Below are 57,671 nucleotides of genomic sequence, written 5' to 3' on the forward strand. Positions count from 1 at the left end.
GTAATAATCACTTCGCATGCTGCTGCAAGGCTTGCCGGTGACTCATGCCAAGTTGTACCTTGCTTGATCAATTCTTCTGCTTTGGCGGCAGTTCTTGTATAGACATGAAGAGGATAGCCGGCTTTTTGCAGATGCCCTGCCATACTTTTGCCCATAACGCCGGTACCGATAAATCCTACAGTTGTTTGCTTTGGTGATACAATCATTTATTTCCCTCCTGGGTGAATTGGTTTTGATTTTCATCTATCCTTTATTTTTCGTATTATATCCCTTTTTTTGCTAAGGTTCTATGAAGCGATTGACCGTATCTAAGAATAATCTATAAGATATCGAATTACTTTTTATCTACTCGCCATATTGATTTTAGAAAAGCAGAAAGGGAGATGATCCTTATGAAGCGGATTTGTTTGTTGTTGCCTAATGGATTTGAAGCAATAGAAGCCAGTGTATTTACCGATGTGCTGGGTTGGAACCGTTTGGAGGGGGATGGAACTACGGAACTCATCACCGTAGGAACGAGAGACACACTAGCGTGTACGTGGAATTTCAAGGTGACACCAGAATTGTTAATTAACCAAGTTAGTGCAAATGATTTCGATGGATTAGCGATTCCAGGCGGATTTGAAGAAGCGGGTTATTTTGAGGATGCCTTCCGGGAAGATGTGCTGGAGCTGGTACGTGAATTTAATCGTCAGAAAAAGATCATTGCGACGATCTGTTTAGCAGCGCTGGTTCTTGGAAAAAGCGGGATTCTCGAAGGAAGAAACGCCACAACATACCATTTGAGTAATGGAAAAAGACAGGCCCAGCTTGCGGAGATGGGTGCCAAGATTATTCCTGACAAGCCGATTGTTATCGACGATAATCTAATCACTTCATCAAGTCCGTCAATGGGTTTTGATGTAGCGTTTCTTCTGCTTGAGAAGCTAACTTCTAAGGCGAATACAAAGGAAGTAAAACGACTGATGGGCTTTATTTCATAGCAGCAAAGCTATAGAAAATTTACGTAGCTTAGGTCAGATGTAAAATAACCAATACGATTCCCGTTGACAAGAAATGGGAAAGGTGATATTTTTAATTTACTTAATCCCCATTGGATTAATATGGAATGCATAAACCGACTGTTCATACAGAGGTATTGCACGCGGTCAGCCGCGCAGCAATACCTCTTTTTTGTGGCAACATACCGTTGTCATAACATATCGACCGTACCTGCGGAGATATCCTGCTAGCCTTGATAAGGCGGCAAGGTATGTTCGCTATTTTAGGTTGGAGAGGGGAAATCAAATTGAGCAGTATTACAGCCACGTCTTCAAAGCAGAGTCCAGGAAAATGGAGCCTCTTGGGACTAGGTCTAATTATACCTGTATCTGTACTTCTAGTATGGCAGCTTCTTGGATTTTACGGTGTGATCTCTGAATTATTATTTCCAACCCCGTTTGCGATTGGTAAAGCACTAATCCAGCTAACCCTATCAGGGGATTTATGGGGACATTTTAAAGTGAGTATCATGCGAGCGTTGGCTGGTTTTCTGCTTGGCGGAAGTCTGGGGTTTATTTTGGGGCTTCTGGTAGGTTTATTTAAAACCTCAGAAAGGTTTCTTGATCCATCGATCCAGATGATAAGAATGATTCCAAGCTTAGCTGTGGTACCTCTTTTTATTCTCTGGTTTGGAATCGGCGAAGAATCAAAAATATTACTGATCGCAAAAAGCGCATTTTTCCCCCTTTATATCAATACTTTTATGGGAATTCGCGGGGGAGATAATAAGTTATTTGAGGTAGCTAAGGTTCTCGGTTTCAACAAATGGAAGCAAATCGTAAGACTTGTGATTCCAGGAGCTTTGCCAAACATTTTGCTCGGTGTAAGGTTATCGATTGGCCTTTCCTGGCTTGGACTAGTGGTAGCCGAACTGATTGCTTCTACCTCAGGGATTGGATATATGATGTCCGACGCCAGGCAATTCGCTGACACCCCGGTTGTTTTTGTCGGCATCATTATTTTCGCTTGTGCGGGTTTGGCTACAGACGGGCTTGTAAGGCTGGTTGAGGCTCGTATGCTGCGATGGAAAGATACATATGGCGGCTAAGAAAATAGAAAGGGAGGATGGAAATGAACGAGCGGGCAGATCCGATACTGCAGCACAAAGCAAATAGGCCAAGTAAGATTCAAGGTACAGTCATAGCAAACCATCACAAGAGGTATCGACCGAGGAATATCCGAAAGCGGAAGGGGAAAAAGGGAGCTGATCTAGCCGCTGCGCTGCTTATTCCGCTCATTATCATTGCAGTATGGCAATATGCAGCGGGTGAGGGCTATATCTCTTCTCTATTTTTACCGACTCCGTTCTCCATTGCTCAAGAATTTTCTCATCTCATTGCTACAGGAGAACTCTTTCATCATTTAGGGATTAGCATGTATCGTGCGTTTATTGGATTTCTTGCAGGATCCTTTCTAGGATTAGCGCTTGGCACCCTTACAGGTTTTTCGCGAATTGCCTCATATCTTGTGGATCCAAGTATTCAAGTCTTGCGGCTTGTTCCGCATCTTGCGATTGCTCCTCTTATTATTCTGTGGTTCGGATTTGGAGAGATATCCAAAGTTGTCATCATTACAAGCGGCGCTTTTTTTCCGCTCTATATCCATACCTACACGGGAATTCGAAACGTCGATAACAAACTTTATGAGGTAGGAGAGGTGCTGGAATTCAGCTTGAAGCGAAAACTGATGAGACTCATTCTTCCTGCAGCCTTACCGAGTATTTTACTTGGTGTCCGTTTGTCGCTGGCTGTCTCCTGGATTGGACTTGTTGTAGCCGAACTTATTGGTTCTAAGTCAGGGGTTGGATTCCTTATTAATCAGGCAAAGCAAAATTCAGATACAGAGGTTATATTTGTCGGCATTATCATTTTTGCTGCCGTAGGTAAGCTGATCGACTCTATGATGCGGATTTTAGAGAAAAAGCTGCTTCACTATCGCGATAGTTATCTGGGCTGATCTTAAGATACAGGCGCTAATTAAAATGAAGAGGAGCCATTAGACATGATGAATAAGTTTCTGAAATCGAAGAAAAGAAGCAGTATGCTACCCCGAAGGCTGTTTATAGCCGGATTGTTCCTAAGTTTATTATTACTTCAAGCCTGCAGTAATACAGGAGGAGAAAGCTCAGATGCTCAGCCAGGTGCGCAGACATCAGCTGCGAAGGCTGGCACTGCAGAAGCCAAGGGAAACGTAAAACCAGTACTGAACTTTGGATTTATTGGTACGAATGATCTTAATTTACCTGGTGGACCTGAAGGTTGGGGCCTCCATAAAGGGATTATTCAGGAGGAGCTAAAAAAACACGGGATTACTGAAGTAAAATGGACGGGTTTTCCTAACGGACCTGATTTAACAGAGTCTCTTATCAGTGGTCGTCTTGATATTGGGAGCATGGGAGACACTCCTTCCATTATTGCCTATTCATCCGGAGCTAAAATCCGGCTTATTACACAGGGATCAACTAATTCAATCGGCTATCTAATTGGGAAAAAGGATGGACCAAAGACTCTTTCAGAGCTGAAGGGAAAAACGATTGCCATTCAAAAAGGCTCTTTTATGCATCGATATGTGGTTGGGTTACTGAAAGATGCAGGTATAACGGATTATAAACTCGTGCACATGCTGATACCCGATGCGAAGGCAGCCCTTGCAAGGGGCGATGTAGATGCAATGACGAACAATACTACTCAGGGGGCATTAGAACAGATCGAGGCAGGATTTATCCATCTCGATGATGCCACAAAACATCCGCATCTGAGAGGAAGCGGAACAACAGTAGCAGCGGATGAGTATCTTGCCTCTTTTCCTGATTTTCAAAAAGTGTGGAATGATGCCCGTGAAAAGGCACTCGCTGATCTGAAGCAACATGAAGAAGAGTACTACGAGTTCATAGCTCAGTTGCAAGGTCAATCCGTGGAGATCGTGAAGCAGACGAATCCAATCAGTGCGATTAAGGAAGAACCGTTTACAGAGGAAGGGCTGAAACTGCTGGAGGGAACAAAAGACTTCCTCGTCGAGGAGAAACTGGCGAAAAGAAATTTTGAAATTAACGATTGGGTACTCAAATAAGAGAGACGAAGAATCGCTCTATTAGTGGAAGGAGAGGAGGGAAACGAAAATGCCAAATGACCATGATGTGAAGTTGACCGCAGATGTACTTGTATTAGGTGGAGGTCCAGCGGGTGCCTGGGCTGCTTGGAGTGCGGCCTCTCAGGGAGCAAAAGTTGTTCTCGCTGATAAAGGGTATCTTGGTTCAAGCGGGGCGACAGCTCCAGGAGGGACAACGCTTCTTGTTATACCTGATATATCTGAACTAAGAGAAAAGGCGGTACAAACTCGTCTGAAGGATGGAGGCTATTTATCTGAGGCGAAATGGATCTACCGTGTACTTGAGCAAATAGAACAGAACCTCGCGCTGATCGAGGAATGGGGATACCCTTTTCCAAAAGATTCAGATGGAACCACACTTCGTACTCATCTGCATGGACCTGAATATATGAAACTTATGAGAAAAGTGGTCCGCAAAGCGGGGGTTACGATTCTGGATCAGTCCCCTGCCCTGGAGTTACTCGTCGATGAACATGGTGTCGGAGGAGCAAGGGGGGTCAACCGAATAACCGGTGCTGACTACGAAGTTCGAGCGAACGCGGTCATTATTGCGACAGGCGGGTGTACGTTTCTTAGTAAAGGACTTGGCTGCAATGTGCTGACGGGTGAAGGGTTATTAATGGCAGCCGAGACAGGTGCAGATCTATCTGGTATGGAGTTTAGCAGGCAGTACGCACCAAGCTTTGCTGACGGAAGTGTAACGAGAGGACGAATGCTTGCTTGGTCAAGTCTGTATGATAAGAATGGGGAGCGTATTCGATCGGGCGAACGAACTCCTGGCAGTATGCAAAGGATGCTCCTTGAAGGTCCGGTATATGCATCATTAGATCTAGCAGATACAGAAGAGAAGCGTGCGTTCTTACGCAATGCACATCCCATTTTCTTCATGCCTTTGGAACGAGCCGGCATTGATCCATTTCGTGATAAATTTCCTTTGACACTGCGTTATGAAGGGACCATGAGAGGAACAGGAGGAATTCGCATAACAACGAGTAATTGCGAAACGACAGTTCCTGGATTATATGCAGCAGGAGATGCGGCTTCTCGGGAAAAAGTGATGGGAGCAATGACTGGAGGCGGATCATATAACGCATCCTGGGCCATATGCAGTGGAACTTGGGCAGGGGAAGGAGCAGCCGCGTACGCCCTGGCTAACTCTAGAAAAGCAGACACCCGCTCCCTTCTTCCCGCTGGCAGATATGGACTAGTAAGTACGCAGAGTGAACAGAAGAGTGAGCTGTCCATAAAGCAAATGATCTCATCTATACAAAAAGAAGTTTTGCCGCTTGAAATAAACTTCTTCCGAAGTGAATCCGTCATTAGGGAATCATTAGGTCGATTACATTCTCTGTTCCCTTCAATCAACGGTCTAACGGCTTCCACGGTTCAAGAAAGAGTGAAATCAAGAGAGTCGGCTGGAATGCTGGCCGCTGCGAGATGGATGTATACAGCGGCACTCGTTCGCAAAGAAACAAGAGGACTCCAGGCGCTTAAAGAATACCCCTATATGGACCCGCTTCAAACCCACCGCATCATTTTATCAGGCATTGATGATATCTGCCAAAGTGTGGAGCATGCTCCTCATGCTCATGAATTGTTGCCTGCAAAGGAGTGGCAAAGCTCGTGATTGAACTTGTGAGTACAGATCGCTGCATAGGCTGCAAGATGTGCGTTAAGGTATGTCCGACGAATGTATTTGAAATGAATGAATCACTTGCCTTTATTGCAAGACAGGAAGATTGCCAGACCTGTTTTATATGTGAAGCTTACTGTCCGGTAGATGCATTGTATGTGGCACCTCAAGCGGAAATTTCGGTAGAAGTAGATGAGGAGGAGCTTCGCAGTTCAGGACTGCTAGGCAGCTGGAGATCGGAGATTGGCTGGAACAAAGGGGCAACTTCTACAATGGCGGAAAGAGACACGACTCCTTTTTTTGAAGTTTTTACAGAGAAATATCGCATCCTGCCCGGAACAAAACAATAATAATAACAGAAATTATTTTATATGATCTTACTTAATCGAAGGAGCTGGTTATAGTGAGCACAAAGGAAACGGGACTGCAGGTAAATCAGGGGGATAAGGAAAAAAGTGAAGTATTCAAGAAATCAGTCTCGGAAGACATCTCGGTGTATCGAAATGCAGAATACCCTGTAAATCCTTTATTTATCGAACGCTGGTCTTCCCGCTCTTTTGCAGATAAACCTGTGTCAAGCGAGACTCTATATACCGTATTAGAGGCTGCTAGATGGGCGCCTTCATCCAGTAATCTTCAGCCATGGCGTTTTGCTGTGGCACAAACGGAGGAAGAGCATACCTTATTTCAGCAGTTTATACTGCCGGGGAACCGTCTTTGGACGGATAAAGCTCCTGTACTTATTTTAATTGCATCAGATAAAAGAAAAGATGATAGCGGAGAAATCAACAGTGCCCATAAGTTTGATGCAGGAACAGCCTGGGGTTATTTATCCATACAAGCGAATCTCCTAGGTCTTTCTACAAGAGCAATTGGTGGATTTAATCGTGAAAAAGCGATCGAGGTTCTTGGACTCCCAGAATATATTGAACCGCATGCAGTGGTTGCACTGGGTTACCAAGGGACAATTGACCAGCTGGATGAAAAATTTCACGATAAGGAGAAGCCAACAGGCCGCCGCACGCTAAGTGAAAGCATCTTGAAGATCAGAGGGGTGACCTATGAGTAAAGGGTAGGGGAGCAAATTATATATGTAAAGAATGACCGGATAGCAGGTGTTAGGCATGCTCTGTTTTTAAAGAGTGCTGCTTTTTTGTGATTTCTATAGCAGAATACATATCTTGATCCAGGTAGGCTCATTTTAGATATATAAGATGAGAGAGATAGGAGTAAGTTATTAATGATTGTACTCGAAAAAAAATCAGGACGGATTCATCTACAGCTACAGGCCATTTTTATGGGGGAGGATGTAGTCGTACTTATTACGGGCGGAGATCGTCCGCACCTTGGTACCATTACAGCGGGGGCTCGTCTAGAACCTCTTCAAACGATTCAATTACAGACGCATAAGGAATTTTATATTACAGAAGAAGTTGCTGTAAGGCTGCGCAAATCATTTCGTGGTAACTTTGCCATTTGCTGCGGTGCCCATCTCGACCAGATTACAAAAGAAGAAATTCCGCTTTTAACAGAACTGGCGGTTCAGTTAGGAGATGAATTAATACAGAAACTAAGTACAAGCTAAAAAGGTTGAATTTTTATTCCTTATGTTTTTACTCTCCACTTTTGACTTAATAGTTCTTAGTGAATCTATTTCGATTCTAGTAAGTTGATTTTAGGGAATAATGAATTAAATAAATAGGGCTAGATCACAAGTTATCCAGCGGAGGAGTTATAACACATGGGGAAAAAAGAACTGTTGTATCAAGATGCGAAGGCAAACGTAGTACGTAAACCAAGCGAGTGGAAAGTGTTCGACCAGAGATACGCATACAGCGGGAACGATTTAGGGGCGAGTTACCATTCAGGCAAAGTAACATTAAAACTATGGGCACCCCTTGCAGAAGCAGTTACTGTTTACTTATACGATAAAAATGATGACACCCAGCTTGCAGGTCAGTTTCCTCTTATTAAAGAAGATCGCGGGGTGTGGGCTATCCATCTATTGCCTTCACAGCTCGGTACAGATGATTTATGCGGATACTTTTATCAGTACGAAGTAACGAATGAAGGAGTGGCCCGAAAAGTGCTGGACCCTTACGCCAAATCAATGGCTCCTTCGAGGGTTAATACTACGGGCGATGCGGGAAGCGATGGCGACAAAATAGGAAAAGCAGCAATCGTAAATCTCGCAAATACGGCTCCTGATCACTTTGATTTTGCACATATAGAAGGTTATAAGAAAAGGGAAGACGCGATAATATGGGAAATCCATGTACGAGATTTTACTTCTGATCCGGCGATAGAAGGTGAACTTTCAGCAAGATGGGGTACATATAGAGCTTTCGTAGATAAGCTTGATTATATTCGATCTCTTGGAGTGACACATGTACAATTGCTGCCCGTGATGGCTTGGTATTATGGTGACGAGACCAAAATGGGGGAGAGGGAACTCCATCATTCCGCTATAAACAATGAGTACAACTGGGGCTATGATCCAAAGCATTATTTTTCGCCTACTGGAGCTTATTCTGAGAATCCAGCAGATCCTCTGCTGCGCATTAAAGAACTGAAAATGCTGATTCATGCGATTCATCAGGCAGGAATGGGTGTGATTTTAGATGTGGTTTATACGCATATGGCCATTGTGGACTTCCTGAATAATATCGTACCTGGGTATTATGCTTGGCAGGATGCAGATGGTGAGTTTATTGGAGCATTTGGCAACAATCTAGCTACAGACCGTGCTATGGCTGAGAAGCTGCTCGTTGATTCGGTAAAATACTGGTTTAGCGAGTATAAAATTGATGGTATGCGCTGGGATATGATGGGGGATGCAACGTATCCTGCCGTACAAAAAGCGTACGATGAAGCTGCTCGTATCCATCCAAGCCCGCTGTTTATTGGTGAAGGGTGGCGTACTTTTGCAGGGGACAAGCATGATGTGTCTCTAAAAGGAATGGCCGCAGATCAAGACTGGATGGATAAAACGGATAATGTGGGTGTGTTCTCCGATGAGATGCGTAATGAGCTCAAGTCAGGTTTTGGATCTGAGGGAGAGCCGCATTTTTTGACAGGTGGAGCTAGGAATATAGAGTTGATCTTTAAAAATATAAAGGCACAGCCATCTAATTTTCCGGCCGACAGTCCGGGAGATGTCGTGCAGTATATCGAAGCTCATGACAATCTAACCCTCTATGATGTGATTGCTATTTCGATTCATAAAGATCCAAAGGTAGCTGAGCACGATGAAGAAATTCACCGGCGTATTCGAATCGGAAACGTGCTGCTGTTGACCTCACAAGGGACCGTATTTATACATGGGGGTCAGGAATATGGACGAACGAAGCAATGGGAAGCGGCAGGTCAGCCAGAGGATAAATATAACGAACTTACGGATAGTAAAGGCGAGGTAGTGGGTTATTTTATCCATGATTCCTGTGATTCATCGGATGCGATTAACCGGTTTGATTGGGCAAAAGCGACGGATCGTACAAGCTACCCAGTAAATCATATAACCCGTGAACATATGAAGGGCCTTATTCAGCTGCGTAAGTCATCTGATGCTTTTCGATTAGGGGATCTTACTCTTATTGATCAAAATGTAAACCTAATTAAGACTCCTGATATTACTAAGGAAGATTTGGTGATTGCATATAGCTGTGCTTCCAGCAACCTTAGTGAGTATTATCATGTCTTTGTGAATGCAGATGACAAGTCAAGAAGACTTAGACTAACGAAAGATTATTCCGGATTTGATGTTATTGTCGATCAGTCAAGAGCGGGCATTCATAATTTGAAAGACCCACAAGGCTTGCAATGGATAGATAAAGGGATCATTCTTGAGCCTCTAACCGCGATTGTTCTTAGAGAGCGCAAGTAAGGAAGTCAATTTTATATCTCAATAGAATGATAAATTCGTACGTAACTATATAAAAAATAAGACTATTTTGATCCATAACTCTTAATCAAGTGAACTAAGGGTTATATGAAAATGGTTCAGTTATATAGCCATGGATTAGGTTATACCATCTTTTTCTAGATTATGGGTAATGCAGGATAACATGGCACTCTTCCCGTATTGTTAGATACAACAGTCTTAATGGAGGGTGCCATAATATGAAGGAACAAGATGAAGCGATTAGAATGAACTTTGGTAAATATGAGATTCCGAGTGATCTAAAACGTCTAATGGAGCTGGATCAATGGCATGAAATAAAGGGGAATATGAAGGTTTTAGATTCAACAATTGGTTTAATACCAGAAATCGGTGGTTTTCGCTACTACTGTACTCCGTGTGATGTGGTGGTGTTTGGGTCAAATGGCTGTGATGGGATTCATTATGGGTTTCTCACTGATTTCGGTACAGTAGACAATTTGGACGAGGCCCCGATTGTTTGTATCAGCCCCATGGATTTTGGACATACGAATAGGCTCATCGCTCGTAATTTTCGTGATTTTCTTAGTATCCATTTGGATAACAGTGAATTATTTTATAACGATTTCGAGAGTGAGGCTGCTTACCTGAAGCAAGTTACTGAATGGAAGCGTGAAGAAGAAGAGAGTCCTTATCGTGATACACCAGAAGAGAAACAATATGCAGAAGAAATAAAAACAATGCTGCGTACTACCTTTGAACTTCCTGTTATTGACCGCCCTTATGAGTATATACGCACTTTACAAGAAGAACGAAGAAGACAGGCTTGTGTTCTAACTAGAGAATCTCTCCATATTGTTCTGCCAAATAAATTCGGTATAGCAACAGAAGATGAGAAGCAATGGTTAGAACAAATCGAGAGTAGAGATGAAGCTGCTGTTCAAGCATTTTTAGAAAAAGCCAGCCTTCCAGCTGTCCTTGGGATTGCACGTGAGGTAGGAGCCCAAGCGGATCATCCGTCACTGCTCATTGTAGAACGTTTTCTGGAGAATCATGGGTTTCATGATGAGGCTGTGCGATTAAGATATCAATTGCCGTCATTGGAACTGTCAAACCCGCTTGAAAAGGCTGAGTTCACATCGCTTGTTATCGTTGGGGGAGATCACATCATTGAAGAGGAATAAGATTTTCAAAATAGACAGGGTAGTTATTAAAAATGAACCAAATTAACGTAACGAACTCAATGTACTCAACGGATTCAACAAACCCAACGAACCCAATGAACTCATTAGCTCAATAATCTTAATGAACTCAATGAACTCATTAAACTCAATTGATCTCAATGATTTCAATGAACTTAATGAAACCTAACGGACTCATTGAACTCGATGAACCTAATGAACGTGTAAAATAGCTAGATGCGGATATGGCGAAAATAGATACGATGAACAATCCGAGCATGGAACTGTAATTTTCGTGTAATTTTGCTCCGTATTCATTTCTAGTTTCAGACCTTGGTTTTATCAATTTTACAGATCTGTCCATCTTGGAAAACAATCGCTTTTCTAAAAACACGATTGGAACTATAGATCGTAAATTACATTGGTGAATTACAAATATTGAATTACAAATGTTGATTTACAGATAATGAATTACGAAACAAGCAGAGGGTGTAAAACTCACTTTGCTTGTTTTTTTATTTTTCTATATACAACACCCCGTCCAGCGTATTACAATATAACCACTGGTTACTAACCTTTGGTTATAAAAAGAGGAGGATTATTTTCATGGCAAGGAGTCAAGCCCAGCGATCTGAGGAAACAAAACAGGCTATTTTAGCGGCAGCAGCTACCTTGTTTTCAGAGAGAGGATACGATTCTGTCACAATGCGTGAAATTGCAAAAACGGCAGGATGTTCTCACACTACGATCTATATTTATTTTAATGACAAAGAAGCATTACTCCATGCGTTATCTTTACCACCACTTTCCGTACTGAAAGAAAGGATGCAGGATGTACTTGATGATCAACATATTCTGCCGAAGGAACGAATCATTCAGTTGAGCACTCTGTTTATCGTTTTTTGCTTACAGCATCGGAACATGCATGCAATCTTTTTTGGTGCTAATGCAGAGCGGGTGGACCTTAAAGAGTCAGCAATCCCACTTACAGAACTTCGCAATCATCTTTTCCAAATGCTTGAGACAGCAATTCAGCAAAACTTCTCTTTACACAAAGGAGACGAAAGAATCCTCACCTTCACCCGGGTTTACTATTATATGCTTCATGGAATCATTTCCACCTACGAGTACTCTAAAGAAAGTATGGAAGAATTATATGAACGTCTAGAAGGGACATTTAACTTAGCGTTTGAGACGCTGTTGCTCGGGTTTGATGAGAAAATAAGAGAAGGGAAGAGTGGATCATGAAGATTGAACAAATCTCAGATCATATTTGGACATTAAAAAGCTGGATGTTCTTTGAGTGCGCGTATGGATTGTTGCCAATCAGGAGGGAAGTGGCGTTACCTTAGTGGATGCGGGTATAGGCAGGATGGCTAAAGACATACTAGCTTTTGTAAAGAAATTAGATAAAGGCCCTATACAGCAAATTCTTTTAACGCATGGTCATTCGGATCATGTAGGATCTGTCTTAAAAATAGTGGAGAGCACGAAGGCACCTGTATATGCACATCCAATAGAAATTCCTTACCTGGAAGGCAACTTGCCCTACCCAAGAAGAAAAAAGGCAGAGCAGACTTTGCCTAAAGATGTAGCCCGTCCCTTTTATATAGAAGAAGATGGTCAGCTTCCTTCCTTTGGAGCGCTGCATACTTACTTAGCACCGGGTCATTCTCCAGGTCATGTTGTGTATTTTCATGAACAGGATCAGGTCCTGCTTGCAGGTGATTTATTTACATCCAAAAAAGGGAAACTAACACGACCGATGAAGATGTTTACGGGTGATATGCATGAAGCGGTCCAAAGCAGTCGTATCGTTGAAAAGCTAAAGCCGGTTAGATTAGAAGTGTGTCACAGTGGTCCCGTCTTTGATCCTGCGAAACAGATTGCTTCCTATGTAGAGGAATGGTCTAATCTTCAGAAAAACTGATTCTAGCCGATTTTTATATAGAATCTACTATAGAAGCTTTAGAAGAAATAGATTATATTTGATGAATTGTATTCTTCAAACGATTATCAAAAAATGGTTATTAACTTTTTATTAAAAAAGACTTGCATAATTAATATCAGCATGGTATATTCTAATTCCGGCCAAGAAGTTAGCCAGTAAGCAACACACTGAATAACCAAGCAACTTAACGAAGTTGAATGAAACTTCTAAAAAAAAGCTTGACACTCTCAACCGGAAATGATATGATATAAAAGTTGCTGACGACGAGAGTTGTTAGCGAGATTGATCTTTGAAAACTGAACAACGAGGAGTTTTACGTAAGTAAAACTCGTGAGTGAATTAATACAACTTTCATTTGTTGGTCATAACAAATGAAATAGAGAACGTTAAGTTCTCGTCAGCATTTTCTAAATGAGCTTATCGCTCTTTTCAATAACTTTATTGGAGAGTTTGATCCTGGCTCAGGACGAACGCTGGCGGCGTGCCTAATACATGCAAGTCGAGCGGAGTCAATGAGAAGCTTGCTTCTCTGAGACTTAGCGGCGGACGGGTGAGTAACACGTAGGCAACCTGCCCATAAGACTGGGATAACTACCGGAAACGGTAGCTAATACCGGATAGGTTCTTCTCTCGCATGAGGGAAGAAAGAAAGACGGAGCAATCTGTCACTTGTGGATGGGCCTGCGGCGCATTAGCTAGTTGGTGGGGTAAAGGCCTACCAAGGCGACGATGCGTAGCCGACCTGAGAGGGTGATCGGCCACACTGGGACTGAGACACGGCCCAGACTCCTACGGGAGGCAGCAGTAGGGAATCTTCCGCAATGGACGAAAGTCTGACGGAGCAACGCCGCGTGAGTGATGAAGGTTTTCGGATCGTAAAGCTCTGTTGCCAGGGAAGAACGTTCTTGAGAGTAACTGCTCAAGGAGTGACGGTACCTGAGAAGAAAGCCCCGGCTAACTACGTGCCAGCAGCCGCGGTAATACGTAGGGGGCAAGCGTTGTCCGGAATTATTGGGCGTAAAGCGCGCGCAGGCGGTTATTTAAGTTGGGTGTTTAATCCCGGGGCTCAACCTCGGGTCGCACCCAAAACTGGGTAACTTGAGTACAGAAGAGGAAAGTGGAATTCCACGTGTAGCGGTGAAATGCGTAGAGATGTGGAGGAACACCAGTGGCGAAGGCGACTTTCTGGGCTGTAACTGACGCTGAGGCGCGAAAGCGTGGGGAGCAAACAGGATTAGATACCCTGGTAGTCCACGCCGTAAACGATGAATGCTAGGTGTTAGGGGTTTCGATACCCTTGGTGCCGAAGTTAACACATTAAGCATTCCGCCTGGGGAGTACGGTCGCAAGACTGAAACTCAAAGGAATTGACGGGGACCCGCACAAGCAGTGGAGTATGTGGTTTAATTCGAAGCAACGCGAAGAACCTTACCAGGTCTTGACATCCCTCTGACCGGTCTAGAGATAGACCTTTCCTTCGGGACAGAGGAGACAGGTGGTGCATGGTTGTCGTCAGCTCGTGTCGTGAGATGTTGGGTTAAGTCCCGCAACGAGCGCAACCCTTGATCTTAGTTGCCAGCACTTTGGGTGGGCACTCTAAGGTGACTGCCGGTGACAAACCGGAGGAAGGTGGGGATGACGTCAAATCATCATGCCCCTTATGACCTGGGCTACACACGTACTACAATGGCCGGTACAACGGGCAGCAAAGCCGCGAGGTGGAGCAAATCCTTAAAAGCCGGTCTCAGTTCGGATTGCAGGCTGCAACTCGCCTGCATGAAGTCGGAATTGCTAGTAATCGCGGATCAGCATGCCGCGGTGAATACGTTCCCGGGTCTTGTACACACCGCCCGTCACACCACGAGAGTTTACAACACCCGAAGCCGGTGGGGTAACCGCGAGGAGCCAGCCGTCGAAGGTGGGGTAGATGATTGGGGTGAAGTCGTAACAAGGTAGCCGTATCGGAAGGTGCGGCTGGATCACCTCCTTTCTATGGAGAATCGTTTCCTGCAACGGAAACATTCAAATATAACGCACGACGAAAGTCGGCGGAACACTTTGCGAAAGCAAAGTAACACTCACTCGTTGTTCAGTTTTGAGAGTTTAATCTCTCAAAACCAAATCATAAAATTTCATCCACACTATTCGTGATGGACCGAGAATTTTATGGTCGCAACAAAGTTGCTCTTTGAAAACTAGATAACGAAACAATTTTGCGATTTTAGAAATATCCTTTAAGCTGAACTTGTGTTAAACAAGTGAAGATTAATAGATTGCTTAGCGAAATTTTTGAATGATGAACGACTTTTGGCGAATGCCAACCGGAGTGAATCAGTCAAAAATGAGCATATGGTTAAGCTATTAAGAGCACACGGAGGATGCCTAGGCGCTAGGAGCCGATGAAGGACGTGGCGAACAACGATACTGCCTCGGGGAGCTGTACGCAAGCTTTGATCCGGGGATGTCCGAATGGGGAAACCCAGCTGTCGTAATGGACAGTTATCTCCACCTGAACACATAGGGTGGTTGAAGGCATACCAGGGGAACTGAAACATCTAAGTACCCTGAGGAAGAGAAAACAATAGTGATTCCGTCAGTAGCGGCGAGCGAACGCGGATTAGCCCAAACCAATCAGCTTGCTGGTTGGGGTTGTGGGACGTCTCACATGGAGTTACAAAGGAACCGGTTAGTTGAAGAGGTCTGGAAAGGCTCGCCAGAGAAGGTAAAAGCCCTGTAGTCAAAAGCCTGTTCCCTCCGAGACGGATCCCGAGTAGTGCGAGGCACGTGAAACCTCGTATGAATCCGGCAGGACCATCTGCCAAGGCTAAATACTCCCTAGCGACCGATAGTGAAGCAGTACCGTGAGGGAAAGGTGAAAAGCACCCCGGAAGGGGAGTGAAATAGAACCTGAAACCGTGTGCTTACAAGAAGTCAGAGCCCGTTTTATGGGTGATGGCGTGCCTTTTGTAGAATGAACCGGCGAGTTACGTTCCCGTGCAAGGTTAAGGTGAAAAGCCGTAGCCGCAGCGAAAGCGAGTCTGAATAGGGCGAATGAGTACGTGGACGTAGACCCGAAACCGTGTGATCTACCCCTGTCCAGGGTGAAGGTGCGGTAACACGCACTGGAGGCCCGAACCCACGCACGTTGAAAAGTGCGGGGATGAGGTGGGGGTAGCGGAGAAATTCCAATCGAACTCGGAGATAGCTGGTTCTCCCCGAAATAGCTTTAGGGCTAGCCTCGGAACAAGTAAGTCGTGGAGGTAGAGCACTGATTGGGTGCGGGGCCCGCAAGGGTTACCAAGCTCAGTCAAACTCCGAATGCCATAGACTTGTATTCCGGGAGTCAGACAGTGAGTGCTAAGATCCATTGTCGAAAGGGAAACAGCCCAGACCATCAGCTAAGGTCCCCAAGTGTGTGTTAAGTGGGAAAGGATGTGGAGTTGCACAGACAACCAGGATGTTGGCTTAGAAGCAGCCACCATTTAAAGAGTGCGTAATAGCTCACTGGTCGAGTGACTCTGCGCCGAAAATGTAACGGGGCTAAACACACCACCGAAGCTATGGCTTGATACTATGTATCAGGGGTAGGGGAGCGTTGTATACCGGGTTGAAGGTAGACCGGAAGGACTGCTGGACTGTATACAAGTGAGAATGCCGGTATGAGTAACGAAAAGATCAGTGAGAATCTGATCCGCCGAAAACCTAAGGGTTCCTGAGGAAGGCTCGTCCGCTCAGGGTAAGTCGGGACCTAAGGCGAGGCCGAAAGGCGTAGTCGAAGGACAACAGGTCGAAATTCCTGTACCACCGTAAATCGTTACGAGCGATGGGGGGACGCAGTAGGGTAGTGACGCAGACTGATGGATGTCTGTCCAAGCAGTGAGGCTGATGTGTAGGCAAATCCGCACATCGTAAGGCTGGGCTGTGATGGGGAGTGAAAATTACAGTAGCGAAGGTCATGATCTCAGACTGCCAAGAAAAGCCTCTAGCCAGATGAAGGTGCCCGTACCGTAAACCGACACAGGTAGGTGAGAAGAGAATTCTAAGGCGCGCGGAAGAACTCTCGTTAAGGAACTCGGCAAAATGACCCCGTAACTTCGGGAGAAGGGGTGCCCCGGTAGTGTGAATAGCACGAGGGGGCCGCAGTGAAAAGGCCCAAGCGACTGTTTAGCAAAAACACAGGTCTGTGCGAAGCCGCAAGGCGAAGTATACGGGCTGACGCCTGCCCGGTGCTGGAAGGTTAAGGGGAGTGGTTAGGAGTCATCCGAAGCTATGAACCGAAGCCCCAGTAAACGGCGGCCGTAACTATAACGGTCCTAAGGTAGCGAAATTCCTTGTCAGGTAAATTCTGACCCGCACGAATGGCGTAACGACTTGGGCGCTGTCTCAACGAGAGATCCGGTGAAATTTTAATACCTGTGAAGATGCAGGTTACCCGCGACAAGACGGAAAGACCCCATGGAGCTTTACTGCAGCTTGATATTGGATTTGGGTACGATCTGTACAGGATAGGTGGGAGCCTAGGAAGCATGAGCGCCAGCTTGTGTGGAGGCAACGTTGGGATACCACCCTGATCGTATCTAGGTTCTAACTTGGTACCGTGATCCGGTGCGAGGACAGTGTCAGGTGGGCAGTTTGACTGGGGCGGTCGCCTCCTAAAGAGTAACGGAGGCGCCCAAAGGTTCCCTCAGAATGGTTGGAAATCATTCGCAGAGTGTAAAGGCACAAGGGAGCTTGACTGCGAGACCTACAAGTCGAGCAGGGACGAAAGTCGGGCTTAGTGATCCGGTGGTACCGCATGGAAGGGCCATCGCTCAACGGATAAAAGCTACCCTGGGGATAACAGGCTTATCTCCCCCAAGAGTCCACATCGACGGGGAGGTTTGGCACCTCGATGTCGGCTCATCGCATCCTGGGGCTGAAGTAGGTCCCAAGGGTTGGGCTGTTCGCCCATTAAAGCGGTACGCGAGCTGGGTTCAGAACGTCGTGAGACAGTTCGGTCCCTATCTGTCGTGGGCGTAGGAAATTTGAGAGGAGCTGTCCTTAGTACGAGAGGACCGGGATGGACATACCGCTGGTGTACCAGTTGTTCCGCCAGGAGCATCGCTGGGTAGCTATGTATGGAAGGGATAAGCGCTGAAAGCATCTAAGCGCGAAGCCCACCTCAAGATGAGATTTCCCAACTAGTAAGACCCCTTGAAGACGACGAGGTAGATAGGCTGGGGGTGGAAGTGCAGCAATGCATGGAGCTGACCAGTACTAATCGGTCGAGGGCTTATCCTACAAGCTTTCTGAAGTAAAGCTACTTCGGAAGCATAAGCTATATAAATTGCAAAGATTGTTTCGTATCTAGTTTTCAGGGAGCAAATCCTGAAAAACGCTATTGGTTTTATACACACTATTTAGTGATGTACCAAAACCAACGCGGATCGCATTTGTTTCACAAATGCTCGTTTGGTGGCGATAGCGGAGGGGTTCCACACGTACCCATCCCGAACACGACCGTTAAGCCCTCCAGCGCCGATGGTACTTGGACCGCAGGGTCCTGGGAGAGTAGGACGCCGCCAAGCAAATACCCTTTTGGGTTATTTTTTCGCCTAATCGTTTAATTAACGATGAGGGCCCTTAGCTCAGCTGGTTAGAGCGCACCCCTGATAAGGGTGAGGTCGGTGGTTCGAGTCCACTAGGGCCCACCATTTAATCTCATAATCCCATTATGGGGCCATAGCTCAGCTGGGAGAGCGCCTGCCTTGCACGCAGGAGGTCAGCGGTTCGATCCCGCTTGGCTCCACCACTATTCCCTGATAGCTCAGTTGGTAGAGCACTCGACTGTTAATCGAGTTGTCACAGGTTCGAGCCCTGTTCGGGGAGCCACTTTTGGAGAAGTGTCCGAGCTGGCCGAAGGAGCACGATTGGAAATCGTGTAGGCGTCACAAGCGTCTCGAGGGTTCGAATCCCTCTTTCTCCGTTGCGAACTTTTTGGAATATTTAATACAGTAAGGCCCGTTGGTCAAGGGGTTAAGACACCTCCCTTTCACGGAGGTAACAGGGGTTCGAATCCCCTACGGGTCACTTTATATGGAGATTTAGCTCAGCTGGGAGAGCATCTGCCTTACAAGCAGAGGGTCGGGGGTTCGATCCCCTCAATCTCCACCATATAACTATCGCGGGGTGGAGCAGCTCGGTAGCTCGTCGGGCTCATAACCCGAAGGTCGCAGGTTCAAATCCTGCCCCCGCAATTGTAATACCTGGAACTGTGGTGTAGAGGCCTAACATGCCTGCCTGTCACGCAGGAGATCGCGGGTTCGAATCCCGTCAGTTCCGCCACTTTTATCTTAACTTCAGTAAAATGGAGTATGGTATATCGTAATCAATTAGCCGGTGTAGCTCAACTGGTAGAGCAACTGACTTGTAATCAGTAGGTTGGGGGTTCAAGTCCTCTCGCCGGCACCAGTTTCATTATGGAGGATTAGCGAAGTGGCCAAACGCATCAGACTGTAAATCTGCTCCCTTACGGGTTCGGTGGTTCGAATCCATCATCCTCCACCAGATTTATTTTTAAAGTATTTTGTTATGGCGGTCGTGGCGAAGGGGTTAACGCACCGGTCTGTGGCTCCGGCATTCGTGGGTTCAAGTCCCATCGATCGCCCCATTTTTAAACCTTATCACTGTTGGGGATTAGCCAAGCGGTAAGGCAACGGACTTTGACTCCGTCATGCATAGGTTCAAATCCTATATCCCCAGCCATTTTTAGTACGAGCCATTAGCTCAGTTGGTAGAGCACCTGACTTTTAATCAGGGTGTCGAAGGTTCGAGCCCTTCATGGCTCACTTTTATATATATGCGGTCGTGGCGGAATTGGCAGACGCGCACGGTTCAGGTCCGTGTGGGCTAACCCCCGTGGAGGTTCGAGTCCTCTCGACCGCACCATATATTTCGCGGACGTGGCTCAGCGGTAGAGCATCGCCTTGCCAAGGCGAGGGTCGCGGGTTCGATTCCCGTCGTCCGCTCCATATTTGCGCCCTTAGCTCAGCTGGATAGAGCGTTTGACTACGAATCAAAAGGCCGGGAGTTCGAATCTCTCAGGGCGCGCCATTTAAATAACGGGATGTAGCTCAGCTTGGTAGAGCACCTGGTTTGGGACCAGGGGGTCGCATGTTCAAATCGTGTCATCCCGATATTTATACGCGGGTGTAGTTCAATGGTAGAACTTCAGCCTTCCAAGCTGATAGCGTGGGTTCGATTCCCATCACCCGCTTCACAGTAAACCCCTTCGCGAAAGCGAAGGGGTTTTTTAATATTATTATATGGAGTATAGAGCAGGCAGGTGTATTAATCGGCCTGTTCTTTTTTTGGTTGAAGCGTTATACTTCTACGACCATCGATACCAATCGGAATATCGCCAGCGATGGTAACACGCCGTACTACACGGTGCTCATCGCCATAGTCATTAATTGCATAATGCTGTGTTGCTCGGTTATCCCAAACCACCACATCACCTACGGCCCAGCGCCAGCGAACTGTATTTTCAAGTCTGGTAACATGCTCTTGTAAAATATCGATGATTCGATCTGAATCTGCCGTTCTGAGCCCCGATATCCTTCTTACAAATTGTCCTAATAGCAAGTGACGTTCTCCTGTTTCGGGATGGACTCTTACTACCGGATGCTCGGTTTGATATACCGTCGAGACAAAGGCGTTGTTTTTTCGCTGCGTCTGCTCTCTTGCAGCTTCTTGTTGGGCAGATGCCGCATAATCAAAAGCATTGGAGTGGATTGCGCGAAGGCTGCCGGAGAGCTCTTTTAATTCAGGAGATAGATCTTCGTATGCCGCTGCGGTGTTGGCCCATACGGTATCTCCTCCAGCAGGAGGAATTACCACGGAGCGCAGAATGGATGCTTTAGGATAAGCTTCAACAAAGGTAACATCGGTGTGCCAAGCATTAGCACGGCCTCCGTGGGCAGAATCCAGTTCAAGTACAGCTTGGGTACCATCTTTAACGGGCACAGTGGGATGTGCATACAGTTCTCCTAAAAGTTTGGCAAATCGCTCTTGCCCCTCATCATCTAGTTGATGTTGATCCCTAAAGAAGAGAACTTTGTACTTGAGCAAAGCTTCTTGTATGGACTGAATGACCGCAGGAAAGAGATCCTCCGATAAATCGATACCTCTCACTTCCGCTCCAATTCTTCCGGCTACCGGTACAATTTCTAGCTGAACTACTTGGTTATGAATAACATTATTCATGAATAAACTCCTCCTTGGATATGCGGACTCCCGCTATAATGGTTTTCTTACAATAAGGGCGGATATAACAAAACTAAGTGTACGAGGGGTATGAGGCCTGCCAATGATAGAATAAAAAAAATAGTATACAAATTTCAGATTTCATGCCTGTCTACTTGTGTTAAAGACCAGATAGAGAGGCACAGTAACTGTAAGTACTCTTGTGTCTTTTATACTCTAGTCATTCGGACTAAAAGCAATGGGGGGTAGCAGTTCATTTAATTCAGTTCTTCAACAAACGTATTGTTAATTGCTTTTGTAAAGTCAGGCTTCTTTTTTAAGAATTTATTGTTTAGCAGTATTTCCGAGGATGCTTCATGGGCTTCTATAGCCTGAGATGTATAGGCAGAGAGCTGATTGGCACTTCGCTCCAGTACCGTTTTGATGACAGAAGCAGGCATTTTAGAATGTTTTTCATAAAGAGCAGCTGCTTCGTCAAGGTTATCGCGTTGCCAGTCGAGTGTCTTTTGGTACACTTTTAAATATTCTGTAACGAGTTCTGGATGTTCCTTAACAAAACCAGTTCTAGCGATCATGGATAAGGGAGCAAGGAATTCCCCCTCGACTTCAATGATTTTCGCCTTTTTTTGCTCCACACTTAAGGTTACATAAGGGTCAAGGGTTATCCAGGCATCCAGTTGTCCTGTCTCAAAAGCAGCTAAAGCATCATCTGCTTGCAGATTGATCTGTTTAACGTCATCCTGGGATAGACCGATGGACTGCAAAATTTTGATTAAGTACACGTGACTTGTCGTCCCTTTGGCAACACCAATCGTTTTTCCTTTCAAATCAGCAACAGAGGAGATGGTGCTATTTACAGGAACAATCACCGTATTTAGATCCTTTCCATCACCTAACAGTCCGATAATTTCAAAAGGTATCTGATTGGACAAGCCTGTGATCACAGCTCCGTCACCCATGGAAGAGAGGTCTATCCGATTAGATACAATGGCTTCTAGTATAGGAGGACCGCTCGTAAAGTTACTCCACTCTACTTTGGCGCCTTTCTCTGCGAAGGCCTCATCAATCCACCCTTTTTCCTCTGCAATCATAAGAGGACTGATTCCTCCAAGGCGAGCAATATGAACAGTTACCTCGGTTGATTTACTTCCAGCAGCAGCTTCTGCAGATCCACCACTAATGGATGGGGAAGTTCGATTTTCATTACTGCAAGCGGTAAGCACCATAAGTAGAACGGTTACGAGTGTAACCATTTTGGATTTATTACTTGAACGACGTTTCATTTTTTTTAACTCCCATCCAAAGTTTGTGATAAAGCGAAATACTGCAGCAAGGTTGCGTAAGATCTAAAAAGGACGATCTCCCGCTATCGATACTCGCTCTGCTACCCGGCGGTGAGGAAAATAATCGGATACAGCATAATGCTGGGTTGCTCTGTTATCCCAGAAGGCTACTGAATTAGGTTCCCAGCGGAAGCGGATCTGATATTCAGGAATATGAGCCTGGCTGAACAGGTAATTTAGGAGTTGCTCGCTCTGCTCTTCTTCCAGACCAACAATACGGATCGTGAAGACCGCATTTACGAATAAGGTTTTTCTGCCTGTCTCGGGGTGTGTACGTACGATAGGGTGTTCTGCGGCCGGGAATTCGGCTTGCTTCACGTTGAGTACATCAGGCGGCAGAAAGCGGCCAAAAGTAGTGGTGAAATCGTGTATAGCGGTTAGACCATCAATGCGCTCTTTAATCTCGTCGGGCAGATTATCGTAGGCTGCGCCCATGTCGCACCATAAGGTATCTCCACCTAGAGCCGGAACTTCAGAAAGGCGGAGAACGGATCCAAGAGCAGGCTCTTGACGCCAGGATACATCCGTATGCCAGATATTTTCGTTACCAGTCATATTGGCATTTTTCTCAAAACGGGTAATCTCCTCTGCATTTCCTTGAGGCAAGAAAGGGTGTTTCTCCAGTTCACCCCACTCTTTGGCAAAAGCAACTTGTTGTTCACTCGTGATATCTTGATTACGGAAGAAGAGAACTTTCCATTCGAGAAAGGCATGATGCAGCTCTGCTTTTAATTCTGAACTGAGGGGAACTGCTAAATCGACACCTTCAATTTCGGCTCCGAGCAAGGGACCAAGAGGTTTAAGCGTAAATAAAGTGTACGGCTGCTCTGGTTGACTTCCCTCTGCTAAGCGATGCAATTGTCTGGCACCTGCTTTGAGCTCTCTGCTTGGCGCATAATTACGAGATAAATAGGCAGTTTGATTCATGATGGTCTAGCCTCCTTTTACAATGTATTCACACCTGTTTAGTGGTATTTAGCCGAAAAAAAAGGACGACAGGATTTGGGAGATCGTAAAAGAGTTTCTAAGATCTCCAAATCTCTGGTCGTCCAGTAGATTCAGCTAGATAGTGTTGCTTTGATGGACCAAATCTTATCAGTCTGCAAATCACCTTGTCAACCCTTATTTTTATTCATATAGAAATTAATGTAACTCTATTCTTTGTATGTGCTATTCATTAAAATTAATTCATACTAAAACAATCGGGTATTGACAAGATTCTTTTCCCTTGATAAGATGAGCCAAATCCTATACGATGACCCAAAATTTTGGGGACTACGAATTGACTGGAACCACCAGAGATTCGGCAAGCACATCAGGTGCTGTCGGATCTCTTTTTTTATGGACTGAATTTCAGTATTGCAAGATCAAGAACATTGATAATGAATCGGAGGGACTGTAGATGTTAAATGATGAACTGCGCTACATATTAGAGATTAATGAGGTTAGTAAGACGTTCCGAAGCGAGCAAGGCGATACCCATGTACTGGATTCCATAGATTTGTCTGTGAAAGAAGGAGACTTTACTACGGTCATCGGACCCAGTGGATGCGGGAAAAGTACCTTGCTTAAGATTATAGCAGGGCTTGATCGGGATTATGAAGGAGAGGTACTGCTCAAGGGGAAAAGGGTGGAGCGTCCTTCTCAAGAGAAAGGATTCATTTTTCAAGAACCGAGGTTATTCCCTTGGCTGAATGTAGAGAAAAATATCGCGGCTGATCTGTCCCTCAAAAATCTGGATGTAAGAAATGATGTACAGAAGCTGATTGAGCTGGTTAAACTGAATGGTTTTGAGAAATCCTATCCACGGCAGTTATCAGGCGGGATGTCTCAACGAGTAGCTATCGCGAGAGCCCTTCTTCGTAAACCTGAAGTACTGCTGCTAGATGAACCATTTGGAGCGCTTGATGCTTTCACGAGAGGGCATATGCAGGAGGCGCTGCTGGATATATGGCAAACGAATAAAACAGCAATGGTCCTCGTCACGCATGACATTGATGAAGCAGTGTTTTTATCAACCCGTGTTGTTGTGATGGACCGGCGCCCCGGACGAATAAAAGCAGTTGTCCCAATTGACCTGCCTTATCCTCGCAAAAGAACAAGCCGTGCTTTCACAGAGCTGCGTACGCATGTACTAGAAGAGCTTGATCATCGGGAAGAACAGGAAGCGTACAGTATTTAAGCAGGCGTTAGGAATACAAATATAAGATATAAAGGGGCGAAGTGAAGATGGCTTTACCACTGACATTACGAAAAAATCCGTCTGTACAAATAAGCAAGAGGCAAACTCGAAAAGGAATGGGAGGAAAAAGGAGACTCTTTTTACGAGGAGCACTGCTTCCTATAGGTATTCTTGCACTCTGGCAAATACTTAGCGGAACGGGCGTCATTTCTCAGCAGATGTTCTCCTCGCCATGGCTGATTGTAAAACAGTATTTTTATCTAACAAGCTCTGGGGAGTTACCGCATCATCTGCGGATTAGTGTCGTGAGGGCTTCGCTTGGCTTTTTATTTGGAGCGAGCAGCGGGTTAATACTCGGAATGCTTGTCGGCATGTACAGACCTGTTGAAGAAGTCCTGAATCCAACCGTTCAAATGATTCGAACGATCCCGCTGCTTGCGATTACCCCCTTATTCATTATGTGGTTCGGTTTTGGTGAACTATCTAAAGTATTGCTGATTTCGATGGGTGCATTCTTCCCGCTCTATGTGAACACTTTTCTTGGCGTTCGCAATGTGGATTCAAAACTATTTGATGTCGCTCGTGTCATGGAGTTCAGCCGTTTCTCACAAGTTGTGAAACTAGTCATTCCTGCTGCACTGCCTAATATTTTGCTTGGAATTCGGTTATCGTTAAGTATCGCATGGCTCTGCCTTGTCGTTGCTGAGTTACTCGGGGCAGATACAGGAGTGGGCTATATGATTCAAGAAGCAAGGTCTTTTATGCAAACGGATGTGATGTTTGTGGGCATTACCATTTTCGCTCTTGTGGGTAAATTATCAGACTCCGTTGTGCGGTTATTAGAGAATCGCTTGCTTCGCTGGCAGGACAGCTATAAGGGATAAGATTAAGAACAGAGGTCTCGAGGAGATGGGATTAAAGAAAAGTTAAAAGGCGAGATAAATACAATGTGAACAGGAGGGAAAGGGAAATAAGACGGGAATAAAGGAGAAATAAGAATGGGAAATATAAGAACGAGGAAAATAAGAGAAAAATAAGAGAGAGTACGAGGAAAATGAGAGGCGATATGAGGAAAATAAGAGAGAATACAAGGTGAGTTGGAAGAATATCTAATATGAGCAAGATACGAGATTTTGAATCAGGCCAAATACGAGCAAGATACGAGATTTTGAATCAGGCCAAATACGAGCAGGATACGAGATTTTAATATAATTTAGATACGAGGTTGATATACGCTGGATACGAAGTAGCTGCAAAAAGATATAAAATAAGGGGAAGTAAAAGTTAATCTGAATCATAAAAAAGCCTCCCGATCCATTATGGATTATGGGAGGTTTTTTGCAGATAGACTATTGTCTATCAGGCTGCTATCCGAAGCAGAGCTACGCTTCACTCTTCGATGAATATTCAGCAGAATGTTTGGTAATAGACCGCTTTGCAAGTTGTCCAAGAACTACGTCATCCATCGGCGGATTGTGAAGTCCAAACCGAACATCTCGGTAATAACGCTGCAAAGGACTATTCATAGAAAGGCTATGAACTCCAGTGATACGCATTGCTATATCTACAACGGAGAGTGCTGTCTGAACGGCAACTACTTTAGCTGCTCCAAGATCGGGTGCAATCTGCTGCAAATGATCTTTTGCAGGGGAAGGGCCCAGGCGCTCCACACGTTCTGCAACGCTGTATAATAGATGCCTTGCTGTAGTCAGTTCAAGTTCGATCTGACCTAGTTTTTGCTGAATATGAGGGAGCTCTAAAATAGGATGCGTTAGGCTGTTGGGCTGATAACTCGAAGCAAACCGAACAGCTTCATTACGTGCTGCCTGTGCAATCCCAAGATATACAGCTGGAATATTAAGTAGATACACATTCGGTATTCCCGTAGGTTTAGAAGGACGATGGAAGACAAGTGAATCTTCAGGAAGCAGTACTTCCTTCAGCACCAGATCATGACTTGCTGTTCCCCTCATACCTGCCATATTCCATGTAGGATCAATAGAAACCCCTGGCATATCTCTATGAATCAAGTACTCGGAGACCTCGCCTGTGTCCTCATCCGTCGCAGAGACGATAAAATAGCTAAGTGCAGTAGATAAGGAAGTGAACGTTTTTCGGCCGTTTAGGATATATCCATGGCTGTCCCTGCGTGCTTTCGTCTGCGGTTTTCCTCCGCGAGATGGGCTGCCTGTTGCGGACTCCGAGTCGGCTGCATTGATCAGTGCTCGTTTCTCTATCACATCCTTACATAAGGAGTGAAAGACAGATTCATTCCAGTGCCGCTGAAAAGCAAGGTTAAACATCGTGATGTGATGCCAGCCGATGGCAAGTGCTGCAGGCCCGTCAACCATAGCAATCTGCTCCTGACACATAAGGAAAAGAGGAAGCGAAATTGGGTTACCCCCGTATTCATTCGGTACAGAATAGGTGTGATATCCTTCTGCAAGCAGATCAGAGATCAGTGCGGAGTTGAGCTCATTCTTTTCATCAGCAAGTCTTGCTCCTTCGATGTGCCGGTTAGCCACCGTCCGGATACGGATCAGCATATCCTGCTCATGGTTCGTTCTGATAAAGGAGTCCTCAAATGGTGACAACGGTAACCCTCCCCTTTAAATAGATAGTAATGTGAGTTTATTGTTTTAATGAGCATGAATGGTATTCGTTTATTTTGCTGCGGTTACCTGTTTACGAATCTCATTCATCATCCCGATTGTATCCATGCTGGCATGATTGCCAAGAAGAACAATCGTCACTCCGTTACCTAAATCACGCATAATGCCTGTAGAATAGCCCGTTCCAGAACCATTATGGAAGACGTTAAGACCTTTGGAAGTTTCGCTGATCATCCATCCATATCCATAATTCTTTTCAGAATACGGAGTAAACATATTCTTAAGAGATTCTTCGCTGACTACTTTTCCGTCCTTGAGTGCTTGATCCCATTTGAGAAGATCGTCCACAGTGGAATAGAGTGTACCTGTTCCCGACTGGGAGACGTAATAATCTGCAGGGACCCATTTTCCACTCTGATCCACAAATCCTTTAATTGTGTTGGTTGATTTTGAAGCTGTACCTGTATCTTTCATTCCTAGCGGAGTAAACATATGTTTCTGTAAATAAGAGCCGTATTCCTCACCGGTTACTTTCTCGAGGATATGGGCTAATAAAATGTAGCCATTGTTGCTGTAGCGATATTCTGCTCCAGGTTCAGCCATCAGCTTTTTGGTACGTATCTCATTCAAGGTATCCTCTAGTGTTACTCCTTCTTCTCTTGTGAAATTGGAAGGAAGGCCGGATGTATGAGACAGCAACATATGCAGTGTAATTTCATCTCCGCGATCAACACCGGTTACGTACTTGGATAACTTGTCTGTTAACGAAAGTTTGCCGGCTTCTACTTGCTGCATGATGGCAGCAGATGTAAATCCTTTGGTAATAGAGGCAATTCGCGATTTTTGATCAGGCCGTACGAGTGCGTTTTCTTTAGATAGGCCGTATCCCTTGCGAAGGGTAACTTCTCCGTCCTTGGCGACAAGTGCAATGCCGGAGAACCCAGATGTTTGCAAATAGGAGTCAATGGATGCCGACTCTTTATTTATTTTTGTAACCTGGTCGGACTTCAGTACGATGTTCATGTGTGTAGATGTATTTGTCAGCTGAAGCGTTGATTTCATGGCATCAGATAGAGAGCGCAACGGAATCATCAGTGTTCCGGACATATTTTTGGAATTCGCAGGTAAGGTAAGCGTGACGTCATTTATCGTGATGATGTTGGTTCCTGCCTTATGGGAGATGAGATCCCCGTGATTCTCGATTTGCACCGTTTGTGTGCTTTGGTTCCACTTCACTTTTCCTTTGAGGGCTGCAGCCGCTTGTCTAAGCGGGGCAAAGGTCGTTCCATTCTGCACAAAGGGAGGGAACTCCCAAGTAACTGTCTGTGAATCCACTTCAATATTTGCAGGTTTCGTAACCATAGCTGAAGCGGCATAGGCGGTTTCGGAGAAAGCTCCGGCTGGGGCGAGAACGAGACCAGCAGCTAAGAGTACAGTGAGCAGTTTTTGCGTTGTTTTTGATGGTTGTTTAGTAAAAGTCATGAAGTAATAAATCCTCCTGTCAGGAATGTAGTCCGAATCTGTAACTTGTCTTCTAAACAAATGAAATGATGGAGAGTTCATATGAAGATACTGGTATTTATTCTAACGAAAGTAAGAGCGGTAAACAACCCATATACTGGATGTTTATTTTAATATATCCCTCATAAGAAAAGCCGCACGGAAGCGTAAGCTGTTAGCTGGAGCCCGGAGAGAACGGCCGGTGATAACTATTTTTTCTTTTTACGGACATATTCATGAGAATATTACTCTTGTCACTGGCTGAGATAATCGGCCCTTTTTAGGGTAAATCCTATTTGAAGCGATATACATATCACATGATGAGTATAGATTTTCAATATTGAATAAACCTAGGAGGGAACATTATGCAGTGGAAAGGGAGAAGGGCAAGCTCTAATGTAGAAGATCGGAGGGGACGGAAAGGAACGGGGCTGATCGGCGGTGGGATTGGGGGTATCGTTATCCTGCTGATTGTTACACTACTCGGCGGCGGAAATGCTGCTGATATACTGAGTGGTCTTGCGGGCGGAGGATCGGACACGGGGACATCTTACACGGAAACAGCGGAAGAGAAGGAACTAGCTGAGTTCGTATCTGTTGTTCTGGCTGATACAGAGGATGTGTGGACAGAGGTTTTCAAGAAGGAAGGAAAGACGTATGAGAATCCGACCCTTGTTCTCTATACAGAAAGCGTTCAGTCGGCCTGTGGAACAGCGGGCTCATCGGTAGGGCCATTTTACTGTCCTGGCGATCGGAAACTGTATATTGACCTAAGCTTCTACGATGAGCTGCGTCAAGAATTCCAGGCGCCTGGTGACTTCGCAATGGCCTATGTGATCGCTCACGAGGTAGGTCACCATGTACAGACACTGTTAGGTACATCGGACAAGCTGGCACAATACCGAGAGCAGCTAAGCAAGCGGGAATATAACAAGTATCAAGTTCGATTTGAGCTGCAAGCCGATTATTTAGCCGGTGTGTGGGCGAATCATGCGCAAGGTATGAATCTGCTTGAGGAAGGTGACCTGGAAGAAGCTCTAACGGCGGCAAGTGCCGTAGGAGATGATACGATCCAGAAGAAAGCTCAAGGCTACGTAGTGCCGGAAAGTTTTACACACGGAACATCTGAACAGAGGAAGCGCTGGTTCTATAAAGGTTTTGAGAATGGTACGCTTCAAGGCGGAGACACGTTTAGCGCGAAGAATTTATAAGTATAAGACATAGAGAGAAGGTTCTTTTCGTTTGGAAGGTGCCATCTCGGTACTACCCCCTATTCTTGTAACGAGGATAGGGGGTTTTTAAGTCTATTCTGCGATTAAAGAATATAAGCAAATGACCCGCATGGATCGGAAAGCTCAACGTTAGATATCCATATATCGGAGACCTCATGTACGTGCATCGAGGACTTTTAGGGCATTTCAATTATTCGGAGCTCTCCTCGATTTTCTGGTATTTAAAAAAGAGAATCGGGCATACACCGGAGATGTACCTATTTTTCAGCCTGTTGCTCATTTGGGGGCTGACCATGAAGAAGGTACAACTTATGCCTATGTAAAAGAAATGTTTCGTCCGCTCGCTACTCGCCTATCTAAGGGGGACCAAGCCACTAAGCCTATTTCTCAGCTTCGCTAAATGAGTAATAGATACGAAATTTGAATCTACACTGTAGGTTTATGAGCTTATTTCTGTATTAAGAAAAGCACGAGGAGAATCGTGCTTTTTATATGTGTCATATTATATGACATATATAAATAAAATAGATTGTTAAATTAACCAGTAATTGTTAGAATCTGCTTAAGATTATCCTATTTTCCGGAGGTGTTTGGTAATGAGAGAAAAGCTAAGTGTTATATTTATTGTCCTTGTTATTACTGTGTTATCAGCTTGCGGAAAGGAAGCAACTCCTGATTCGAACATAAGCGGTAAGAATCAAGTGACCGAAAATGTAAAATTTGCAACCGATGCTGCATACGCACCGATGGAATTTATGGATAAAGGAAAGATTACAGGGTTTGATATTGATTTTGTAGCCGCTGTTATGGATGAGGCGGGGATTGATCATGAAGTAATTAATACGGGGTGGGATGCAATGTTAACCAGTGTCCAGCAAGGAACGGAATACAAGGCGGGAATATCTAGTGTATCCATTACGGAAGACCGTAAGCAGACATATGACTATTCCTTGCCCTATTTTGAATCGACGAACATGATTCTATTTAATAAGGGTGCTGCGATCTCAAACGCAATGGATTTAAAAGACAAAAAAGTAGCAGTACAGGGAGCAACCACAGCTGATTCCTTAATGACGAAGATTATGGGTAAAGACAATAACAACCTGAAGAGATTAGACAGCAATGCACTTGCCCTTATGGAACTTGAAGGCGGAGGGGTAGATGCGGTTGTTGCGGACGTAGCAATCGTACAGGAATACATGAAGAATAATCCGAACAAGCCCTTTGACACCGTACTAGACCCCGAGAACTTTGCGTCAGAGTACTACGGAATTCTGCTTCCTAAAGGCAGCGAGCTAAAAGCACAGATTGATTCGGCCATTACGAAAATAATAGAGAACGGGAAATATACAGAGATTTATAAGAAATGGTTTGGCGAAGAACCGGATATGAGTCGTTTACAGGAGGAGATAAACAAATCTTCGCAGTAAGTCGGATTTTCTCAGTAAGATAGATTTTCGCAGTGAGACGGATACTTTTATCAAATTAAACAACGGAAAATAACCAGTAAGCATGTGTCAGCAAAGATGCCAGCGTCTGCTATTTTAAGCTAAGAAGAAGGAGTGCTTGTATGGATTTTCGATTTGATATCATTAGTGAATATCTCCCGTTAATGCTGAAGGGGATGCTGATCACAATCGGTTTATCCATTGTATCCATCTTGCTAGGCGCCATACTTGGATTTGTTGTCTCTCTAGGTAAAATCTCCGCAAAAGCTTATTTGCATTGGCCGTCCAGTTTATATATTAATTTTTTTCGAGGTACACCTTTTTATGTGCAGATTCTAATTATCCACTTTGGTTTGGTTCCTCTTATACTCGGAGGCTCTAATGCCATTGTAGCAGGGATTTTGGCAATGACACTGAACTCAGCCGCATATACAGCAGAGATCTACCGGGCAGGAATTCAATCCTTGGAAAAAGGACAGACCGAAGCCGCTTTTTCTCTTGGAATGACTAAATTCCAGACGATGCGGCATATTGTTATTCCGCAAGCCATAAGAAGAATGATCCCTGCTTTTGGTAATGAGTTTATCGTACTTGTTAAGGATTCTTCCCTGCTTGCAATTATCGCGATACCAGAGATTATGTATTATAGTCAGATGATGAGCGGACAATATTACGCCGTATGGGAGCCTTATCTAACTGCTGCGCTCATTTACTTCGTACTTACGTACTTGCTTAGCAAGTTTCTGAATTATGTGGAACGTAAATTAGTTTACTAGCAATCTAAAATACAATATATTGTAATATTTGAGAATGAAAGCTCATAAAAATAAACCCCCGATATGCCGATATATAAGTTACTTTTGTAATGTTCGGTCAGATAAACCATCTGAACTCATTTCATTGTAACTACTATTCAGGCAGAAGGGGGTCGTTTTTTTGAGTGAAAAACCAAAGAAAAGCTTGATGTCAATAAGAGTGAAACTGATTACTATATTTGTCCTCTTCTTGTTCATCCCAAGTATCGTTACCGCTGTATTTTCATTTCGAACAGCAGATCAGGAGATCCGCAAAGCCGATTTGGAGACGGGAAAACAATCTTTGCTGCTCGTTAGCAAGCAGATTGATTCATTATTAGAGAATCAAAAAGCAAATCTTAGCTTAATCTCCATGCAAACGAGTTCAGCCCAGATTGCGAATAGAAATCCCGCTGTACAGCAACTGATAGACAACATGAGAGACAGCAACCCGCAGATTGAATCTATACTTATAGTAACGGATGCAACTGGATTACGAATGAAATCACCATCACTCAGTAACGACGAGGCAGTAAAAGAGAAAGATTGGTATAAAGAAGCTATGGAAACGAGCGATTCAGTCGTAAGTATGCCATATAAGTCAGCTTCAACAGGTAACGTGGTAGTGACTCTAGCAAAACGTTTATCTGATGGGAAAAGTGTTGCTAGTATTCAGCTGGGACTAAATTCACTCACCTCTACAGTAAACGAAATGAAGATAGGAGAAAAAGGGGTTATTTATCTTGTTGATCAGAAGGGGAACTACCTGGTCCATACCCATTTTGGAGCAGGTTCAAGCGCCACGGAACTTCTATCTGATCAGATTGTAAGCAGCGAGGAAGGAACACTAAATTATTCGATATCAGGTCAAAATAAAAGTGGTTACTTTATAAATCAGCCGTTAACAGGGTGGAAGATCGTTGCGGAATTTGATCTTGATGAATATGAGCAAATATCTATCCCTATGTTAAAAACCGTGGGGCTTGTGCTTTTGTTTTCTTCTATTGTCGGAATACTCATCATGATCCCTGTTATTCGAAGTCTATATAAGCCGATTAGAGGACTAGTCCACGCGTCAAAAACAGTAGGAAGCGGGGATCTAACTATAGACCTGTCGGTAAAACAGCGGGATGAGTATGGACTGCTTGCAGAAGGGTTTAATAAAATGACTAAATCTCTGCGGTCCGTACTGAATGAAGTTAATGATACATCTCAGCAGCTGGCATCGTCCTCTCAGGAACTGGCAGCCAGTTCAGAGCAGACGACGAGCGCTACAGAGCAGGTAGCGAGTATTATGCAGCAAACGGCTGTAGGTATTTTACACTCCAATCAAGTGCTTAAAGAATCAAAACAGCAGGTTGCTGAAATGTCAGCGGGTATAAAAGAGATTAGTCTTCAAGCAGAAGACGTCACCTCTGCTACCGAACAAGTCTCTGCGGAATCTCAAGCAGGGATGGTGCAAATCGAGCAGGCAAGCGTACAAATGAAGCATATCGGTACGTCTGCATCCAATTTGAACGAAGTAATCGAAGGGCTTGGCAGCAAAACGATGGAAATTCGTCAGATTGTGGAGATCATCACGAATATAGCGAAACAGACCAACATCCTGTCTTTAAATGCCTCCATCGAAGCATCAAGAGCAGGAGAGCATGGACGTGGTTTTGCCGTCGTTGCTAAAGAGGTCAAAGAGCTTGCGGAGCAGTCTGCTGCTTCAGCAGCAGATATAGCACAACTTACATATGAAATGGAGCAGGGCACAACGGAAGCATCTGTTTCTATGTCCTCTGCTTCGCAGGAGATTCGTAAGGGAATTACCGCAGTTAATGAAGCTGGCGAGCATTTTAGATCTATATTAGCCTCCGTTCAGGAAGTAGCAGCAGAGATGGGGGCAGTATCTATCGCATCTAAGCAAATGGATTCTGCTGTGGACCAAGTGAATGAAGTCTTTGAGATTGCTCTTGCAATATCTGATGAGATCGCTGCTGGAGCACAGGAAGGATCTGCTGCTTCAGAAGAGCAACTTGCAGCGATGGAAGAAGTCGCTTCTTCTGCTGCAGCATTATCAAACATCGCTGATGAGATGAAGGAAATTATCGAACGTTTTAAATTATAAGAACAAACATTAGATCCATGAGTATGGTGGTAAGCAAGGTCCTGTGAGAGGATCTTGCTTTTTTGTATAGATCGTCCGTTTCTATCTAAGTGATCCAGATGAGAGGCGCAGAGGCACATAAATGGGATAAATTTCTTTTGTTTAGGTAAGAAGGAGAGGGTTTAAATACAGGTTAGAACATTACGAATAATACGAATAGAAGGAGTGATCATTATGTTTCGTCATCAGAAAGAATTACAATTTGAAGTGAAGGTAGAACGTCCAGACCCGTTATTTGCACGCCAGGTGCAGGAAGTGCTAGGTGGACAATTTGGTGAAATGACTGTCATGATGCAATATTTGTTCCAAGGCTTTAATTGCCGCGGTGAGGAAAAATATAAAGATATGCTCATGGATATCGGTACAGAAGAAATCGGTCATGTCGAAATGCTATGTGCCTTGATCAGTCAACTTATGGATGGAGCTTCACCGGAAGATCAGGAAGCAGCAGCGAAGGATCCAGTTACTGCAGCGATTATGGGCGGTATAAATCCTCAGCATTTGCTTGTGAGCGGTCTTGGTGGATTGCCAACCAACTCGAATGGTGTACCTTGGAACGGTAATTATATCGTAGCGAGTGGCAACTTGCTTGCAGATATGCGCTCAAATCTCCATGCAGAGAGCCAAGGAAGACTTCAGGTTGCTAGACTCTATCACATGACCAAAGATGAAGGTGTTCGTGCAACTTTACGTAAAATGTTGGCACGAGATCGTTATCACCAGTACCAATGGATGGCAGCCATTCAGGAATTAGAAGAGAAGAATGGAGTAGTCGTACCTGCTACCTTCCCAGGGGAAGCGGAAATGGAAGCTCAGCCTGAAGCTTATAAATTCTGGGATCTATCCGAAGGTAATGAATCCAGTGAAGGATTGTGGGCTACAGGCAGCGCACAAGATGGATCAGGCGACTTTGTATACGTAGCAGATCCTGTTCCTCAAGGTCAAGTGTACAAGCCAGAGATTCCTCCAACGAATATTCATCATGATCTGGATGCTGTAAAAGTTCCATTAAAAAAATAAATGATATCTATAAAAACCTCTGAAACCTCTGCCCCTATATAAAGGCAGAGGTTTTTTGTCGTGCACAGATTATATTCTGAGAGTATCGTCAGAGAATATATAGACATTTAACTTGTTTAGTCTACAATAAAACAAACAAACAATTATTATGTTTGACAATTAGAAAACAAGAACATAATATATCTATATAAACAAACAAGGGGGAATTGTTATGACGGACCAACACTATGATTTTGCATATGATGCCTCATTGGAGGAAATCAAGCGCGGCTATATCGAGACAGAGACTGAGTATACCTGTGTCTGCTGTGGTTATACCGCTGAAAAAGGAGTGATTTATCCTCATAATGAAGTCTTATATGAATCATTCAGATATATACAGATCCATATTCAAGAAGAGCATGGGTCGGTATTTCAATTCTTGATCTCACAGGACAAGAAAGTGAGCGGACTTTCTGATATACAGCGCAGGCTGCTGGCAGAATTTTATGAAGGAAAAAAAGATGCGGAAATTCAAAAAGAATTAGGAATCGGTTCTACTTCAACGATTCGCAATCATCGGTTTGTACTTAGGGAGAAGGAGAGACAAGCGAAAGCACTGCTGGCTGTAATGGAACTGCTGCACTCGCGAGACCACGATACCCCTGTCATGCCTGTATTATCGCCAAATAACAGAGCAGGCCAAGCTACCAATAAGGAGGTCAATTTGACCGCTGAGCAGGAGAAAGTACTGACTAAATACTTCCCTTTTGGTACAGATGGACCACTCGAGACTTTTGCAGTGCAAGAGAAATATCGACTCATTATTATGAATGAGATTGCAAAACGTTTTGACCCGAACAAAGTATATTCCGAGTCCGAAGTGAATGGGATTCTAGATCAAATTTATGAGGATTATGTGTTGCTTCGCAGATCGATGGTGGACTATGGCATACTCAGCCGGGAAGAGGATGGAAGCAGTTACTGGCTTACCCCGAAGGAAGGAGAGAGTCGTAAAATGGCAAATCGCAGAGAAGAGTTAAAACAACTGGCAAAAGAAATAAAGACAGAGGCCGGCGTTTATCAAATTCGCAATAAAGAAAATGGGAAAAGGTATGTGGCAAGTACACCCAACCTGAAAAGCCTGAATGGTCAACAATTTATGCTGAATATGGGAAGTCACCGTAACCGCAGGCTTCAAGAAGAATGGAAAGAGTATGGGGAAGAAGCTTTCGAGATTGAAGTTGTGGAAAAATTAAAAATCCCAGAGGGAAATATCTTTTTTGATGTAAAAGATGCATTGAAAAAATTGGAGGCAAGCTGGCTTGAGAAGCTTCAGCCTTATGGAGAGAACGGGTATAACGAGGCTTAAACCAAGAAAAAACCACCATAAAAAAATGTCTCGCCCTGTTCCACATGCATAAGCAGAGGTGCGGGCGAGATCTGTTAGTTTATATTATATGCCGTTTTATTGTTAATAGGTAACAAAGTGTTAGATAACCATTAATGAGCGTTAGAAAAGGGGATTTATTCTTCTACTAACGCTCATTTCTATTTTTGTGTAATGCTATTTCGTCATCTTATCCTGCATAGCAATGGCCGCCATGATAAATGCACCCACGCCATGCAGATCGTTTTTGCTTACTGGGCGAGTTACATAATTCTCGTAATCCCCTGCAGAGGTACCGATGCATATAGACGGCATTACCAAGTGTCCCAGTTCATCGGTTTCCATCATCTGAACGAGTCCGGCAAAACCTTTGCGGGCAGAGGACATACAGGAAACGTCAGCAGCAGACTGCTGGACAGCCCTAGCAATCGTATAAACAAATAAGCTTGAGCAGGAGGTTTCCACCCAGTTATCCGGATGGCTGCCTTTATCGACAACTTGATACCATAGGCCTGTCTCTTCATCTTGATAGCGAATAATTGCTTCTACGAATGCCCGGAGCTCCTCTTTCAGTTCAGCATGGCTCGGATGCTCCTCTGGGAGCAGTGCGATAAACTCAGCAAGTGCCAATCCATACCAGCCGAGCGATCGGCCCCAGAACTCAGGTGAACAGCCTGTGTCAGGGTCTGCCCACGGCATCTGCCGGCTTTCATCCCAAGCGTGATAAAGCAGCCCCGTCCGCTCATCCTTCATGTATGTACGCATCAGCCGTTCTTGCCGTAATACTTCTTCCCGCAGTTCCTCATCCCCATAGGTGTCAGCATACTTTAGAGCAAAGACACCGCCCATATATAGTCCATCCAGCCACATTTGATGAGGATATTTATCTTTGTGCCAAAATCCGCCTTCTGCAGTTCGGTTTAAGGTTCCAAATAAACTGCGGAGCTTCTCTGCTGCCACTTTATATTGCGGTTTCCCCGTCCGCTCTGCTTGGCGGAACAATAACAGCCCTGCCTGTATGGAGTCCAGCTCGTCCCGTGCGAAGAATAGGTTTCCTTGCTCATCCACTAGATCATCGATATACCCTTGAATATATTCGTCATACCGAGTCTCTCCTAACTGCTCAGCAATCTGCTCAACCCCGCATAAAAAGACACCCTGATGATAATGCCAGCGATGGGCTGGCGGAAGTTCGCCTGGTTTATACGTTGCCATGATGGCATCTGCCGCAGCTGCAGCCCATTGCATAGGTGTTTTTGCCACATCTGATTTAATCATCTGATCTACTCTCCTTTAATCGAGTTTAGGCCGATATCTCTTTATCCTTTAATAGAACCAAGCATAGCTCCTTTGGCAAAATGCTTTTGCAGGAATGGATATACTAGTAAAATCGGCAGAGTAGCTACGACGATTACCGCCATCTTGACCGATTGATCAGGCGGGGGAACAGCAGAATCGAGGTTTGAGCTGTAATCCATCCCCGATGCAAGAACAACGATCTGACGAAGCAATACTTGAATCGGCCACATTTGGCTGTCGTTCAAATACAGAATAGCGCTCAAATACGTATTCCAGTAGGTAACGGCGTAAAAAAGAGAAATGGTTGCAATTGACGGCAAAGAGAGCGGCAGAACAATGCGAAATAAGATTCCAAAGTCATTACAGCCATCAATTTTAGCTGATTCTTCAAGTCCTTCGGGTATGTTCTGAAAGAAGTTCTTGAGTATAATCATGTTAAATGCACCAATCGCGGATGGCAGTATAAGTGCTGCGTAGCTGTCAATCAGGCCAAGCTCTTTAACTACTAAAAAAGTAGGGATCATCCCGCCGCTAAACAGCATCGTAAATACAACGAGGAACATAATAACGTTTCGTCCGTCTAGATCGCGGCGCGACAATCCATAGGCCATTAGCGACGTAACGAACATACTGAGTAGTGTCCCTATCATCGTAACACCAACGGATACACTGAGTGCTCTGAAAATGGTATCCGTCGAAAAAATAAACTTATAGGCCTCAAGACTCCAAACCGTTGGAATAAGAACAAATTTCTTGGCTGCAATCTCGGCGTTCGTCGTAAACGAGCCCGCTACCACGTGGATGAACGGGAGCACGGTAACAAGTGCGATAATCGTCAGCAGCGTATAGTTAACCGCAACAAACAGTCGACCGCTAAGCGTACGATCTTCTACCATAATGAATCCTCCCTTGGCATTAATAGATGCCTTCTTCACCCATTTTTTTGGATAAGTGATTTGCCAGCATAACGAGTACTAAACCAACAAGTGACTTGAAGAAGCCGACTGCCGCACTATAACTGAACTGCATTTGTCTTAGTCCAGCGGTATACACATAAGTGTCAATTATTTCAGCAACATCCCGATTCATTGAATTGAGCAGCAGGTATACGTGCTCAAAGCCAAGCTCCAGAACATCGCCAATTTTCAATATTAATAGAACGATAATTACACTGCGAATGGCAGGCAGCGTGATATGCCACACTTGACGAAGCCGTCCTGCACCGTCCATCCTTGCTGCTTCATACAGCTGAGGATCTACTGCTGCAATTGCCGCCAGATATATAATGGTTCCCCAGCCCGCTTCACGCCAGATCACCTGAATAATATAGGTCGGCCGGAACCACTCAGGACTAAGCAGGAAATTAATTTTGCTAAAGCCAAGTTGAACAAGCAGTTCATTGACGATGCCGCCGTCCATGGTCAGCATGACATAACTGATGGATACGATGATGACCCATGACATGAAATGGGGCAGATAAACCAAGGTTTGAAAAAATCTTTTGAAAAACGTAATTCGCACCTCATTAAGCATTAAGGCCAAGATAATAGGTATGGGAAAGTAAAATAGCAGGTTCATGCCAAACAATAGTAAAGTATTAGATAAAATATTCCAGAAATCAGGCTCAGTAAACAACCGCTCAAAATGCTTAAATCCTACCCATTCGCTCCCTAGTATGCCTTTGAACGGTTTATAGTCTTGGAACGAAATGACTAGTCCAAACATCGGGATATATTTAAAGATAAGAAAATAAATAATGCCGGGCACAATCATGAGATACAATAATTTGTTTCGCCAAAATCGCTTGCGCCATGCGGGCTGTGTCTTGGTAACTTGTCGGCTGATCACGGTCTCCTCCATAAGTCCTCATCCTTCCAAAGTTGACTCCCCCTAGGGGCTAAGACCCTGCTGTGGCATCATAAGCAGTGCGAGCAGAGCGTTCCTTACGTGAGCCTCATATATAGCTGCTGTTCTTGAATACAGGCTCTATCTAGGAAACGATCTGCATGCACTGCCTTCTGCCTAAGCGAGAGGCCGATTTATACGGGCCGCCTGCTTTTATTTTTTGTAACTTGCATTAAACTCCTCGATCATTTGCTCGCCGCCTTGCTTCTTCCATTTCTCAATTTCCTTCTCAAAGCCGGCTTGGTCGATTTGTCCATAGATAAACTTGTACGTAGCATCAGTAATCGTCTGTTGCAGCTCTACGCCTTTCAATGCATAGGTAGCTGAATCCAGTGCAGCAGTAGGGTCTTTCACGCCGTACTTCTCATTCTCCTTAATAAGCTCCTCCGCATGAATGCGTCCTGGCAGCTCATTTAAGCTCTCATACATGCCATTGGTTTCTGCTTCACCGATGACACTGTCCTTATAGCCCTTCACTTCACGTTCTGTCAGTTCCTTATCTTCAGATGGCTTCGCCTTTCCATCTACAACGGTATAGTGTGTGCCTTCGATGCCCCAGAACATGAGGTTAGCTACTTCTGGAGTCATCATTTTGTCGAAGAAACCTAGAATTTTCTTGAGTTCTGCCTCATCCTTAACTGCTGTTTTTGGGAACAATACCAGGTTGTTATAACCTGCAATCATCCATTGATGAATGTTGCCGTCTGGGCTTTTCACCATACTGTGCGCATCAAGAACAGCGGTTGGTACGTTTTTGATAAGGTCCTTATCAAGGGTTGTAATATCCGGCATAGATCCGCCGATATAAATCCCTGCTTTACCACTCGTGAATAAGTTAACAGCATCTGTTTTACTTGTTGCAGCAAAATCTTGGTTCATGTAACCGTTATCACGAAGAGATTTAAAAAAGTTCATAGTATCGATATATTCAGGGAACATAAATTCAGGCAGCAGCTTGCCGTCTTTCTCGCCCCAGTTGTTCGGTGTTCCGAACCAGGAGGATACTGTCTTAAAAGCACCAAAGACGAGCTCATTACGATCTGCGATACCTGTTGTATCATTTTGTCCATTGCCGTCAGGGTCCTGCTCAGTAAATGCTTTAGCCATAGCAAACAGCTCTTCTGTTGTTTCAGGAGGAGCAATATTCAGCTTATCTGCCCAGTCTTTACGATAGATAATTCCTTGACGGGCAAGCGGGCGGCCGAGATATAAAGAATATAATTTGCCTTCGACCTTTGTATTATCAAGTACTTCTGGCTTCAACTTGCTGAGATTAGGGAACTCGCTTAAATAAGGGCCAATCTCCCAGAACTGTCCTTCCTTAATTGCTTCACGCATGAGCAAGAAGGTTGTAGCATTTTTTAAATATGTCGCTTGCGGCAGGGAGCCGGTAGCAAATGCAGTGTTTAACTTCTCCTCGTATGTATCTGCTGGGAAAAATTGATACGTAAGTTTTGTGTTTGTCAGCTTCTCTAGTTCATTTTTAATGGTGTCAGTTGGAGTCTCCGCCGTATTCAGCGGCAGCATGACGGTAATTTGTGCTGGGCTGTCATCCTTCTGTGTACTGCCGTTAGCGTTGGAACCCGTATCACCGGATCCGTTAGATGTTGTGCCTGTACCGTTTCCGCCGGAGCAGGCAGAAAGAAGCAGTGTTAGGGACATGACAGCACTTAGAGCCAAGGATAAAGGCTTTTTCTTTTTCATTCCTTTGTGACCTCCATTTAACGATGAGATTTGGCTTACACACTAAACACTACCGAATGGCGTATGTATCGTATACAATCATTTGCTCATATGCAGGCATAACCATAAGAGTCTGATGAAATGATTATTGCGTGGGAAATGATGAACTAGTTTTGTAGGACAGATAGGGAGAGCAAAGAGGGGGAATTGCTGCTAAGAGTGCTGCTCGAGTGAAGGAGAAGAGGGAACATTTACTTGCATGATGCAGCAATATGCTAAGAACCCCAAGCTGTAAACTGCTTGGGGTGAATCCAATTGTTAGTTTTATAAAGCTTCAGTTAACTCTTTAATAATGGTATTGCCGCCATTTACACGCCAGCGCTTTGTCTCCTGCTGAAATTCCTGCTCTGTTAAGTTGCCAAGAATATAATTGTAGGTAGCGTCCGTAATAATTTTACTGAGTTCCGCGTTCCGCTCATCATACGTCTTTGATTCCAAATGAGCCGCAGGGTCTGCAACAAGGAAGTTTTCATTATCCTCGCTAAGCTGGTCCGCTAAGGCTGTTAAGGGCTCTTTCTCCGTGACGTCCATAACACTTGGGTTATTCATGTCGGCAATCATCAACATATAAAAAGCATTCACTTCTTGAATACGCAGCTGAGTGGTTTCTTCCGGAAGACGGACTTGGCCGTTCTCCAGTATATAATGCTTACCTTCTATGCCATATTTCAATAAATTTGCTATATCCTTATTCATTGTGCGGTCAAAGAAAGCTAAGATGTGCTTTAGTTCTTCTTCTGTCTTAATGGCCTTTTTGGAAAATAAATATAATCCATTGTAATTCGGTATAGACCATACCCGGTATCCGTCAGGCCCCTTAATCCGGTTGGATAACGTAAATGAAGCATCCGGATCAATTATTTTAGCTTCCTCATATAAGCGCTGAATATCAGTCATGCTTCCAATATAGACCCCGGCTTTGCCGCTGATGATCATATTTCGCTGCACTTCTTTGCTTGTCACAGCAAAATCACGGTTAATGAGCTGCTCATTATATAGTTTTTTAAAAAAGTTCATTGTCTCCATATAAGCTTGTGTCTCAAACTCTGGTATAAATGTGCCATCCTCCATACTCCAGTTATTCGGTGTTCCGAAATACGAGCTGACGGTCTTGAACGCTCCATAGATTAGATCATTACGGTCCGCAAGGCCAATCGTATCTGCCTTCCCGTTCCCATCAGGGTCATTATATGTAAAAGCATGAAGAACCTCATACAATTCTTCAAGCGTTCGCGGCACGGTAAGTCCAAGATGATCAAGCCAATCCTGCCGAATGATTACGCCTTGTCGTGACGATGGACGCTCTGTATATAAACCATAGATGCGATTATCAACAGATGTTTGTTTCAGAATATCTTTATTTAAGTATTTAAGGTTAGGATAATCCTCTAAGTAAGGTCCGATCTCCCAGAATGCGCCGGATCTTATAGTATTCTTCAGGAGAAGATAGTCCACATTTCTAACAAAGGTCACTTTCTTTAAGGAATTCGTTGTTAAGGCAGTATTCATCTTATCGCTATAGATACCATCAGGAATCCAGTTAATATCTAGGCTAAATCCGCTCCATTCTTCCAGCAAGGAATGCATTTCATGACTTGGGGGTGTAGGGAAGTGAAGGGGGAGCATGATGGAAATGGGTGAATCCCCTATCGAGGCAGCATTGGGTTGTTCTGAAGAATTATTACTGCATGCGCTTACAAATAGAAGTATAATGAAAATAATGGAATATGTTACAAATGCTTTATAGACTGATTTGAACCCTTTCATCAGCATTCTGCCTCCCTCTTAATTAGAATGAGAGAATCGCTCGCATCCCTAATTCTTACCCTTGAATCTAAGATCATGATTATCTGACAGGTAGATGATTATTGCTTGAAAAAGGGCTGTTCTACTACAATAACAGTACGATAAATATGACAATTGAAGTGTAGGTGATCCTAACATGCGTTCTTTAAGTTTTCTATCCAAAATGACGATCTTCGGGTTCTTATTAAGCACGCTTCCGGTTATTTTTATCGGTACCTTCTCTTATTTAACATCTTACAATGAAATTCAGAAAAACGTAAATGAAAGCAAGTTAATGTTAATCATGCAAATTAAATCCAATGTAGAGCAAAAATTAACGACTGTCAACCAAACACTTAATCAGGTAATAAATTCATCATTTATGAAGAAAGCTCTTAATTTAAATATAACTGAAAACGATTTCATCATGTATAACGACTTGCGTACAGAAATCCGCTATATGCAATCATTCGATACCAAGCTCGAAGATGTCATTCTTATTAATGATCGTTATAACTGGATGATTAAAAATTCCGGTCTATATAAGTTTGATGAGTATCCCTATCATGATCAGCTGGCGAGCCTGATGAAGCTTCCTGATTCAACCTCTTGGTCTTTAAATCCATCTACATGGTTCTACAGCGAAGAAAATGCCAATAATTCAGCCTGCTCCTACAGCATAGGTCTTGTGAAACATCTCCCTTCGAGAGGACTTGATCCATATGGGCTGGCAATCGCGAGCATTCCCGCCTGTGATATACAGTCCTTGCTGGGTACGAATCCATCCGATCTAAGCGGACTGATGATTCTGAATGAGCAGGGGAAAATTATTTTGCACTCGGATGAATCATTAATTGGCGAGCCTGCGGAGAAGACAGGCATTCAAAGTCTTACTCAATTGAACGGTGCTTCGGGTCAATATAAGTCTCATATTGGGGATGAACCTTTTTCCATAACCTATTATCGTTCTGATTTTAATGACTGGACTTATGTCAGCTATGATTCTATTCAAAGTATGACCAGTGAATCCAAAAAAATTGGAGCGTATACGCTTTATGCCTGTTTACTGATTCTGCTTATTTGCATCACGATTGCCTGGCTGGGTTCAAAACGGATGTATTCCCCTATTAAATTACTACTGAAACAATTTGGCCACCGGAGTGTAGATGAGAAGACGAGCAACGAGTTCCAACTGATTGGAGAGCAGGTTCATGCTTTATTTCAGTCAAAATCGAGATTAGAAGATGAAGTAAGAAAGCAGCTTAAGCAAGTGCGTACCTTTTTCTTAATTCGTGCTTTCCAAGGCAAGGTGAAGGCAAAAGAGCTGCATGACAAGCTAGAGCAGTTTGATTACGGCCGGCAGCTTGAGGAGTGGAAGACAATGTCGGTGCTTACCATACAAATAGGAACACTTGAGCAAACGAGATATGAGAAGCAGGATTTAGAGCTCTTATTATTTGCTGTGCAAAATATGGTGGAAGAGCTTATCCCAGAGGAAGAACAGCTGGCTCCCGTGATGATTGACCATACGGTTGTTGCCCTTATGGGCAGCAAGGAGAGTGAAAAGACGTCTTTTCAAGCTAAAATCTATACCGCAACAGAGCAGCTAATGAGTGAGATTACAAGTTACTTAGGCGTGCAGGTCAGCATTGGCATGAGTCTTCCGTTCCATGATATCCGCACCCTTTCAATCGCTTATAAAGAAGGGTTAGAGGCGTTAAAGCATCGCATGACTCTTGGGGACGGCATTATCATTCAGTTCGAGAACATTAACTCGGGAAAACCTTACTTAAAACTCAATTACCCCAATCATCTAGAAAATGAGCTGCTGGATGCGATTAAGCTCGCAAATGCTGAGAAAGCAAAAGATCTGCTCGAACAGCTGCTTAGGCATGTGTTTGCCACGGAGATGTCACCGCAGGAGTACCAGATTCCGTTATCGCGTCTGCTGAATAACCTGCTGATTACGATGCAGGAATCCGGTATTAGCTTGAAGCAGATTTATTATGGAACAGGAACGTTGTTTGAGGAATTGCTGGATTGCCATATTGTAGCTGAAATTGAGGATTGGTTCTGGACAGCTGTGATCCATCCGATGATTAAGGTGTTCCGAGATCGTCAGGATGCACAGTATCACAACATATCGGAGAAAATAATTGAGCTTATTCATCGTTATTATGATACCGATCTGACACTCGAAGAATGTGCCTCAAGGCTTCACTACAATGCTAACTACTTAAGCAGCGTGTTTCGAAAAGAAACAAATTACTTTTTCAGTGAATATTTATCTGCTTACCGATTTCAAATCGCGAAGAAGTGGCTGGCCGAAACGGATATTCCCGTAAAAGACATTGCGGCAAAGCTTCGGTATAACAATTCGCAGAATTTTATTCGTTCGTTCCGTAAACAGGAAGGGATTACGCCTGGTCAATACAGACAAAAAACGATGCAAATCGAAGCCTGATCTTGTGATATGTCTATCGGTTTTTGGTTAATACTTTCTGTGATGACATAAAACAGGGGGTATTGGCATGGAACGTGACGCAGAACGTAAAAGGATACTGATTACGGGTGCGGCCGGCAAAATTGGAAGCTGCCTTGCTGCAGGTTTACGAGAGACGGGCAAATACGAAGTGATTGCAACAGATCTGATTGGGGACGAAACGAAGAAGATACTGCCGCTCGATGTTACAAATTCAGACCAAATGCTGAAACTTACCAAGGGAGTACACACGATCCTCCATATTGGATGGGCTAAAGATGAGGAAGACTTCCTTGGTAAAGTACTGCCGATCAATGTAACGGGAGCGTATTACTTATATGAAGCAGCAAGATGTAACGGCGTAAAGCGGGTTATTTTTTCAAGTTCAAACCATGCCACGGGATTCTATAAAGTAGGAGAAGAAGTCGATGTGAATGACCCCTATCGTCCAGATAGTTTTTATGGACTGAGCAAGTGTTATATCGAACTTCTTGGCAGACTGTATTCGGACAAACACGGAATTTCTTCGATTAACATCCGAATTGGTAATTTCCCAGGTGATAATAAGCCGCATTCCGAGCGTGCAGCGCATATATGGATCTCAGAGCGAGATTTAGTACAGCTTGCAGACAAATGCATAGAAGCACCAGAGATACATAAATTTTTGAGTCTATATGGCACTTCTGCCAACACAGATAACTACTATGATATACGTTACCTTAAACAGCTGATCGGATATGAACCTCAGGATGATGCAGCAGAACTCATGGAACAGTTCGAGCGACAGGGACAACAGGTGAGGCAAGATGAGACAGAGTATCAAGGCGGTAATATATAAAAGGGCGGCTGTGTTTATAAAGGATATGGTAATACCTAGTCAAGAAGACGGAGCAGATGCGTAATGCTTCGTCTTTTTGGGATTTTCAAATTAAATTATTGACAGATTTAGTAAATGGGAATAACATTCACTAATGCAGATATTGATAATCATTATCAATTAAGGCGAAGCTTGCTAATATTGTGAGACCATTTACGAGGGAGATAAAAAAATGAAGAAGATGTTCGTTCCTTTTATGTTAATTTTGGTGCTTGTTATTGGTGCCTGCAGTAATGCGGAAAGTGGAACAAAGACGGCAGATATTCCCGCATCTAAATCGAATGAATCTGGGCAAACAAACGAATCTGGACAAGCTGCAGAATCTGGTACGATTACATATCAGTCTGAAAGTGGACCTATAGAGGTTCCAGCTAATCCGCAGCGTGTTGTCATTCTGTCTGGCTATACAGGAGATGCGATTTCTCTAGGTGTGAACGTGGTTGGTGTTGATTCCTGGTCCATGGCTAATTCTAGATTCAAAGAGAAACTGCAGGGAGCAGTGGAAGTTTCAGATGAGAATCTGGAAAAAATCATTGAACTGGAACCAGATCTTATTCTAGGATCAACTGATGCTAAAAATCTGGATAAACTGAAGGAAATCGCTCCAACGGTTACTTTCACTTATGGAAAAGTGGATTATCTCACACAACATTTAGAGATAGGTAAGGTGCTCAACAAAGAGAAAGAAGCAGAAGCTTGGATTGATGACTTTAAGAAACGTGCTAAAGCATTTGGTGAAGAGATTAAAGCAAAAATTGGAGAGGATGCTACCGTTACTGTCCTTGAGAGTTTCGATAAGCAAATGTACATATTCGGAGATAACTGGGGTCGCGGAACAGAAATTCTATATCAGCAAATGGGTTTGAAAATGCCGGAAAAAGTAAAAGAAATGGCACTCAAAGATGGATATTATGCGGTCTCTACTGAAGTTCTTCCTGAATACGTTGGAGATTACCTTGTGATCAGTAAATATGCAGAACAAGATAATTCGTTCCAGGAGACAACAACATACAAAGACATTCCTGCGGTAAAGAACGGTCACGTATTTGAAACCAATGCGAATGAGTTTTTGTTTAATGATGCGTTAACGCTGGATTATCAGCTGGAATTCTTCCGCGAACATTTTCTTGGTAACTAATGCAGCGACAAATGATAAAAAATAGAACCGTAAGCGTACCGATGATCGGCAAGTTTATGATGGGATTCCTTTTTTTTATCTCTGTATTTATGCTGTCTATCGTACTTGGCGCAGCAGATACGAGTCTGAAAGATGCCTTCTCCGCCATTACCTTTGGAAGTACGAGTGAAGCGGTCACGATGATCCGTGAAATTCGTCTTCCAAGAGAAATAGCAGCTGTGGTTGTTGGATCAGCACTGGCAGTGTCTGGAGCGATTATGCAAGGGATGACTCGTAATCCCTTAGCTGATCCAGGGCTGCTCGGTATTACAGCAGGGGGTAATTTTGCTCTGGCCGTCACGCTCGCGTTTCTTCCTTCAGCTAATTATTTTACAGTCATGTTAGCCTGCTTTGCTGGAACGGCACTTGGTACGCTTCTTGTTTTTGGCATTGGCATGGTAGCGAAGAATGGATTCACACCAGTGAAGCTAGTTCTTGCGGGTTCTGCTATTTCAGCGTTGCTCTATGCGCTTGCAGAGGGAATTAGTCTATATTTCCGAATCTCAAAAAATGTATCTATGTGGACATCGGGAGGATTAATCGGCACGACTTGGAGTCAGCTCCGGTTAGTGATTCCGTTTATACTTATAGGCCTAATCGTTTCACTTATTCTGTCAAGGCAGCTCACTATTTTAAGTGTAAATGAAGAGGTAGCAGCAGGTCTTGGCCAAAACACGAAGTCAATTAAAATCATTCTGCTTCTTCTTATTATCATTCTTGCCGGTGCATCTGTGGCTCTCGTGGGAAGCATGGCATTCATTGGTCTGATGATTCCGCATATCGTGCGTTTCATCGTTGGTACGGATTACCGATTTGTGCTGCCCATGTCTGCTCTTTGCGGTGCTACCTTTATGCTGCTTGCTGATACAGTGGGCCGAACCATTTATGCACCTTACGAGACCCCGGTTGCCGCTATTGTTGCTATGCTCGGTTTGCCCTTCTTTCTGCTCATTGTACAAAAAGGAGGGAAAGGATACTGATGCTCGAAATCCAAAATTCAAGAAAAGTAAGAAAAGTAAGCAGGACACTTACTGGACTTACGTTACTTATTTTGTTCACTTTGTTGGTTAGTTTGGGTCTAGGAGCATCTTCTCTATCTTATAACCGGCTAATTCCTACTTTTCTCGGGGAAGGAACATTTAAAGAAGAGTTCGTATTATTCTCGATCCGGCTTCCCCGAATCATCATTACACTTCTTGCCGGGTTTGCACTCGCGTTATCGGGAGCAATCCTGCAAGGAATAACCCGAAACGACCTTGCAGATCCAGGGATCATCGGGATTAACTCAGGGGCTGGTGTAGCCGTCGCTATCTTCTTCTTATTTGTACCGATTGAGGCAGGAAAATTAACATACTTGATTCCAGTGGTTGCTTTTATAGGGGCTATGATGACAGCGGCCATGATTTATTTGTTCGCTTATCGGCGAGGTGCTGGACTGATTCCGATGAGACTCGTGCTCGTTGGTGTGGGGTTCTCCATGGCACTGTCTGGAGTTATGATTGTGCTCATCTCTTCTACGGATCAGAAAAAAGTTAGTTTTATCTCCCGCTGGCTGGCCGGAAATATTTGGGGCACCGACTGGATCTTTATTTACTCTATCCTGCCTTGGCTGGTAATTCTAATTCCCTTCGCTTTATACAAGGCAAGACGGATAGATCTGCTTGGTCTTAGTGAAGAAGTAACGATTAGCCTTGGAGTTTCCATTAACAAAGAGAGAATTCTTCTGCTTGTAGCCGCTGTAGCACTTGCTTCTGCTGCCGTTTCTGTAGCGGGAAGTATCGCTTTTATCGGTCTTATGGCACCTCATATTGCGAGGGCGCTCGTAGGACCGAGGAATGCCTCTTCACTGCCTGTATCTATCTTAACCGGGGGCTGGCTACTGCTGCTGGCAGATACCATAGGTAGAAATATAGCTGATCCTGACGGTATCCCTGCTGGGGTGATCGCGGCACTTATTGGTGCACCTTACTTTGTTTATCTACTTCTTAAGAAGTAAGGACAATATTCAAAAAGAAGAAGACGAAACAGCAAATACGCTGATTTCGTCTTTTTTATTCATTTTATAGACTTTAATTGGTTAAATATGGTAAATATAAAACGCATTTATTAATTATCGACGAAAGTGTATAGTAAAAGAAAGAAGAGAATCGGAGTTCAGGGGGTCAAGGGATGAGATCATTGTGCAAGGTTCTAATCGTCGATGACGAGATGCTGGTTAGACAGGGGATCAAACATCTTCTGGACTGGGAACAAGCTGGCTACTCTATTGTTGGGGAAGCTTCGAATGGTTTGGAAGCGCTAGAATTGGTAGAAGAGTTACAACCTCACATTGTGATTACAGATATTGTGATGCCGATCATGGATGGCGAAAAGTTAGTAAGAATAGTAAAAGAGCGCTATCCTGCAATTGAAGTTATTGTGCTGAGCAGCTTCAGCGAATTCGATTATGTACGCTCTACGTTTCAGAACGGGGTAGCAGACTATATTCTAAAACCTAAACTCGAGGCCGAATATCTGCTCTCTATTTTACACAAAACAGCATCCAAAATAGAAGGACTTGGTATACCAGTAAAAGAAGAACGATCGGAAGAGACACAGATCGCGCAAGCAATCGATAAGATGCTCTCCGGTTATGAGGCAGAGATAACATCCGAAATCATCCGCCGCCGGTTTCCTTATCCTACGTTTCTTCTACTGGGTGTAAATCTGAGTCCCGTAAAAGATAAATTAGAGAAGAGACAGATCGAAAAAAGTGTGAGTCAGTATCTTCATCATTTACGATCAGGGCAAGCAGAGTATATAAAACTCGAATCTGTTCCAGGCACGCTGCTCTATTTACTCAATGCAAATGATCCCTGGACGGATCGTATAGAGCAACTGATACAGGATCTTTCCCATATATCTCAGCAGCATGAGCAAGCAGAGGGGCTGCATTTTATTATTAGCGATCGATTTAAAGATTTCCGCCAATTGGGCAACGTCTATAGTAAACAAGTTGAGACACTAAAACGTTACTCGTTCTACTTACCGGCGTATCCAGTCCTTGAAGCAGGCCATTTACCTGCCATACCTGCTAGGGCGCAAGCGATAGATATGGCAGAGCTTATTGAAGGATTAAAACGTAAACAATTCCAAAAGTCCTTTTCATTTTTCCTTGAACATATACATCAGAAATCGTTAGATTATGAGACGGATATATTTGAATTCAAATCTTTGCTTGGTAATTTTATCTTTAATGTTACAAACACACTAAGTAAACTGAAATTTGAGACCGAGCCACTCGAAAAGAGAAAATATGATTATTTCAGACAAATTGATCAGGCAGTGTACGCACGTGATGCGATCCAGCTAATTGAGGAATTTATCCAAGAAGCAGAGGGCATAACGAGAGAGACGGACACCTCAACGAACCCAAGTTTTTATCGTCTGCTAAACTATATACAGGAGCATTATGCGGAGCCGATTACTCTAACGGAAGTGGCGAAGAAATTTCATTTTAACGCATCATATTTATCGAGTTATTTCTCTGCCAACAATAATGAAGGGTTCAGTGAATATGTAAACAAGGTGCGAGTTGAGAAAGCAAAAGAAATGTTGGTAACCACAGAGGAGTCGATCTCTGAAATTAGTGACCGTGTAGGTTACTCTGATCAGAGCTATTTTACAAAAGTATTTAAGAAGATGACCGGTGTATCACCAAGTCAGTATCGAAAAGAACAGGTACAGGAGAACCAGAACATATGATGAAGGAGGAGCTTGCAAATTTGAACAAAAGGAGTCTGTTTGTAAAGCTGTTTTTAGTCACCTTAATCAGTATTATTACGGTCTCTTTGTTATCTGTAGCGATTACGATTCGCATGTCTGAGAATTTATTTCTCAAGACCTTTAGTATTACGAATGAAAAGTTACTGGGACAGGTTAAATCAGATCTTGAAGCTTACAATAATGCGGTTGCAACGAGTGCTACCTTAGTTGCTCAAAGCAGTGGAGTCCGTAAATACCTGTCGAGCAGTGAGACCGATTCCGTGTCTTTATCCATGCAGACCTACGCTATGACACAGCGGATTAAGACGATAATATCAAACCTAAGTGCTTATGATGTAGGTGTGACACTCGTTGGAGCCAACGGGCGCAGTTATACGACAGATCCTTGGTATTGGACGGTTACGGTGGATGAACTTAACAATCATGAGATAACAAAACAGACAAAAGCAAATCCGCGGGAGATCCTATATCAGCTTTATTATGATCGAGATCAGGAAGGTGCAGAACAGAAACCTGTGCTGGTTGCCTCTAAGGCTTTATATGAACCATACACGGGGAATATTTATGGCACGCTGTATATCACGTTTCGTGACCAGGATTTCCAGTCTTTTTATGAGAATTTCACAAGTGAAGGCAATGATGTGCTGCTGATGAGTTCTCGGGGACAGATTATTTCCAGTAATCGGATTGAGCTGATTGGTCAGCATGTCCCTTCTCTGTTGCACGCTGTAGGTATGCAAGAAAAGAGTGGACTCGGCAGTACAAGTCTATCTTTTGAAGGAAGAAAAATCACCGTATTATCAGAGTATTTACCTGAATTTGATTTTTATCTGGTGAACCTTTTAGACCGAGAAACAGCGATGGGGAATATGATCAATGTAAAAACAATGACACTCATGATCATGTCTGTTGTTCTACTGTCACTCATTGTTGTCTACCTTATTACAAGGAAAATGACGAAGTCCATGAGAGAGCTTGTCCATCATATGTCCCAGATTCCAACAAGCGGATTTAATCAGCGTGTTGACGTATCCAAAAGCGGATATGAGGTGGAGGAGCTGGGCAATGCGTTCAACTATGTACTCGACGAATTAAATGTGTATGTAGATCGATTGGTAGAGACGCAGAAAGAGCAGCGAAAGGCCGAACTTGCGGCACTTGAAATGCAGATTAATCCGCACTTTTTATATAATACATTGGCTTCTGTTAAGTTTCTTGTACAACAAGGAAATAAAGAAAAGGCTGCTGATACGATTAATGCCTTAATTACCTTGCTGCAAAATACCGTCAGCAACGTCCAAAGTGCTGTTACCGTCCGCCAAGAACTGGATACACTAAAGAATTATGTGTTTATCAATCATGTAAGATATGGTGATAGAATTCGAGTCAATTATTTCATAGAACCAGAGAGTATGGATTACCAAATTCCTAAACTTATTTTGCAGCCGTTTATTGAAAATGCGTTTTTTCATGCTTTTAACCATAAAGAAGAGGGAACAATTCTGATTATGATTTCGGTTCAGGATGATCATTTGGTCTGTGAAGTAAATGACAACGGAGATGGGATGGACATTGGTTCAGCGGAGACAGTGGAAGGAAAAACATTACCGGTGACAAAGAGAAATCGAAAGTTATTCTCCGGTATCGGGATACAAAATGTGGACCATAGGCTCAGATTCATGTATGGAGACAGCTATGGGGTTGATATTAGCAGCGTAATTGGTGAGGGAACCCGAATTAAAATTACGATACCTCTTCTAAAACAGGAAGAAAAAGACGTAAAAGCAGGCTGACATAAAGGAATAAAAAGGTAAATTAACTCCAAAAATATGGAATTAATCTGAAAAAAGAACAAAACCTAAAAATAATACACGATCTAAGCCGTGTTTTGAACAACGGAACTAAGAAAAGCACCAAAGCTAACAAATATAGTTCTAAAGAAACCGCATACATGAGTGATAAGATGGAAGCATAGAAAGTAAACGCTTCCATCTTATTTTATTTTCATTTCATACTTATTACAGCCTTGAGGGGGTTATTTCATTGAGAAACAAATTACCAAAAGTACTTTCAGTACTGTTAGCTAGTGCGGTTGTTCTATCTGCTTGTTCTACCGGTTCAGGTGGAGAATCTAGTGAAGGATCAAGTAGCGATACGAAAGAGATTACAGTCTGGGCATGGGACCCGGCATTTAACATTGCAGCAATGAATAAAGCGAAAGAAGCTTATGCGGAAACGAATCCTGATCTTAAGATTAATGTGGTAGAGAACGCACAAGCCGATGTAGTACAGAAACTGAACACAGGCCTTAACTCTGGATCGACAAAAGGTCTACCAAACATTGTACTGATTGAGGATTACCGGGCACAAAGCTTCCTGCAGTCCTATCCAGATTCTTTCTTTGAACTGACTGATGTCATTGATGTTGCTAATTTCGCGGATTATAAAGTGGGACCTACCAGCGTAGATGGCAAACAGTATGGTGTTCCTTTTGATTCTGGCGCTACTGGAATGTATGTGAGAACAGATTACTTGGAGGAAGCAGGATACACGCTTGATGACCTGCAAGATATTGATTGGGATAAATACATTGAAATTGGTAAAGTTGTCAAAGAAAAAACAGGCAAATTCATGCTGACACAAGATCCGAATGACCTTGGAATTATTCGTTTGATGGTTCAATCTGCTGGTTCTTGGTACACAACCGAAGATGGTGAAACACCAAACATTGCGAATAACGAAGCAATGAAGGCAGCATTTGAAACCTACAAGAAATTGATGGACTCCGGTATCGTTAAAGTCGTATCTGACTGGAGCCAAGGGGTTGGGGCTCTTAACGGCGGTGATGTTGCATCCACTCCAACAGGAAACTGGATTACTCCATCAATTAAAGCAGAGGCTTCTCAGTCCGGAAAATGGGCAGTAGCTCCAACGCCGAAACTGTCTGGTATAGAAGGTGCTGTGAATGCTTCCAACCTTGGCGGCAGCTCATGGTATGTATTGAACGTAGACGGTAAAGAAGCAGCAGCAGAATTCTTGGCGGCAACTTTCGGTACCGACGTAGATTTGTACCAAACCTTGAATAAAGAAGTGGGTGTAATCGGTACGTTCAAACCAGCTTCCGAAGGTGAAGCTTATAAAGCAGGAGATGAGTATTTCCAAGGACAAAAAGTCGTATCTGACTTTGCTGCTTGGACAGAAGAAATTCCAAATGTGAATTATGGTCTGAATACGTATGCAGTCGAGGACATCTTGGTTGTTGCCATGCAAAACTATCTGGGCGGAAAAGATATTGATTCCGTGCTTGCCGATGCGCAGTCTCAAGCAGACACTCAAATTCGTTAATTCAGGAATGAATACGGCCCTTGTTCCTTCTGCTTCTCCTTTAGAGAAAACTCTATGAATGGAGGGAAAGGGCAAGGGCCCTTTTTATGAAGAGAAAATAGAGAGAAACGAAAACATACTTTAGAAAACATATAAAGAAGGGTGTGGAGTAGTGTGAATACTGCGAAGACCGCGGCGAGTACCGGAAGTCCTAAAGGCATGGTCAGTCAGAGACGTATCAATATAACAGGCTGGTTGTTTATTCTCGTACCGGTTCTTGCAATCAGCTTATTTTATTTCTATCCGATGATTCAGGCACTGATCCTTTCCTTTAAATCAGGTCGGGGGATGAATCTTGATTTCGTTGGATTCGATAACTATATTCGCTTGTTCCAGGACAGCAACTTTATTACCGCAGTAAAAAACACATTTATTTATCTCATCATTCAAGTTCCTGTCATGCTTGTCCTTGCAATCTTTATTGCTGTTCTACTTAATGATGATAACTTGAAATTTAAAGGGTTCTTTAGAACCGCAATCTTCTTACCTACCGTTACTTCCCTTGTAGCATACTCCGTTGTATTTAAATACATGTTTGGCGGAGACGGTATTGTAAACAAAATGCTCATGAATTTTCATCTTATCTCAGAACCAATTCAGTGGATCTCTGATCCGTTCTGGGCAAAAGTAACGATTATTATTGCGATTACTTGGCGTTTTACAGGTTATAACATGATTTTCTATCTTTCTTCTTTGCAAAATATCGACAAATCCGTATATGAAGCAGCTCGTATTGACGGCGCCAATGCGTTTACTCAATTCTTTAAAATTACGATTCCTCTTCTAAAACCGATGATCTTATTTACGACGATTACATCGACGATTGGTACCCTGCAGTTATTTGATGAAGTTGTAAACATCACGAAAGGCGGACCAGGTAACTCAACCATGTCGATTTCACAGTATATTTATAACTTATCATTTGAGTACACACCAGACTTTGGATATGCAGCAACTGTTTCTTACTCGATCGTAGTGATGGTCATCATCCTGACACTCATTCAGAACAAAATTGGGGGCGATAAAAAATGAGTAAACCAAAGAAATTTTTTACGTATGCATTTCTTATCCTTGCTACCCTGATTTCGATCTTCCCATTCTTGTGGATGATCACAAGTTCAACGAATATGTCAGTAGACGTTACAAAGGGAAGACTTCTTCCGGGCTCACATCTTTTCGATAATGTAAGGAACTTGTTTAACAGTGTGGATATGTGGCAGGCACTTTGGAACTCAGCTAAAATATCGATTGTAACCACGATTCTTTCTTTGCTCGTTGCATCTGCAGCAGGTTACGGATTCGAGATTTATCGCAGCCGTGCGAAAGATATTGTGTTTAACATTTTGCTGGCTTCCATGATGATTCCTTTTGCAGCTATTATGGTACCGCTGTATCAAATGTTTGCAAAAGTATCGAGTGTCATTCCGTTCTTTGGAATCGACACGGCATCCGCAGTTATTTTACCAACATTCACTACCGCATTTTTGATCTTCTTCTTCCGTCAAAGTTCCAAGATGTTTCCTAAAGACTTACTGGAAGCAGGGCGGATGGATGGTCTGACTGAAATAGGACTCTTCTTCAAAATCTACATGCCGACAATGAAATCGACGTATGCAGCAGCTGCCATCATTACATTCCTTAGCAGCTGGAATAACTATCTGTGGCCGCTCATCGTCTTGCAGTCGCCTGAGAATATGACAGTGCCGCTCCTGATTTCTAACCTTGGTTCAGGATATGCACCGGATTACGGAATGATTATGTCCGCGATTGTCATTACTACGCTGCCAACTGCACTTGTATTCTTTGTAATGCAAAAACACTTCGTAGCAGGAATGACAGGGTCTGTTAAGTAATTTAAATAGGAATCGAATCTGTTGATATGCTTTATGAAATGGATTCAAGCTTGGCAGGAAAGGCTGTCTTGGCATCAGTTGAGAGCAAGTAGAGACTGATTTCAGGCAGTCCTTTCCCATATAGAAATGGAGGATGTATGATGAAACAAGTAATGGAGCAAAAAGTAAATCCGAGCACCGCGTGGTTGTCTGATGTAAGCGTATTCGCTGTAGGCAGAGTGCCTGCGCATTCCGATCATAAGTATTATGCTACAGCCGAAGAGGCGCAGCAGCGTGGAGTGATGCCGCTTCGGCATAGTCTGAACGGAAGCTGGAAATTTAGTTATGCTGCTTCGCCGGCAGCGCGCCAAGCGGACTTTTATAAGAAAGAAGTATCTTGCCGAGGCTGGGCTCAGATCGAAGTTCCTGGACATATTCAGTTGCAAGGGTACGGAAACCCGCAGTATGTAAATACGATGTATCCATGGGATGGCCATGAGAACCTTAGACCGCCTATGATTTCAGAAGACCATAATCCGGTTGGCAGCTATGTTAAATATTTTGATGTGCCGGAAGGATGGGAAGGCCGTCCGCTCTATGTCTCTTTTCAAGGGGTTGAAACGGCTTTCTATGTATGGCTGAATGGGGAGTTTGTCGGTTACAGTGAAGACAGCTTTACGCCAAGTGAGTTTGATCTTACTCCTTATGTAACAGATGGAGAGAACAAGCTGGCTG

41 protein-coding genes, 18 tRNA genes, 3 rRNA genes and 1 pseudogene (2 of these 63 running past the window's edge) are annotated in these 57,671 nt (G+C 43.8%); 52 read left to right on the forward strand and 11 right to left on the reverse strand.

Annotated elements, in window-relative coordinates:
• On the reverse strand, positions 1-206 hold the 5' portion of the coding sequence (locus QPK24_RS01295) for an NAD(P)-dependent oxidoreductase (protein ID WP_285745547.1). Its footprint begins 685 nt before the window's first position; 206 of the gene's 891 nt are visible here — the first part of the coding sequence; the start codon lies at positions 204-206; its stop codon lies beyond the left edge, outside the window.
• A 186-nt stretch (positions 207-392) separates the two neighbouring features.
• Between QPK24_RS01295 and QPK24_RS01300 the strand changes: the two genes are divergently transcribed.
• The 33 genes and pseudogenes from QPK24_RS01300 (at position 393) to QPK24_RS01460 (ending at position 20,046) form a co-directional block, all read left to right on the forward strand.
• On the forward strand, positions 393-983 hold the full coding sequence (locus tag QPK24_RS01300) for a DJ-1/PfpI family protein (protein WP_285745549.1): 591 nt from the start codon (positions 393-395) through the stop codon (positions 981-983).
• A gap of 305 nt (positions 984-1,288) precedes the next feature.
• Entirely contained in the window at positions 1,289-2,089 is an 801-nt protein-coding gene (locus tag QPK24_RS01305) for an ABC transporter permease (RefSeq protein ID WP_285745551.1), read from the forward strand.
• A 23-nt stretch (positions 2,090-2,112) separates the two neighbouring features.
• The gene (locus tag QPK24_RS01310) at positions 2,113-2,997 is read left to right on the forward strand and encodes an ABC transporter permease (RefSeq protein ID WP_285745553.1); all 885 of its coding nucleotides are present in this window, start codon (positions 2,113-2,115) and stop codon (positions 2,995-2,997) included.
• A 45-nt stretch (positions 2,998-3,042) separates the two neighbouring features.
• Complete coding sequence (locus tag QPK24_RS01315) at positions 3,043-4,110, forward strand: ABC transporter substrate-binding protein (protein WP_320416902.1); 1,068 nt, start codon at positions 3,043-3,045, stop codon at positions 4,108-4,110.
• 49 nt (positions 4,111-4,159) lie between these two features.
• Complete coding sequence (locus QPK24_RS01320) at positions 4,160-5,776, forward strand: FAD-dependent oxidoreductase (protein ID WP_285745555.1); 1,617 nt, start codon at positions 4,160-4,162, stop codon at positions 5,774-5,776.
• Positions 5,773-6,132: a 4Fe-4S binding protein gene (locus QPK24_RS01325; protein WP_285745556.1), complete on the forward strand. Its 360-nt coding sequence runs from the start codon at positions 5,773-5,775 to the stop codon at positions 6,130-6,132. The genes QPK24_RS01320 and QPK24_RS01325 overlap by 4 nt, the downstream gene beginning before the upstream one ends.
• A 53-nt stretch (positions 6,133-6,185) precedes the next feature.
• A complete protein-coding gene (locus tag QPK24_RS01330; protein ID WP_285745558.1) occupies positions 6,186-6,851 on the forward strand; it encodes a nitroreductase family protein in 666 nt (221 codons plus the stop codon).
• 171 nt (positions 6,852-7,022) lie between these two features.
• Positions 7,023-7,367 (forward strand): prenylated flavin chaperone LpdD, encoded by a 345-nt coding sequence (gene lpdD / locus QPK24_RS01335; RefSeq protein WP_285745560.1) that lies wholly within the window; start codon positions 7,023-7,025, stop codon positions 7,365-7,367.
• A gap of 219 nt (positions 7,368-7,586) precedes the next feature.
• Positions 7,587-9,665 (forward strand): annotated as a pseudogene (locus QPK24_RS01340) (alpha-amylase family glycosyl hydrolase); the annotation flags it as partial.
• 236 nt (positions 9,666-9,901) lie between these two features.
• Positions 9,902-10,843 (forward strand): hypothetical protein, encoded by a 942-nt coding sequence (locus QPK24_RS01345; RefSeq protein ID WP_285745562.1) that lies wholly within the window; start codon positions 9,902-9,904, stop codon positions 10,841-10,843.
• A 603-nt stretch (positions 10,844-11,446) separates the two neighbouring features.
• Positions 11,447-12,088 carry a TetR/AcrR family transcriptional regulator gene (locus tag QPK24_RS01350; protein ID WP_285745564.1) on the forward strand — a complete coding sequence of 214 codons (642 nt, stop codon included), beginning with the start codon at positions 11,447-11,449 and terminating at the stop codon, positions 12,086-12,088.
• 55 nt (positions 12,089-12,143) lie between these two features.
• A complete protein-coding gene (locus QPK24_RS01355; RefSeq protein ID WP_320416903.1) occupies positions 12,144-12,770 on the forward strand; it encodes an MBL fold metallo-hydrolase in 627 nt (208 codons plus the stop codon).
• A gap of 459 nt (positions 12,771-13,229) precedes the next feature.
• A 16S ribosomal RNA gene (locus QPK24_RS01360) occupies positions 13,230-14,781 on the forward strand.
• A gap of 361 nt (positions 14,782-15,142) precedes the next feature.
• Positions 15,143-18,071: ribosomal RNA gene (locus tag QPK24_RS01365) — 23S ribosomal RNA — on the forward strand.
• A gap of 170 nt (positions 18,072-18,241) precedes the next feature.
• A 5S ribosomal RNA gene (gene rrf, locus QPK24_RS01370) occupies positions 18,242-18,358 on the forward strand.
• Together the 16S, 23S and 5S rRNA genes with 18 tRNA genes alongside form the textbook arrangement of a ribosomal RNA operon.
• A gap of 49 nt (positions 18,359-18,407) precedes the next feature.
• Positions 18,408-18,484: transfer RNA gene (locus QPK24_RS01375), tRNA-Ile, on the forward strand.
• Positions 18,485-18,506: 22 nt separating this feature from the next.
• Positions 18,507-18,582, forward strand: a tRNA-Ala gene (locus QPK24_RS01380).
• A gap of 4 nt (positions 18,583-18,586) precedes the next feature.
• Positions 18,587-18,662 (forward strand) — tRNA-Asn (locus QPK24_RS01385).
• A 5-nt stretch (positions 18,663-18,667) separates the two neighbouring features.
• A tRNA-Ser gene (locus QPK24_RS01390) sits at positions 18,668-18,756 on the forward strand.
• 32 nt (positions 18,757-18,788) lie between these two features.
• Positions 18,789-18,860, forward strand: a tRNA-Glu gene (locus QPK24_RS01395).
• Positions 18,861-18,868: 8 nt separating this feature from the next.
• Positions 18,869-18,944 (forward strand) — tRNA-Val (locus QPK24_RS01400).
• A gap of 9 nt (positions 18,945-18,953) precedes the next feature.
• Positions 18,954-19,027 (forward strand) — tRNA-Met (locus QPK24_RS01405).
• A gap of 11 nt (positions 19,028-19,038) precedes the next feature.
• Positions 19,039-19,115 (forward strand) — tRNA-Asp (locus tag QPK24_RS01410).
• Between the two features lie 50 nt (positions 19,116-19,165).
• Positions 19,166-19,241 (forward strand) — tRNA-Thr (locus tag QPK24_RS01415).
• Between the two features lie 10 nt (positions 19,242-19,251).
• Positions 19,252-19,337: transfer RNA gene (locus QPK24_RS01420), tRNA-Tyr, on the forward strand.
• Between the two features lie 27 nt (positions 19,338-19,364).
• A tRNA-His gene (locus tag QPK24_RS01425) sits at positions 19,365-19,440 on the forward strand.
• Positions 19,441-19,460: 20 nt separating this feature from the next.
• Positions 19,461-19,535, forward strand: a tRNA-Gln gene (locus QPK24_RS01430).
• 10 nt (positions 19,536-19,545) lie between these two features.
• A tRNA-Lys gene (locus QPK24_RS01435) sits at positions 19,546-19,618 on the forward strand.
• A gap of 13 nt (positions 19,619-19,631) precedes the next feature.
• Positions 19,632-19,718: transfer RNA gene (locus QPK24_RS01440), tRNA-Leu, on the forward strand.
• 8 nt (positions 19,719-19,726) lie between these two features.
• Positions 19,727-19,801, forward strand: a tRNA-Gly gene (locus QPK24_RS01445).
• 5 nt (positions 19,802-19,806) lie between these two features.
• A tRNA-Arg gene (locus tag QPK24_RS01450) sits at positions 19,807-19,883 on the forward strand.
• 9 nt (positions 19,884-19,892) lie between these two features.
• Positions 19,893-19,966 (forward strand) — tRNA-Pro (locus QPK24_RS01455).
• Positions 19,967-19,975: 9 nt separating this feature from the next.
• Positions 19,976-20,046, forward strand: a tRNA-Gly gene (locus QPK24_RS01460).
• A 74-nt stretch (positions 20,047-20,120) separates the two neighbouring features.
• On the opposite strand, the gene QPK24_RS01465 is transcribed toward QPK24_RS01460, so the two are convergent.
• The 3 genes from QPK24_RS01465 to QPK24_RS01475 form a co-directional block, all read right to left on the reverse strand.
• A complete protein-coding gene (locus tag QPK24_RS01465; protein WP_285745566.1) occupies positions 20,121-21,035 on the reverse strand; it encodes a TauD/TfdA dioxygenase family protein in 915 nt (304 codons plus the stop codon).
• A 257-nt stretch (positions 21,036-21,292) separates the two neighbouring features.
• Positions 21,293-22,318: an ABC transporter substrate-binding protein gene (locus QPK24_RS01470; protein WP_285745568.1), complete on the reverse strand. Its 1,026-nt coding sequence runs from the start codon at positions 22,316-22,318 to the stop codon at positions 21,293-21,295.
• 63 nt (positions 22,319-22,381) lie between these two features.
• A complete protein-coding gene (locus QPK24_RS01475; protein WP_285745570.1) occupies positions 22,382-23,305 on the reverse strand; it encodes a TauD/TfdA dioxygenase family protein in 924 nt (307 codons plus the stop codon).
• A gap of 475 nt (positions 23,306-23,780) precedes the next feature.
• Between QPK24_RS01475 and QPK24_RS01480 the strand changes: the two genes are divergently transcribed.
• On the forward strand, positions 23,781-24,560 hold the full coding sequence (locus QPK24_RS01480; protein ID WP_285745572.1) for an ABC transporter ATP-binding protein: 780 nt from the start codon (positions 23,781-23,783) through the stop codon (positions 24,558-24,560).
• A 116-nt stretch (positions 24,561-24,676) separates the two neighbouring features.
• Positions 24,677-25,444, forward strand: coding sequence for an ABC transporter permease (locus tag QPK24_RS01485; protein WP_285749004.1), 768 nt, complete (start codon positions 24,677-24,679; stop codon positions 25,442-25,444).
• A 498-nt stretch (positions 25,445-25,942) separates the two neighbouring features.
• Here QPK24_RS01485 and QPK24_RS01490 read toward each other — a convergent pair whose 3' ends face one another.
• Positions 25,943-27,154 carry an acyl-CoA dehydrogenase family protein gene (locus QPK24_RS01490; protein WP_285745574.1) on the reverse strand — a complete coding sequence of 404 codons (1,212 nt, stop codon included), beginning with the start codon at positions 27,152-27,154 and terminating at the stop codon, positions 25,943-25,945.
• A gap of 69 nt (positions 27,155-27,223) precedes the next feature.
• Entirely contained in the window at positions 27,224-28,654 is a 1,431-nt protein-coding gene (locus tag QPK24_RS01495; RefSeq protein WP_285745575.1) for a serine hydrolase domain-containing protein, read from the reverse strand.
• A gap of 383 nt (positions 28,655-29,037) precedes the next feature.
• Here QPK24_RS01495 and ypfJ point away from each other — a divergent pair, with 383 nt between their 5' ends.
• The 6 genes from ypfJ (at position 29,038) to QPK24_RS01525 (ending at position 36,669) form a co-directional block, all read left to right on the forward strand.
• Positions 29,038-29,883, forward strand: a complete 846-nt coding sequence (ypfJ, locus tag QPK24_RS01500; RefSeq protein WP_285745577.1) for a KPN_02809 family neutral zinc metallopeptidase — start codon at positions 29,038-29,040, stop codon at positions 29,881-29,883.
• Between the two features lie 617 nt (positions 29,884-30,500).
• The gene (locus QPK24_RS01505; protein WP_285745579.1) at positions 30,501-31,334 is read left to right on the forward strand and encodes a basic amino acid ABC transporter substrate-binding protein; all 834 of its coding nucleotides are present in this window, start codon (positions 30,501-30,503) and stop codon (positions 31,332-31,334) included.
• A gap of 140 nt (positions 31,335-31,474) precedes the next feature.
• Complete coding sequence (locus QPK24_RS01510) at positions 31,475-32,128, forward strand: amino acid ABC transporter permease (protein ID WP_285745581.1); 654 nt, start codon at positions 31,475-31,477, stop codon at positions 32,126-32,128.
• Between the two features lie 160 nt (positions 32,129-32,288).
• The gene (locus QPK24_RS01515; protein WP_285745583.1) at positions 32,289-34,259 is read left to right on the forward strand and encodes a methyl-accepting chemotaxis protein; all 1,971 of its coding nucleotides are present in this window, start codon (positions 32,289-32,291) and stop codon (positions 34,257-34,259) included.
• Positions 34,260-34,472: 213 nt separating this feature from the next.
• Positions 34,473-35,318, forward strand: a complete 846-nt coding sequence (locus tag QPK24_RS01520; RefSeq protein ID WP_285745586.1) for a manganese catalase — start codon at positions 34,473-34,475, stop codon at positions 35,316-35,318.
• Between the two features lie 211 nt (positions 35,319-35,529).
• Positions 35,530-36,669 carry a DUF2087 domain-containing protein gene (locus tag QPK24_RS01525; protein WP_285745588.1) on the forward strand — a complete coding sequence of 380 codons (1,140 nt, stop codon included), beginning with the start codon at positions 35,530-35,532 and terminating at the stop codon, positions 36,667-36,669.
• A gap of 195 nt (positions 36,670-36,864) precedes the next feature.
• Here QPK24_RS01525 and QPK24_RS01530 read toward each other — a convergent pair whose 3' ends face one another.
• From QPK24_RS01530 to QPK24_RS01550, 5 genes are all read right to left on the reverse strand, one after another.
• The gene (locus QPK24_RS01530; RefSeq protein WP_285745590.1) at positions 36,865-37,965 is read right to left on the reverse strand and encodes a glycoside hydrolase family 88/105 protein; all 1,101 of its coding nucleotides are present in this window, start codon (positions 37,963-37,965) and stop codon (positions 36,865-36,867) included.
• A gap of 41 nt (positions 37,966-38,006) precedes the next feature.
• Positions 38,007-38,882, reverse strand: a complete 876-nt coding sequence (locus QPK24_RS01535; protein ID WP_285745592.1) for a carbohydrate ABC transporter permease — start codon at positions 38,880-38,882, stop codon at positions 38,007-38,009.
• Positions 38,883-38,901: 19 nt separating this feature from the next.
• Positions 38,902-39,846 (reverse strand): ABC transporter permease, encoded by a 945-nt coding sequence (locus QPK24_RS01540; protein ID WP_213533171.1) that lies wholly within the window; start codon positions 39,844-39,846, stop codon positions 38,902-38,904.
• 198 nt (positions 39,847-40,044) lie between these two features.
• Positions 40,045-41,595, reverse strand: coding sequence for an extracellular solute-binding protein (locus QPK24_RS01545; RefSeq protein ID WP_285745597.1), 1,551 nt, complete (start codon positions 41,593-41,595; stop codon positions 40,045-40,047).
• A 303-nt stretch (positions 41,596-41,898) separates the two neighbouring features.
• Positions 41,899-43,401, reverse strand: a complete 1,503-nt coding sequence (locus QPK24_RS01550; RefSeq protein ID WP_285745599.1) for an extracellular solute-binding protein — start codon at positions 43,399-43,401, stop codon at positions 41,899-41,901.
• A 175-nt stretch (positions 43,402-43,576) separates the two neighbouring features.
• Here QPK24_RS01550 and QPK24_RS01555 point away from each other — a divergent pair, with 175 nt between their 5' ends.
• From QPK24_RS01555 to QPK24_RS01605, 11 genes are all read left to right on the forward strand, one after another.
• Positions 43,577-45,883 (forward strand): AraC family transcriptional regulator, encoded by a 2,307-nt coding sequence (locus tag QPK24_RS01555; protein ID WP_285745601.1) that lies wholly within the window; start codon positions 43,577-43,579, stop codon positions 45,881-45,883.
• Between the two features lie 67 nt (positions 45,884-45,950).
• A complete protein-coding gene (locus tag QPK24_RS01560; protein WP_285745604.1) occupies positions 45,951-46,739 on the forward strand; it encodes an NAD-dependent epimerase/dehydratase family protein in 789 nt (262 codons plus the stop codon).
• A 211-nt stretch (positions 46,740-46,950) separates the two neighbouring features.
• Positions 46,951-47,916, forward strand: coding sequence for an iron-hydroxamate ABC transporter substrate-binding protein (locus QPK24_RS01565; RefSeq protein WP_285745605.1), 966 nt, complete (start codon positions 46,951-46,953; stop codon positions 47,914-47,916).
• An 11-nt stretch (positions 47,917-47,927) separates the two neighbouring features.
• Positions 47,928-48,935 (forward strand): FecCD family ABC transporter permease, encoded by a 1,008-nt coding sequence (locus QPK24_RS01570; protein WP_285745607.1) that lies wholly within the window; start codon positions 47,928-47,930, stop codon positions 48,933-48,935.
• A complete protein-coding gene (locus QPK24_RS01575; protein WP_285745609.1) occupies positions 48,935-49,951 on the forward strand; it encodes a FecCD family ABC transporter permease in 1,017 nt (338 codons plus the stop codon). Before QPK24_RS01570 ends, QPK24_RS01575 begins: the two co-directional genes overlap by 1 nt.
• 173 nt (positions 49,952-50,124) lie before the next feature.
• Complete coding sequence (locus QPK24_RS01580; RefSeq protein WP_285745612.1) at positions 50,125-51,699, forward strand: response regulator transcription factor; 1,575 nt, start codon at positions 50,125-50,127, stop codon at positions 51,697-51,699.
• A 20-nt stretch (positions 51,700-51,719) separates the two neighbouring features.
• Positions 51,720-53,513, forward strand: a complete 1,794-nt coding sequence (locus QPK24_RS01585; RefSeq protein ID WP_320416904.1) for a sensor histidine kinase — start codon at positions 51,720-51,722, stop codon at positions 53,511-53,513.
• Between the two features lie 250 nt (positions 53,514-53,763).
• Positions 53,764-55,065 (forward strand): ABC transporter substrate-binding protein, encoded by a 1,302-nt coding sequence (locus QPK24_RS01590; RefSeq protein ID WP_285745614.1) that lies wholly within the window; start codon positions 53,764-53,766, stop codon positions 55,063-55,065.
• Between the two features lie 198 nt (positions 55,066-55,263).
• Positions 55,264-56,136, forward strand: coding sequence for a carbohydrate ABC transporter permease (locus tag QPK24_RS01595; protein ID WP_285749007.1), 873 nt, complete (start codon positions 55,264-55,266; stop codon positions 56,134-56,136).
• On the forward strand, positions 56,133-56,957 hold the full coding sequence (locus QPK24_RS01600) for a carbohydrate ABC transporter permease (protein ID WP_285745616.1): 825 nt from the start codon (positions 56,133-56,135) through the stop codon (positions 56,955-56,957). The genes QPK24_RS01595 and QPK24_RS01600 overlap by 4 nt, the downstream gene beginning before the upstream one ends.
• 140 nt (positions 56,958-57,097) lie before the next feature.
• A protein-coding gene (locus QPK24_RS01605) for a beta-galactosidase, LacZ type (protein WP_285749009.1) crosses the window boundary here: on the forward strand, positions 57,098-57,671 show its beginning. 2,492 nt of this gene lie beyond the right edge of the window; 574 of the gene's 3,066 nt are visible here — the first part of the coding sequence; the start codon lies at positions 57,098-57,100; its stop codon lies off the right edge, out of view.

The sequence above is a fragment of the Paenibacillus polygoni genome, assembly GCF_030263935.1.
GTDB classification, from domain to species: Bacteria; Bacillota; Bacilli; order Paenibacillales; family Paenibacillaceae; genus Paenibacillus; species Paenibacillus polygoni.

What these genes read in the sequence shown, in the direction of transcription:
- QPK24_RS01300 (WP_285745549.1), top strand. Translation starts at nt 393, where the DNA reads ATGAAGCGGATTTGTTTGTTGTTGCCTAATGGATTTGAAGCAATAGAA.
- QPK24_RS01310 (WP_285745553.1), top strand. Translation starts at nt 2,113, where the DNA reads ATGAACGAGCGGGCAGATCCGATACTGCAGCACAAAGCAAATAGGCCA.
- QPK24_RS01315 (WP_320416902.1), top strand. Translation starts at nt 3,043, where the DNA reads ATGATGAATAAGTTTCTGAAATCGAAGAAAAGAAGCAGTATGCTACCC.
- QPK24_RS01320 (WP_285745555.1), top strand. Translation starts at nt 4,160, where the DNA reads ATGCCAAATGACCATGATGTGAAGTTGACCGCAGATGTACTTGTATTA.
- lpdD (WP_285745560.1), top strand. Translation starts at nt 7,023, where the DNA reads ATGATTGTACTCGAAAAAAAATCAGGACGGATTCATCTACAGCTACAG.
- QPK24_RS01345 (WP_285745562.1), top strand. Translation starts at nt 9,902, where the DNA reads ATGAAGGAACAAGATGAAGCGATTAGAATGAACTTTGGTAAATATGAG.
- QPK24_RS01350 (WP_285745564.1), top strand. Translation starts at nt 11,447, where the DNA reads ATGGCAAGGAGTCAAGCCCAGCGATCTGAGGAAACAAAACAGGCTATT.
- QPK24_RS01465 (WP_285745566.1), bottom strand. Translation starts at nt 21,035, where the DNA reads ATGAATAATGTTATTCATAACCAAGTAGTTCAGCTAGAAATTGTACCG.
- QPK24_RS01470 (WP_285745568.1), bottom strand. Translation starts at nt 22,318, where the DNA reads ATGAAACGTCGTTCAAGTAATAAATCCAAAATGGTTACACTCGTAACC.
- QPK24_RS01475 (WP_285745570.1), bottom strand. Translation starts at nt 23,305, where the DNA reads ATGAATCAAACTGCCTATTTATCTCGTAATTATGCGCCAAGCAGAGAG.
- QPK24_RS01480 (WP_285745572.1), top strand. Translation starts at nt 23,781, where the DNA reads ATGTTAAATGATGAACTGCGCTACATATTAGAGATTAATGAGGTTAGT.
- QPK24_RS01485 (WP_285749004.1), top strand. Translation starts at nt 24,677, where the DNA reads ATGGGAGGAAAAAGGAGACTCTTTTTACGAGGAGCACTGCTTCCTATA.
- QPK24_RS01495 (WP_285745575.1), bottom strand. Translation starts at nt 28,654, where the DNA reads ATGACTTTTACTAAACAACCATCAAAAACAACGCAAAAACTGCTCACT.
- ypfJ (WP_285745577.1), top strand. Translation starts at nt 29,038, where the DNA reads ATGCAGTGGAAAGGGAGAAGGGCAAGCTCTAATGTAGAAGATCGGAGG.
- QPK24_RS01505 (WP_285745579.1), top strand. Translation starts at nt 30,501, where the DNA reads ATGAGAGAAAAGCTAAGTGTTATATTTATTGTCCTTGTTATTACTGTG.
- QPK24_RS01510 (WP_285745581.1), top strand. Translation starts at nt 31,475, where the DNA reads ATGGATTTTCGATTTGATATCATTAGTGAATATCTCCCGTTAATGCTG.
- QPK24_RS01520 (WP_285745586.1), top strand. Translation starts at nt 34,473, where the DNA reads ATGTTTCGTCATCAGAAAGAATTACAATTTGAAGTGAAGGTAGAACGT.
- QPK24_RS01525 (WP_285745588.1), top strand. Translation starts at nt 35,530, where the DNA reads ATGACGGACCAACACTATGATTTTGCATATGATGCCTCATTGGAGGAA.
- QPK24_RS01530 (WP_285745590.1), bottom strand. Translation starts at nt 37,965, where the DNA reads ATGATTAAATCAGATGTGGCAAAAACACCTATGCAATGGGCTGCAGCT.
- QPK24_RS01535 (WP_285745592.1), bottom strand. Translation starts at nt 38,882, where the DNA reads ATGGTAGAAGATCGTACGCTTAGCGGTCGACTGTTTGTTGCGGTTAAC.
- QPK24_RS01540 (WP_213533171.1), bottom strand. Translation starts at nt 39,846, where the DNA reads ATGGAGGAGACCGTGATCAGCCGACAAGTTACCAAGACACAGCCCGCA.
- QPK24_RS01545 (WP_285745597.1), bottom strand. Translation starts at nt 41,595, where the DNA reads ATGAAAAAGAAAAAGCCTTTATCCTTGGCTCTAAGTGCTGTCATGTCC.
- QPK24_RS01550 (WP_285745599.1), bottom strand. Translation starts at nt 43,401, where the DNA reads ATGAAAGGGTTCAAATCAGTCTATAAAGCATTTGTAACATATTCCATT.
- QPK24_RS01555 (WP_285745601.1), top strand. Translation starts at nt 43,577, where the DNA reads ATGCGTTCTTTAAGTTTTCTATCCAAAATGACGATCTTCGGGTTCTTA.
- QPK24_RS01560 (WP_285745604.1), top strand. Translation starts at nt 45,951, where the DNA reads ATGGAACGTGACGCAGAACGTAAAAGGATACTGATTACGGGTGCGGCC.
- QPK24_RS01565 (WP_285745605.1), top strand. Translation starts at nt 46,951, where the DNA reads ATGAAGAAGATGTTCGTTCCTTTTATGTTAATTTTGGTGCTTGTTATT.
- QPK24_RS01570 (WP_285745607.1), top strand. Translation starts at nt 47,928, where the DNA reads ATGATAAAAAATAGAACCGTAAGCGTACCGATGATCGGCAAGTTTATG.
- QPK24_RS01575 (WP_285745609.1), top strand. Translation starts at nt 48,935, where the DNA reads ATGCTCGAAATCCAAAATTCAAGAAAAGTAAGAAAAGTAAGCAGGACA.
- QPK24_RS01580 (WP_285745612.1), top strand. Translation starts at nt 50,125, where the DNA reads ATGAGATCATTGTGCAAGGTTCTAATCGTCGATGACGAGATGCTGGTT.
- QPK24_RS01595 (WP_285749007.1), top strand. Translation starts at nt 55,264, where the DNA reads ATGGTCAGTCAGAGACGTATCAATATAACAGGCTGGTTGTTTATTCTC.
- QPK24_RS01600 (WP_285745616.1), top strand. Translation starts at nt 56,133, where the DNA reads ATGAGTAAACCAAAGAAATTTTTTACGTATGCATTTCTTATCCTTGCT.